Source organism: Streptomyces sp. NPDC034670, assembly GCF_055574875.1.
The window spans coordinates 11111-68325 of record NZ_JBVITR010000010.1; the positions used below are offsets into that span (position 1 = coordinate 11111).

The window sequence follows — 57215 nt, forward strand, 5'->3', positions numbered from 1 at the left end:
CCACTCCCCCTCTCCCCCCCCCCCCCCCCCCCCCGCCCCCCGCCCCCCCCCCCCCCCCCCCCCCCCCCCCCCCCCCCCCCCCCCCCCCCCCCCCCCCCCCCCCCCCCCCCGGGCCGGTCCCCGCGGGCCGGTCCCGTGTGCGGTGGACGCGCTGCGGCCGGCCCGCCGCGATGGCATCCCCCTCCCCCTCTCTCTCCCCGGATCGCGGTGTCCCGCAGCGTCCCCCGCCGGATGCTGGGATGCTGGACCCGACGGCCGGACCGCCACGGGGGCGGACGCGGCGCGGGGCTGTGGGGGGCCGAGGATCGTGGAGGACAGGGTGCGGGTGGTCATCGCCGAGGATTCGGTGCTGCTCCGGGAGGGCCTGACCCGGCTGCTGACCGACCGGGGGCACGAGGTGGTGGCCGGTGTCGGGGACGGTGACGCGCTGATCAAGACCATCGCCGGGCTGGACGGGCAGGACCTGCTCCCGGACGTGGTGGTGGCCGACGTGCGGATGCCGCCGACGCACACCGATGAGGGCGTGCGGGCCGCGGTGCAGCTGCGCCGGGACCACCCGGGCATCGGGGTGCTGGTGCTGTCGCAGTACGTGGAGGAGCGCTACGCCACGGAGCTGCTGGCCGGTTCCAGCCGCGGCGTCGGCTACCTGCTCAAGGACCGGGTGGCCGACGTACGCGAGTTCGTGGACGCGGTGGTGCGCGTGGCCCGGGGCGGCACGGCCCTGGACCCGGAGGTGGTCGCGCAGCTGCTGGGGCGCAGCCGCAAGCAGGACGTGCTCGCGGGACTCACTCCGCGCGAGCGGGAGGTCCTGGGACTGATGGCCGAGGGGCGGACGAACTCGGCGATCGCCCGGCAGCTGGTGGTGAGCGACGGCGCCGTCGAGAAGCACGTCAGCAACATCTTCCTGAAGCTGGGGCTGTCCCCGAGCGACGGCGACCACCGGCGGGTGCTGGCCGTGCTCACGTATCTCGGCTCCTGAGACCGGGGCCGCCCGCGGCGGGGAGCGCTCCCCGCCGCGCCCTGCGGACGGTCCGTCACCGCGCCCGCGAACCGGGGCGGGCCCGGGCGGCGTCTTCGAAGGCAAGGACCAAGGGGCGGTCACCAGGGGGAATCCAAGGAGAAGGCGGGACATGTCCGGACGCCCGGACGTCTCGTCCTCGTGTCCAATATGCGAATGACCCGAGGTGGACGCCCCTTGCGGACGTAGGGTTGATCCAGGGAGGGCCTACGGGAAGGCCGTCCCGGACAGCCGCCTCGAGGGAGGTCCAGTTCAGTGACCAGCCAGGTCAGCAGCCCAGCGGAGCAGGCCGACGAACCGGCCGTGGGAGAGCAGCGCAAAGCGGCGGGCGCGAAGGACGTCCGCCGTCTGGACCGGGTGATCATCAGGTTCGCGGGGGACTCCGGTGACGGCATGCAGCTCACCGGTGACCGCTTCACCTCGGAGACCGCGTCCTTCGGCAACGACCTCTCCACCCTGCCGAACTTCCCGGCCGAGATCCGCGCGCCCGCCGGCACCCTGCCCGGTGTCTCGTCCTTCCAGCTGCACTTCGCCGACCACGACATCCTCACCCCCGGTGACGCGCCGAACGTGCTGGTCGCGATGAACCCGGCCGCGCTGAAGGCGAACATCGCCGACATGCCGCGCGGGGCGGAGATCATCGTCAACACGGACGAGTTCACCAAGCGGGCGCTGGCGAAGGTCGGCTACGACAGCAATCCGCTCGAGGACGGCTCGCTGGACGGCTACCGCCTGCACCCGGTGCCGCTGACCACCCTGACGGTCGAGGCGCTGAAGGAGTTCGACCTCACCCGCAAGGAGGCCGAGCGCAGCAAGAACATGTTCGCGCTGGGCCTGCTGTCGTGGATGTACCACCGGCCGACCGAGGGCACCGAGAAGTTCCTGACCTCGAAGTTCGCCAAGAAGCCGGACATCGCGGCGGCCAACATCGCCGCGTTCCGCGCGGGCTGGAACTTCGGCGAGACGACGGAGGACTTCGCCGTCTCCTACGAGGTCGCCCCGGCGGCGAAGGCCTTCCCGCCCGGCACCTACCGCAACATCTCCGGCAACCTGGCCCTGGCCTACGGCCTGATCGCCGCCTCCCGCCAGGCCGACCTGCCGCTGTTCCTCGGCTCCTACCCGATCACCCCGGCCTCGGACATCCTGCACGAGCTGAGCCGGCACAAGAACTTCGGCGTGCGGACCTTCCAGGCCGAGGACGAGATCGCCGGGATCGGGGCCGCGCTCGGCGCGGCCTTCGGCGGCTCGCTGGCCGTCACCACCACCTCCGGCCCCGGCGTGGCCCTCAAGAGCGAGACGATCGGTCTGGCCGTCTCCCTGGAGCTGCCGCTGCTGATCGTGGACATCCAGCGCGGCGGCCCCTCCACCGGCCTGCCGACCAAGACCGAGCAGGCGGACCTGCTGCAGGCGATGTACGGGCGCAACGGCGAGGCGCCGGTGCCGGTGGTCGCCCCGCGGACCCCGGCCGACTGCTTCGACGCGGCCCTGGAGGCGGCGCGGATCGCGCTGGCCTACCGCACCCCGGTCTTCCTGCTCTCCGACGGCTACCTCGCCAACGGCTCCGAGCCCTGGCGCGTCCCGGACCTCCAGGAGCTGCCCGACCTGCGCGTGCAGTTCGCCCGGGGCCCCAACCACACCCTGGACGACGGCACCGAGGTGTTCTGGCCGTACAAGCGCGACCCGCAGACGCTGGCGCGTCCGTGGGCGATCCCGGGCACGCCGGGCCTGGAGCACCGGATCGGCGGCATCGAGAAGCAGGACGGCACCGGCAACATCTCCTACGACCCGGCCAACCACGACTTCATGGTCCGCACCCGTCAGGCCAAGGTCGACGGCGTCGAGGTCCCGGACGTCGAGGTCGACGACCCGGACGGCGCGCGGACGCTGGTCCTGGGCTGGGGCTCGACGTACGGGCCGATCACGGCGGCCGTGCGGCGGCTGCGCGCGGCCGGGGAAGCGATCGCGCAGGCGCACCTGCGGCACCTCAACCCCTTCCCGCGCAACCTCGGTGAGGTGCTGAAGGGGTACGACAAGGTGGTGGTCCCCGAGATGAACCTCGGCCAGCTCGCCACCCTCATCCGGGCGAAGTACCTGGTCGACGCCACGCCGTACAACCAGGTCAACGGGATGCCGTTCAAGGCGGAACAGCTCGCGACGGCGCTGAAGGAGGCCATCGATGACTGAGGCACTGAAGCTGGTCCCCAGGGCCGAGGGCAAGCAGTCCATGAAGGACTTCAAGTCCGACCAGGAAGTGCGCTGGTGCCCCGGCTGCGGCGACTACGCCGTCCTCGCCGCCGTCCAGGGCTTCATGCCCCAGCTCGGCCTGGCGCGGGAGAACATCGTCTTCGTCTCCGGCATCGGCTGCTCCTCCCGCTTCCCGTACTACATGAACACCTACGGGATGCACTCCATCCACGGCCGCGCCCCCGCCATCGCCACCGGCCTGGCGACCTCCCGCCGCGACCTGTCCGTCTGGGTCGTCACCGGTGACGGCGACGCGCTGTCCATCGGCGGCAACCACCTGATCCACGCCCTGCGCCGCAACGTCAACCTCAAGATCCTGCTGTTCAACAACCGGATCTACGGCCTGACCAAGGGCCAGTACAGCCCGACCTCCGAGGTCGGGAAGATCACCAAGTCGACCCCGATGGGCTCGCTGGACGCCCCCTTCAACCCGGTGTCGCTGGCGATCGGCGCGGAGGCGTCCTTCGTGGCCCGCACGGTCGACTCCGACCGCAAGCACCTCACCGAGGTGCTGCGGCAGGCCGCCGACCACCCGGGCACGGCCCTGGTGGAGATCTACCAGAACTGCAACATCTTCAACGACGGCGCCTTCGAGGTCCTCAAGGACCGGCAGCGGGCCGAGGAGGCGGTGATCCGCCTGGAGCACGGCGAGCCGATCCGCTTCGGCCACGAGGGGTCCAAGGGCGTCGTGCGGGACCGGGCCACCGGTGATCTGCGGGTGGTCGCGGTGACGCCGGAGAACGAGGCGGAGGTCCTGGTCCACGACGCCCGTTCCGCGTCCCCGACCACCGCCTTCGCGCTGTCCCGCCTCGCCGACCCGGACACCCTGCACCACACCCCCATCGGCGTGTTCCGCTCCGTCGACCGGCCGGTCTACGACACCCTCATGGCCGACCAGCTCGACACCGCCGTCGAGCAGCGGGGCAAGGGCGACCTCGCCGCGCTGCTGGCCGGCAGCGACACCTGGACCGTCGTCGGCTGAGACCGGCGGGGACCGGCCGTTCCACCACCGGGCCCGGGCGCCAGGCGCGCCCGGGCCCGGTCGTACGCCCGCCGGGCCGCGGTCATGTCGTCCCCGCGCCCCGGGCCCACCCGAAGTGGGAACTTTCTTAAAGTTAGCGCTGCACTTATGGTTAGTGCATACGCATCCCCCCAAGGAGTTCTCGCATCATGAGCATCGTCGTCACCGGAGCCACCGGAAAGCTCGGCCGCCACGTCGTGGAGCAGTTGCTGGAGAAGGTGCCGGCCGAGCAGGTCACCGCCGTGGTCCGCAGCGCGGAGAAGGCGGCCGGCCTCGCGGCACGCGGCGTGCGCGTCGCGGTCGCCGACTACGACGCCCCCGAGACCCTCGAGGGCGTGTTCGCACCCGGCGACAAGGTGCTGCTGATCTCCGGCAACGAGGTCGGAGGGGACCGGGTGGGACAGCACACGGCCGTCATCGACGCCGCGAGGGCCGCCGGGGTCGCCCTGCTCGCCTACACCAGCGCCCCCGGCACCCTGACCGCCTCCCTGGCCGACGACCACCGCGGCACCGAGGAGGTCCTGCTGGCCTCGGGCGTGCCGTACGTCCTGCTGCGCAACGGCTGGTACCACGAGGTCTACACCGAGAACCTCGCCCCGGTGCTGGAGCACCGCGCGGTCGTCGCCGCCGCCGGCGAGGGCCGGGTCTCCTCCGCCGCGCGCGCCGACTACGCGGCCGCCGCCGTCGCCGTGCTGACCGGCGCGGGGCACGAGAACACGACGTACGAACTGGGCGGCGACGAGGCGTGGAGCTTCGCCGAGTACGCGGCCGAGCTGAGCCGGCAGACCGGCGAGGAGATCTCCTACCGGCAGGTCACGGTCGAGGAACTCACCGGCATCCTGACCGGCGCCGGCCTGCCCGGGCCGGCGGCCGCCGTGTTCGCGGGCGCGGACGCCTCCATCGCACGGGGCGAGCTGGTCGTCGACAGCGGTGACCTGTCCCGCCTGATCGGGCGCCCCACCACCCCGCTCGCCGAGGCCGTCTCCGCCGCGCTCGGGAGCTGAACCGGGCCGGTTCCCCGCGGCCGGACACCCCCGCCCGTCATGACCGTATTCCGGTACGGGTATGACATGCGGGGGTGTCCGGCGTTACCGTCGTCGGCGGAGGTCGCGCGTCCACGGCTCCGCGCGACGCAGGGGACGCGCAGGGACGAAGGAGGATCCGTGTGACCGGGAAGTCGGCCGCCGAGCGGCGCACAGGACTGTTGAACGGCTTCGCGGCGTACGGGATGTGGGGGCTCGTCCCGCTCTTCTGGCCCCTCCTCAAGCCCGCGGGCGCCGTGGAGATCCTCGCCCACCGGATGGTCTGGTCGCTGTTCTTCGTGGGCGCCGCCCTGGTCGTCGTACGCCGCTGGGCCTGGCTGGGCGAACTGCTGCGCCAGCCGCGCCGGCTCGCCCTGGTCGCGGTCGCCGCGGCGGTCATCACCGTCAACTGGGGCCTCTACATCTGGTCCGTGAACTCCGGGCACGTCGTCGAGGCCTCCCTCGGCTACTTCATCAACCCGCTGGTCACCATCGCGATGGGCGTGCTGCTGCTGAAGGAACGGCTGCGCCCCGCCCAGTGGGCCGCGGTCGGGATCGGCGTCTCGGCGGTGATCGTCCTCAGCGTCGGCCACGGCCGCCCGCCGTGGATCTCCCTCTGCCTCGCCTTCTCCTTCGCGACCTACGGGCTGGTCAAGAAGAAGGTCGACCTCGGCGGCGTCGAGTCGCTGGCCGCCGAGACCGCCCTCCAGTTCCTGCCGGCGCTCGGCTACCTGCTGTGGCTGGGCGCGCGGGGCGACTCCACCTTCACCACCGGGGGCACCGGGCACGCGGCCCTGCTCGTCGCGACCGGGATCGTCACCGCGCTCCCCCTGGTCTGCTTCGGCGCCGCCGCGATCCGCGTGCCCCTGTCCACCCTGGGGCTGCTCCAGTACCTGGCCCCGGTCTTCCAGTTCCTGCTGGGCGTCCTGTACTTCAAGGAGGCCATGCCGCCCGAGCGCTGGGCCGGTTTCGCACTGGTCTGGCTGGCGCTCGCGCTGCTCACCTGGGACGCGCTGCGCACCGCCCGCCGGGCCGCCCGCGCGCTCGCCGGCACGACGGCCGGAACCGGAGCCGCCGTGCGGCGGAAGGCGGACGCGGTGGGCGCGGCGGAGGCGGCGGAGGCGGAACCCGCGGGGCGCTGACCCGCGCGCCGCCCGGCCCGGCCGGGAGACCGGCGGGCGTCCGGCGGCGACGGCACCGACCGCGGCGAGGTGCTCCGGCCGGCCCCTCAGTCCTGCCGGGCGCGGGCGCGCCCGGCCAGCCGGACCATGCGGGCGCGGGCGGACTCCAGTTCCTCGGCCTCGTCGGCGGCCGGGCCGCCCTCGGCGGTGAGCCCGGCCCACAGTCCGATCAGTTCGCGCCCGAGTTCCAGCCCGAGTTCGGCGTCGCGCACCGCGCGCCACGCGGTGGCCGCGCCGCGGACGTTGCCGTAGGCGGCCTCCGCGTCCCCGGCGCGGCGGTGGATCGCGGCGAGGTCCAGGCAGAGCCGGAAGGCGTTCAGCGGATCCCCGGCCAGGTAGGCGATGTACGCGGTGAGCTCGCGCAGCCGCAGCACCTCCGGGTGCTCCGGCCCCAGCGTTCCCGAGGCCTCCGCCACGGTCCGCCGGGCCAGGCGCGCGGCCGTGTCGAGCCGCCCCGTCCGGACGGCTTCGTTGACGCGGGCCGCCGGCTCCGCCAGCAGGGCGGGGGCCGTCGCGTCGCCGGCGGCGGGCGGCCCGTCCCCGAGCACCGCCTCCGCCACCGCGTCGAAGCCGCGGGGCGGAGCGGGGGCGGGGTCCGGGCGGGTGCCGCCGGGCCGGGGGCGGGACGCCGGTCCCCCGGGGCGGCCGGCGTCCGGGACCGGGAGGGGACGGGGCCGCGCGTCCATGACGGGAGGCGGGCCGAACGCACCCGCCGGCGGCGCCACCGTGCCGGGCGGCACGGGCCCCGCCGGCTCGGGCACGACCCGCAGCGGCCCCCTGCCCCGCTCCGGCCGCCGCTCCCGCGCCGCCGGCACGGGCCGTGCGGTGAAGTGGCTGGAGCCGTCGGGGTCGACCCGGAGGGGGAGGACGTAGCCGATGCGTTCGTCGTGGACGGTGGCGAGGACGGCGCGGCCGGAGGCGAGGGCGGCACGGTGGAGGTGGTCCAGCACCGCCTGCTGGATCTCCTCGCCGGGCGCGGCGGTCACCGGCACCCCGCCGACCGACGCCCCGCCCGGACCCGCCCCGGCGGCGGGGACGCGGACGTCGATCGGCACCGCCGCCCGGTTCGCCGCGCGGGCGCCCTGTTCCTGTTCCCGCTTCTTCTCGCGGCTGAGTCGAGCCATCGTTGCCTCATTCGGGTCGTACACCTACCGGCCAGTCTGTCCGCCCGGCCGCTTCTCCCGCGTCACCGCGCTGTCACAGGCTCGTCCCAAGGGCCGTCCGCCGCGGTTCGCCGCCCGGTGGGCGGCGGGTAAGGCCGAGGCGGCGAGCGGGCCGGGGCGGTGCGCCGAACTCCGGCGCCCGACGTACCTGCTTCCCGGTCAACGACCGTTTCCCCTCGAAGTGGCAGGGATGGGCCCCCGATATTTATTTCTCTCGCGAACGAGATACCTTGGTGAAGGCCGGGCCCTCGATGCGCAGGCATCCGCACGCCCGGAGATCTCGCACGCTCGGAGAGGATCGTCGTGACCCTGCCCGCCCCGTCACCGCCCGCCCCATCGCCCCAGGCGACCGCTCCGGCGCGACGCCGCAGGCGGGGCGGAGCCGTCATCGGGTACCTGACCACGACCGACCACAAGCGGATCGGCACCCTCTACCTGGTCAGCTCGTTCGTGTTCTTCTGCGTCGGCGGCGTGATGGCGCTGGTGATGCGCGCCGAGCTGGCCCGGCCGGGCCTGCAGATCATGTCGAACGAGCAGTTCAACCAGGCGTTCACGATGCACGGCACCGTGATGCTGTTCATGTTCGCGACACCGCTCTTCTCCGGCTTCGCCAACTGGCTCATGCCGCTGCAGATCGGCGCGCCCGACGTGGCGTTCCCCCGGCTGAACATGTTCGCCTACTGGCTCTACCTGTTCGGCTCGCTGATCGCGCTCGCCGGCTTCCTCACCCCGGACGGCGCCGCCAGCTTCGGCTGGACCGCCTACACCCCGCTGTCCGACACCATCCGCTCGCCCGGGGCCGGCTCCGACCTGTGGATCACGGGCCTCATCCTGCAGGGCTTCGGCAGCATCCTGGGCGCGGTCAACTTCATCACCACGATCATCTGCATGCGCGCCCCCGGCATGACGATGTTCCGCATGCCCATCTTCACCTGGAACGTGCTGCTCACCAGCGTGCTGATCCTGCTGGCCTTCCCGGTGCTGGCGGCGGCGCTGTTCGCGCTGGAGTACGACCGCAAGTTCGGCGCCCACGTCTTCGACCCCACCAACGGCGGGGCGCTGCTGTGGCAGCACCTGTTCTGGTTCTTCGGCCACCCCGAGGTCTACATCCTGGCCCTGCCGTTCTTCGGCATCATCAGCGAGATCGTCCCGGTCTTCTCCCGCAAGCCGATCTTCGGCTACATGGGCCTGATCGGCGCGACGATCGCGATCGCGGGCCTGTCGGTGACGGTGTGGGCGCACCACATGTACGCCACCGGCGGGGTGCTGCTGCCGTTCTTCTCCTTCATGACCTTCCTCATCGCGGTCCCGACCGGTGTGAAGTTCTTCAACTGGATCGGCACCATGTGGAAGGGCAGCCTCTCCTTCGAGACGCCGATGCTGTGGGCCACCGGCTTCATGGTCACCTTCCTGTTCGGCGGCCTGACCGGCGTGCTCCTGGCCTCGCCGCCGCTGGACTTCCACGTCACCGACTCGTACTTCGTGGTGGCACACTTCCACTACGTGATCTTCGGGACCGTGGTGTTCGCGATGTTCGCCGGCTTCCACTTCTGGTGGCCGAAGTTCACCGGCAGGATGCTCGACGAGCGCCTGGGCAAGATCACCTTCTGGACGCTGTTCACCGGCTTCCACGGCACGTTCCTGGTGCAGCACTGGCTGGGCGCCGAGGGCATGCCGCGCCGGTACTCGGACTACCTGGCGGCCGACGGCTTCACCGCCCTGAACACGGTCTCCACGATCGCCTCGTTCCTGCTCGGCCTGTCGCTGCTGCCGTTCTTCTACAACGTCTGGAAGACGGCCAGGTACGGCGAGAAGGTCGGGGCCGACGACCCCTGGGGCTGGGGCCGCTCGCTGGAGTGGGCGACCTCCTGCCCGCCCCCGCGGCACAACTTCACGACGCTGCCCCGGGTCCGCAGCGACTCGCCCGCGTTCGACCTGCACCACCCGGAGACCGCCGCGGAGGACGACGAGAGGAACCGGGTGGCCGCCGCCGACCGTCGCTGAGCGGGCCGCCCATCCTTCTCCCGAACAGTCAGGAGCCGTCCATGGACGCCAGCCGTGAAGCCGCCCTCGGTCTGCAGCAGATCGAGGGCTACCTCCACCGGGAGGCCAGCCGCCGGGAGGCGCACCGCAGGGCACGGGACTTCGCCCGGGAGCTGCCCGGCCTGACCACGGAGCAGCGCCTCGCGATCGAGCAGGCGTACGCCCGGGAGCAGGAGGAGAACGCCCGCCAGGTCACCCGCCGCATCGCGGAACGCATCCAGCAGGTCGAGGCCCAGTACGCGGCCCGTCACCGCCGCCGCACGCGGGAGATGGCCCTCGCCCTGGGCGTGGTCACCCTGGGGCTGATCGGGCTCTGCATCGCGGTGATCCTCGGCATGTCGGCGGGAGCGGCCTGAGGCCGGCCCGCCGGCTGCTCAGCGGGCGTCCCCCTCCAGGGACGCCAGGAGTTTGCGCAGCGCGTCCGCGACCGCCGCGCGTTCCTCCGGCTCCAGGACGGAGAGCACCTTCCGTTCCAGGTGGTAGTGCTGTTCCAGCACCCGGTCCAGACTCGCCCGGCCCTCCTCCGTCAGGCTGACCAGGGTGCTCCTGCCGTCGACGGGGGAAGGGCCGCGCTCGATCCAGCCCTCGCGCTCCAGCCGGTTGAACCTCCCCGTGAGGCCGGCGGAGGAGACGACCAGCGCCCGGCGCAGCTGTCCCGGCGTCAGCGCGTAGGGAGGACCGCTGCGGCGCAGCGCGTGCAGCACGTCGAAGTCCCCGACGTTGGCCACGGCCATGCCGCCCGAACGGCGCAGCTGCGCCGCGAAGAGTTCTTCCAGCAGCTGGGCCGTCCGCAGCAGACGGGCGGTCACCGCGCTGGACGACACGTCCAGTTCGGCCCACTCGCTCCGCCACTCGGCCAGCATCACGTCCACGCTGTCGCCGTCGGCGGTCTCGGTCTCGTCGTCCTTACGCATTGCGGGCCAAGCGTAGCCGCCCACCGGGCGGTCGGCGCCCGGCCCGACTCCTCCACCGGGGCGGACCCGCCGCTCGCCCGCCCGGCCCCACCGCGCCGCACGGGCACGAGGGTCGGGGCGGCGTCTCCTCCCCCACCACGACGGGACGCGCGCCCGGTCCGGACGCGGGTCCGCCCGTCCGGACCGGGCGCGGACGCCCCGCCCGTCGGTTCTCCCCGTCCCCGCCGTGCCGTGAGGTCCCGGAACCCTACTGGTCCCGGCCGGCCGCCTTCACGAGCGCGTCCTTGGTGACGGCGCCCGCGTAGACCTTGCCGTCCTCGGTGATCAGGGCGTTGACCAGGCGGGTGCTGAACACCGTGCCCGTGCCGAACTCGCCCTCGACCCGGTCGCCGAGCGAGTCGAGGAAGCCGCCGAGGTCACCGCCGGTCTCACCGGCCCCGCCGGCCGGCAGGCCCTCGCCGCCGGTGTCGAGGACCGCGACGGAGTTCCAGCCCTCGCCGAGCACCGTCAGCCCGTCGAGGCCCTTGGCCAGGTCCCCCTCGGACTTCGGGGGGATCCGGGACTCCCCGGAGCGCCCCCGGTCCCGGTCGAGTCCGCCGTCCTCGGTCACCTCGGCGCCCTCGGGCGGGGTGAAGTCGAAGGTCGACGCGGCCGGCCGGTCGAAGCTGACCTTGGTGAAGCCGACGTCCACGACGGCCGCGCCGCCGCTCGACGGGGTGAGCGTGAACTTCAGCGGCATCCCCGTCCCGTGGTCGACCGCGATGCTGATCGCACCGATCGTGGAGCCGGACTGCCTGGGCTTGACGACCAGCCGGTACGCGTCCCGGCCGGCCACCTGGGCGGTGCCGTCGACCGTCACGGACGTGGTGTCGTCGACCGCCTTCAGGACCTCCTCGGCGAAGTCCTTCGGGGTCGCCGGGGGCTGCGACCGCTTCCCGCGGGCCTCGCCGGAGTCGTCGACGGTGGCGTGGTAGACCTCGTTGGACCCGCTGTCGTAGCCCCAGACGTCCTTGCCGTTGTGGATCAGGCTGTACTCGGCGGCGTCCCCCAGCAGCGACACCTTCTGCCGGTCCGGGCCGTCGGCCGCGATCCGCAGCGTGTGCGTGCCGGACGCCAGTTCGGTGAGCCTGGCGGACGGGTCGGCCGCGGAGCCGCCGTCCCCGCCCGGCCCCGTCGCTGCGGACGCGAGGCCGCCCGCCAGTCCGCCGAGGTCCGGCAGACCGAGGTCCGTGGTGATCTTCACGGTGCCGGAGAGCTGCTCGACGTCCGACTGCGCGATCTTCTCGATGAGCTGCGCGGCGGTGATCTCCGGCAGGTCGGGGTCGCCGGAGTCGGCGAGCGCGGGGACGAGCCCGATGGTCGCGGCCGCCACGCCCATCACCGTGACCGGAACCACGTACCGCGCGGCCCTGCGCCGTCCGGCGCGCGGTTCGCCGGCCTCCTCCGCGGTCGTCGTGTCGTCGGATGCGTACGGTGCCATGTGTGCCCTACCTCCGTGGTCGGCGGCGGCTTCCGTCTCGTGTCCTCGCACCAGTCTCCCCCTGAGCCGCCATTCTCACCCGAATCGGTGAGGAGTGGTGATGTCCGTCGTGGTCCATCCGACCAAATCCGGCAGGCGGATACGTCAACCCGCGGGCTCAACTCCGCGTACTGCTGCGGTATGACACGGCGGGCGGTTCGCTCCACCCGACCACTAGGGGTCGTGGGCCGGGGGGGTGACGGAGGAACGGGTCCGGCCCTGCCGCCACCGGCGGCTCAGCCCGCCCGGTGCACCACCGCGTCGCACAGCTCCACCAGCGCCGTCTTCGCGTCGCACTCCGGCAGCGGGGTCAGCGCCGCGCGGGCCTCCTCGGCGTAGCGCACGGTGTCCCGGCGGGCCTGCTCCAGGGCCGGGTGGGCGCGCAGCAGGCGCAGCGCCTCGGCGTGCCGGGCGTCGTCGGTGAGGTCGGAGTCGAGCAGCTCGCACAGGGCGATGTCCTCGGCCAGCCCCAGCCGGGCCGCCCGCTCGCGCAGCCGCAGCACGGGCAGGGTGGCGATGCCCTCGCGCAGGTCCGTGCCGGGGGTCTTGCCGGACTCGTGGGAGTCGGAGGCGATGTCCAGGACGTCGTCGGCGAGCTGGAAGGCGACGCCGAGCCGCTCGCCGTACTGGGTGAGCACGTGCACGACCGTCTCGTCGGCGCCGGCCATCATCGCGCCGAACCGGCAGGAGACCGCGACCAGCGAGCCGGTCTTGCCGCCGAGCACGTCCAGGTAGTGGTCGACCGGGTCCCGGCCGTCCTGCGGCCCCGCGGTCTCCAGGATCTGCCCGGTGACCAGCCGCTCGAACGCCTCGGCCTGCACCCGCACCGCCTCCGGGCCGAGGTCGGCCAGGATGTGCGAGGCCCGCGCGAAGAGGAAGTCACCGGTGAGGACCGCGACGGAGTTGCCCCAGCGGGCGTTCGCACTGGCGACCCCGCGCCGCACCTCGGCCTCGTCCATGACGTCGTCGTGGTACAGCGTGGCCAGGTGGGTCAGCTCCACGACCACGGCCGACGGCACGACGCCGGGCGCGTAGGGGTCGCCGAACTGGGCGGAGAGCATCACGAGCAACGGGCGGAACCGCTTGCCGCCGGCCCGCACCAGGTGCTGGGCGGCCTCCGTGATGAAGGGCACCCCGCTCTTGGTGGCCTCGAGCAGCCCCTCCTCGACAGCCGTCATTCCGGCCTGGACATCGGCTTCCAGAGCCTGGTCCCGCACGCTCAGCCCGAACGGCCCGACGACGGTCACGAGGGGTCTCCTGTCTGCTGGTGTCTGGTGGCGGTTACACGGTTTGTCGATAGGTCGCTGCCCTCACTCGAGTCAGCGTATCCGGTCACGTTTCGATCACCGGCAGCACCCGGGCTTACGGGACGGGCGGCACGGGACCGGAGCTGTCCGGTTTCCGACCGTTTGATCACCACGGACATTCATCACGTTTCCCGGGTGCGGCGATCCGCGCCCGGACCGTGCCTCGGGCCGCATTCCGGGCCGTGCTCCGGGCCACATTCCGGGCCGCCCCCCGCCCCCGTCCGCCCCTCCCACCATCCTGCCGCCCCCGCTGTCCGATTTGCCGTAATTAGCAAGCGAATTCCCCTTGGCGTGAAATGCGATGCGACCGTCCGGCCCGTGAGGTCGGTCACGCGCCGCACGCCCCTCCGCCGCTCCGACGGAACCGGTGATTCCCCTTTTCCCGCAACCGAGTTGGCCCCCCGTGCCGGCAAAGGATCAAGTGTCCCAAAACGCCCACAGCAAGATCAAACGGCCCTATCCGTGATGTCCGCACTTGTTTCCGGCATCCGCTCTCGCATACGTTCCCGGCCTGTCGGGCGGACGCCGAATCCTGCCGCCGCCCGCACCCATCGACGACGAACTCACTCACGCACGGCAGGAGCGGGGGACCCAGGTAAGCCGCCGGACCGGCACACGCCGGAACGGCTCGGGGTGAAGCCGTGCCCGCAAGGGCGCGGCCGGGCACTCTCCCGCCCGAACCCGACAGCTCACCTCGCAGGCGTAGGAGAGGAATCCAGTCATGCCTGCAACCGGTCAGCTCCGCCGTTCCGGCCGCCGCCACCTCGCCCGCTCCCTCGCCGTCGCCGGCGTCGCCGCGATCACCCTCCCGCTGTTCGGCGCGACCAGCGCCTCCGCGGCCACCGCGCCGTCCGACCCGGCCGCCGCCGCCTCCACGACGACGTACGCGAACAACCTCGACGGCTGGATCCGCGAGGCGCTGGCGATCATGGAGCAGAACGGCATCCCGGGCACCTACGAGGGCATCCACCGCAACATCATGCGCGAGTCCTCCGGCAACCCGAACGCCGTCAACAACTGGGACTCCAACGCCGCCAAGGGCACCCCGTCGAAGGGCCTGCTGCAGGTCATCGACCCGACCTTCGCCGCGTACCACGTGCCCGGCACCGCCTTCGACCCGTACGACCCGGTCGCGAACATCGCGGCGGCCTGCAACTACGCCGCCGACCGCTACGGCTCGATCGACAACGTCTTCGGCGCGTACTGAACCGTCCGCTGACGGCCGAGCACGGCCGCCCCGCCGAACAGTCGCTCGAGGACGACGGCCACGCCGTCGTCCTCGTTCGACGCGGTGACCTCGTCGGCCACCGCCTTCAGTTCGGGGTGGGCGTCGGCCATGGCGACGCCGTGGGCCGCCCAGGCGAACATGGGGACGTCGTTCGGCATGTCGCCGAAGGCGATCGTCCGCTCCGGGCCCAGCCCCAGGTGCGCGGCGGCCAGCGCCAGCCCGGTCGCCTTGGTGACCCCGCGCGGCTGGAGCTCCACGGTCCCCGGCCCCGACATGGTGACCGTGGCCAGGGAACCGACCACCGAGCGGGCCGCCGCCGCCAGCGCGTCGTCGGACAGGTCGGGGTGGCGCAGCAGCACCTTGCTGATCGGCCGGTCCCACAGCTCGCTCCGCCGCCCGACCCGCACGGCGGGGAGCGTGGGGTGCGGCATCACGTAGCCGGGCTCGATCAGGGTCAGCCCGTCGACGCCGTCCTGGTCGACCGCGGCGTACACCTCGCCCACCTCGGCCTCGACCTTGCCGAGCGCGGTCTCCGCCAGTTCCCGGTCCAGCGTGACCGACCACAGCAGCCGGTCCGCGCCGGCGTCGTACACCTGCGCGCCCTGTCCGCACACCGCGAGCCCCGTGCCGCCGAGCTCGTCCAGGAGCGGCCGCACCCTGGGGGCCGGGCGTCCCGTCACCACCAGGTGCCGGGCGCCGGCCCGCGCCACCCGCGCGAGCGCGGCGAGGGACCGGTCGGAAAGGGTGTCGTCGCTGCGCAGCAGCGTCCCGTCCAGATCGGTGGCGACGAGTGAGAACGCGGGGGGTGCGGCCATGATCAGAGAATACGGACAGCGCGCCCGCTCGATTCACCACACCCCGGGCCGCCCGCGTCCCGCCCTCCCCGCGCCCCCGCCGTCCGGCGCCCGCCCCCTACCGTCCACGCTCCCCGGGGCGGTACCTTCCAGGTGTCCGGGGGGGACTTGATCGGGGGGTCAGGTGAGCAGTGGACGCGTGCGCGTGCTGGGGCCCGAGGAGCTCGGCGAGGGGGAGCGGGAGCGCTGGCGGGAACTGCGCGCCGCGGCGGACGCGCCGCGCAGCCCCTTCATGGAACCGGAGTTCACCGTCGCCGTGGGCCGGGTGCGGCCCCGGGCCGGGGTCGCGGTGCTGTACCACGGGGCGGAACCGGCGGGTTTCCTGCCGTACGAGCGGGGGCCGCTGGGACAGGGCCGGGCGATCGGGCTCGGGGTGTCGGACTGCCAGGGCGCGGTCCTCGCTCCCGGCCACGGCCTGGAGGCGGGCGCACTGCTGCGGGCCTGCTCGGTGTCGAGCTTCGCCTTCGACAACCTGGAGGCCGGCCAGGAGCTGTTCGTGCCGTACGCGGCCGAGGAGCACGCCACCTACGTCATCGACGTGGGGAAGGGCTACGGGACCTACGAGTCGGTGCTGCGCGGCCGGTCGCCGAAGTTCCTGAGGACCACCCTCGCCAAGGAGCGCAGGCTCGGCCGCCAGGTGGGGCCCGTGCGGTTCGTCTTCGACGAGCGCGACCCGGCCGCCCTGCGGACGCTGATGGCCTGGAAGTCGGCGCAGTACCGCAGGACCGGGCGGCGGGACCGGTTCGCGCGGGAGTGGATCTCCCGGCTCGTGGGCCGCCTCGCCGGGACCCGGGCCCCGCAGTGCACGGGCACGCTGTCGGTCCTGTACGCCGGCGGCCGTCCCGTCGCCGCGCACTTCGGCCTGCGCTCGGCCTCCGTGCTGGCCTGCTGGTTCCCGGCGTACGACCCGGAGTTCGCGAAGTACTCGCCCGGACTGGTGCTGCACCTGCGGATGGCCGAGGCCGCGGCGGCCGAGGGCGTCGGCCTGCTCGACCTGGGGCGCGGCCCGGCCGCGTACAAGGACTCGCTGAGGACCGGCGGACTCGCCGTCCACGAGGGGGTGGCCACGCGTCCGGGGGCGGGTGCCGCACTGTACCGGCTGAGCCGCGAGCCCGCGCGCCGCGCGCACGGCTTCGTCCGCGACCGCCCGCGCCTCGCGTCGCTGGCGTCGCGGGCCCTGAAGGGCGCGGCACGGCTGCGCCGGGTGTGAGGAGGGGGAGGACCCGTGTTCCGCATGTTCCGGGGAACAGGTGCGCAGGCGCGTGCGCGGGAGGAGATACGGCGGTTCCTGGCCATCGGCGCGGTGCAGGTCGCCGAACTGGACCTGGCCGGCGGCGAGGCCGCCCTCAGACCCGGGCCGGGCAGTCCCCCGGTGACCCACGGCGAGGTGTTCCTCCTGGTCAGACGGGAGGGCCGGCCGGTGGGCACCCTGCTGGCGCGGGTGCCGGAGGGGGCGGACCCGAAGACGGTGCTGACGGAGGCGGCCCGGGGCACGGCGGACGGTGCGCGCGGGCGGGACCTGCCCGCCGGGACGCCGCCGTCCACCGGTGTCGTGGTGGCCACCCGGGAGCGGGCCGGGCAGCTCGCCCGCGCGCTGGACTCGCTCCTCGCCCAGGACCACCCGGACTTCGAGATCGTCGTCGTCGACAACGCGCCCGTCACGGACGCGACGCGCGAGCTGGTGGAGCGCACGTACGCGGAGCGCGTGCGGTACGTGTGCGAGCCGGTCCCCGGGCTGGCGGTCGCGCACAACAGGGGGCTCGCCGCCGTCCGGGGCGAGGTGGTCGCGTTCACCGACGACGACGTGGTCGCCGATCCCCGCTGGCTCACCGAGCTGACCGCGCCCTTCGCCGCCGACCCCCGGCTCGGCTGCGCCACCGGCCTCATCCTGCCCGCCCGGCTGCGCACCCCGGCCCAGGTCCTGCTGGAGAGCCACGGCGGCTTCGCCAAGGGCTTCACGCCGACGACGTACGACCCCGCGGACCCGCCCCGCGACGAGCCGCTGTTCCCCTTCACCGCGGGCCGGTTCGGCTCCGGCGCGAACATGGCCTTCCGGGCGGACGTGCTGCGCGGCGTCGGCGGTTTCGACCCGGCCACCGGCGCGGGAACGCCCGCCCGGGGCGGCGACGACCTCTACGGGTTCGTGCGCGTCCTCGCCGAGGGGCACCGGCTGCACTACACCCCGCACGCGCTGGTCTGGCACCACCACCGGGAGACCTGGGCCGACCTGGAGACCCAGGCCCACGGCTACGGCGCCGGCCTCACCGCCTACCTCACCGCCGTCCTGGTCGACCGCCCCGCCCTGCTGCCGGCCTTCCTCGCCCGGCTGCCGCGCGGACTGGCCCGTGCCCGCGCCCTGACGGCCGTGCGCGAGACGGACGGGGGCGGCACCCCGGGCGCCCACGGCGCCCGCACCCATCCGTGGCCGCGCCGGCTGTCCCGGCTGCAGCGCAGGGGGATGGCGTACGGGCCGGTCGGCTACCTGCGGGCGCGGCGGGCACTGCGGGCGCCGCGGGACGTTCCGGGGACCCCGGCGACTCCGGGGGCCCCCGGGATTCCGGGGGCTCCGGCGACTCCGGGGACTCCGGGGACTCCGGGGAGGGGGACGGGATGACCACGCCGTCACAGGGACCGGTGCCGGGCGGAGCGCGGCCCGGCGCGGAGCGGACCGGGAACGCGGCCGTCCCGGTGTTCCTCTACCACGCCGTGATGGAGGAACCACCGGACTGGATCGCCGAGTTCACCGTCACGCCCCGTCAGTTCGCGGACCACCTCGACGCCGTCGTGGACAGCGGGCGCACGCCCGTCACCATCAGCGCCCTCGCCGACCACCTCGCCGGGCGCGCGCCCCTGCCGCCCCGGCCGGTGCTGCTCACCTTCGACGACGGCTTCGCCGACCTGCCCGGCCCCACCGCCGAGGCCCTGGCCGAGCGCGCGCTGCCGGCCACCGCGTACCTCACCACCGGCGCCATCACCCCGGGCGGCCGCAGCCTGCTGCCGCCCGCCCCGATGATGACCCTGGACCGGGTGGCCGAGCTGGAACGTTCCGGCATGGAGATCGGCAGCCACACCGTCACCCACGCCCAGCTGGACACGCTGACCGCCGGGCGGCTGCGCGCCGAACTGGCCGACTCCAAGGCCGTGCTGGAGGACGCCCTCGGCCACCCCGTCCCCCACCTCGCCTACCCGCACGGCTACAACAGCCCCCGGGTACGGGCCATGGCCGCCCGCGCCGGGTACGAGACCGCGACCGCCGTCCGGCACGCGCTCAGCTCGGACCGGGACGAGCGCTACCGCATCGCCCGCCTCATCGTCCGCCGCGGCCACACCGTCGCGGACGTGCGGAACTGGCTCGCGGGCGCCGGCGCGCGGGTCGCCCCGTACCGCGACGGCCCGAAGACGGTCGCCTGGCGCTGGTACCGCCGGGCCCGGGCCGCCGTCAACGGGCCGGAGTTCGCGGGGTGACCGGACGCGGCCCCGCGGCGTGACGCGGCCCCGGGCGTGACCGGGACCCGTGCCGCGGCCGGACCGGGCGGGCGGCTCGGGTGAACGGGGCGTCCCGGGCGCCTACTCCCGCGGCTGGTTCAGGTACGGGTCGGACACCGCCTCGCGCAGGCTCGCCCACGCCGCCCCGTTCGCCAGGGCGAGGTCGCAGTGCGGTCCGGGGTCGCGGTGGTTCCACTGGAGCGCGGCCTTGACCCCCTCCAGGTCCTTCAGCACCCCCGGCACCCGCGCGTACCACTCGGCCTGCCGCTCCGGGCGCCCCGCGTCGGCCGCCGTCCCGAACTCGGAGAGCATCAGCGGCTTGTCGCCGGAGATGTTCTTCCGGATCCAGCGGTGCGTCGCCCGCTGGGTCTGCGCGAAGGTGAGCCAGTCCGCGTCGTGGCACCGGTAGTAGTTGTACTGGTTGTAGCCGATCCAGTCGACGTACGCGTCCCCGGGGTACATCCGCTCGAACAGGCCGGTGTGGCCCAGGTACCCGGTGATGATCCAGGTCCACACCACGTTGTCGACGCCCAGCTCCCGGAACCGGTCGTGGATGTGCCGGTGGGCCTCCACGTACTCCGCCGGTGTGCCGTTGTCCGGGGTGCGCGTGTCCATCTCCAGGTCGAAGGAGAGGAAGACCTTCTTCCCGGTGCGCTCCCCGTACTCCTTGATGCGCCGTGCCTGGACGTCGATGACGGACGCGTCCAGTTCACCGGCCGCGATCTCCTTCCACGTCGGCTGCTGCCCCTTCGTGCCGCCCCACCACTTGCTCTCCCAGGACAGCAGCAGCATGCGGTCCTCACCGACGCGCTGCTCCTCCGGGGTGAGCAACTGCCCCTCCCTGCGGGCACCTTCGGGAACGGACATGTCGTGGTACGTGTAGACGACGTCGAGCCTGCGGCCCACGCGCCTCTCGTAGGCCTCCACCTTCTCCTCCAGGTCGGCCCGCTCGTGCGGGACGAACGCGCCGAACCAGGCGCCGCAGGGCGGTTCGAGCAGGGCGGTGGGCCGGCACTCCCCGCCCGTCGCGGAGGGCTGCGGGCCGGACGCGTCCCGCAGGGCGAGCGCGGCGACCAGGACGGCGCCGGCGACCGCGGCGGACGTGACCAGCAGCCGGCGGGTGCCGGTGCGCGGGCCGGTGTCACGGCGAAAGGGACGGGTGAGCCTCACGGAGCGGAACCCTTCTGTGTCCTCGGCGTCGGCGGGGAGGCGCCGCGCAGCCGCGGGCAGAACGCGGCGAGCGTGGTCAGCAGCGTCAGGACCAGCAGCGTCCTCGGTGCGCTGAAGGTGCGGGTGGCGATCAGCAGCGTCGCGACGGTCATCGTCGCGCCGGTGCTGAGCAGGACGGCCAGCATCAGGCGTTCCAGCAGGTCGGACCGGCGGGCGAAGTCGGGGTCGCGCCGCTCGACCGGCCCCCGCGCGGGTCTGGCGCGCAGCGCCGGGCCGCAGAGGCCGACCAGCGCCGCGCCGGGGCCCACCGCCAGGAACACGACGACCGCCGCGCCGCGCACCGGTGATCCGCCGGGCAGGGCCAGCGCGGCGAGCGCCAGCCAGCCGCCGAACGGCGGAAGCATCCGCACCACGAGTTCCTGCGGGGTCATCGCTCCGTCCCCTCCTCGGTCCTCAGTTCGTAGACCGCTCCGGCGTCGTTCTCCGCCACCGGCCGGAAGAGCGGGGAGCGCGCGACGGACTCCCGGACGCGGTCCAGCTGGGCCCCGGTGAGCCGTCCGTTCATCTCGGAGTCGGCCCACTGGCCCCGGGTCAGCAGGAGGTAGGCCCGGCCCGGGGGCTCCACCCCGGCCATGTCGCGGGCGAGGGTGGCGGCCGGGTCCCGCACGATCTCGTCGACGTGGCGCCGGTCGTCCTCGAGGAACCAGTAGTGGTCGACGGTCCCGTACGAGGCGTAGGCCAGCGGGTAGTTGCGGTTGGCGGCGACGACCGTCGAGCCCTCGGCGGCCCGGTCGAAGAGCTGCCGCACCAGGGCGACCTCCTGCGGCGGGAAGTAGTTGATCCGGTCCTTGCCCGAGTAGCTCGGCACGAAGGCCAGCGTCGCGGCGAGGAGGACGAGCAGCGGGACCCCGGCGCGCAGGCCCCCGCGGACCGCGGGGAGCGCCGGGCGCCGCCCGGTGGCCGCCGCGGCGCCCGTGCCCGTCCCGCGCGCCTCGGCGGCCCGGGCCTCGGCGGTGAGCGTGCGCACCTCGGGCAGCAGCGCGGCGGCGGCGAAGAAGGCGGCCCCGGGCAGCAGGAACAGCAGCACCCGGAAGATCATCTCGCTGCCGTAGCTGCTCGCCACGAGCATCGGCAGCGGGGCCGCCGCGACCAGCAGCAGGGGCATCGCCCGGTGCCGCAGCACGCGCTGGCGCACCACCCCCGCCACCGCCAGCAGCAGGACCGAGCCGGACAGCAGCCGGGCCGCCCACGAGGTCGCCACCGCGCCCGTACCGGTCGGGGTGGTGCCGTACCCGGTGGCGACATTGCCGCTGACGTCGCCCACGGAGCGGATCATGTCCGGCAGCGCGGCGGACAGGAAGGGCAGCGCCGCCGTCAGGCACCAGGCCAGGAAGATCGCGACGGTGGTGACGACCGGGATCCGGTCCCGGTGGCGGCGGACCAGGCACAGGGCGAGCAGCGAGACGACCAGCATGCCGGGGGTGAGCTGGTGCGAGATGACGATCGCCACCACCAGCGCGCCGACCACCGCCGTCCACACGGCCTGCCCCCGCCGTCCCGGGGCCTCGCCGGAGCGCCCGTACCGGCGCAGGACGACGGCCAGCACCCCGAGGTGCAGCGCGAAGGCCACGGACTGGGGCGAGAAGTAGTCCTGGCCCACCCAGTTGGCGGCGTAGAAGAGCCAGACCGCGGTCCAGATCAGCCGGCGGTCCTCGGTGAAGGTGCGGTAGACCAGCAGCAGCGGGAGCAGCAGCATCAGGCTGGAGACCAGCGGCCACCAGGCCATGTACATCGCCGCCGACTCCACGCCCAGCAGCCGCACCAGCGCGGCCTGGGCGGCGAAGAAGCCGGGCCACTGGTCGTACACCGCCATGTCGCCGATCCGGTCGGCGGTCTGGAGTCCGCCGGCCGTCAGCAGGTGCTCGACGACGCCGTCGTGCTTCCACGCCCAGGCGTACAGCGGGGTCGGGTAGAGCACCGCCTGCGTGGCCCGCTCCATCAGCAGCAGGCCGAGCACGTACGCCGCCGGCCAGCCGCCGGGCCGGCGCGGGTCGCGGACCGTGGACCAGAAACCGGCGGTGAGGACGACGAGGCCGGCCCAGAAGGCCGGGTGCAGCGCGGTGACGAGTCCGAAGTCGTCGAGCCGCGACACATCGGTGTGCCGCACCGCGTACCCCCACAGGGCGAGCGCGGCGAGCAGCGGGACCGCGGGCCGGACGGCGCGGCCCCGGTGCCCGCGCCGGACGGGCGGGAGGTCGGAGAGGTCCGTCACGGGCTCGGGGGAGGAACCGGGCGCCCCCGGCGCGGTTCCACCGGGAGGGGCCGGGGGCGGCGTGCTCTCCGGCGCGGGCTCGGGCACGGATCTCTCCCGTGGAGTGGTCGGCGGACGCACGGTGGTTCCCCCCTGGCGGTTCGGCTCCGAAGCTTGATCAGTCCCTGGCCCGGCCGTCCGGCCGTCCGCGGCGGTACGGCGCCACCGCCGACGCGGCACGGCCCGGCGGCGCGAGCAGGGCGAGCGGGACGAGCACGGTGAGGACGACGAGCAGCAGGGGGGCGACCGGCGCGAGCGCGTCCCGCCACACCCAGCCGGCCACCGCGACGAGGTATAGGACCCCCCAGCGCCCCGGCCACGACAGCCGCCCGCCCGCCTGCGCGAGCAGCAGCCACAGGGGGACGAGGCACAGCAACTGGCAGACCGGCGGCCCCCAGCGCAGCAGCGGGCCGGGCCCGTCGAGGCCGGCCGCGTCCGCGAGGAAACCGGCCGTCCCCGAGTACAGCGCCCCGCCGACCGCCCTCGGTTCCCAGCCGAGGAGGGCGGGCGCGGCGTGCAGCGCGGCCAGGCCGGACCCCAGCGCCGCACCGGGCAGCCAGGGGTCGGGCCGGGCGCACAGCGTCACCGCGGCGGCGAAGACGAGGAGGAGCGCGCCCCCCGCCGCGAGCGCCGTGAGCGGCAGCCCTTCCAGCAGCTGGCGGCCGGTGAACCGGTCGCCGCGGGGCCCGCCGGGCCGGGGCAGGTCGCGCACCGACGCCCAGAGGACGAGGCCGGCGAGGCCGAGCAGGGCCCACAGGCCGCCCCTCAGCCACCGTTCCGCCGCGCCGTCGGACGGCGCCGGGGAGGCGGGGGCCGGCTCGTCCGCGGGGACGTGCGCCCGCCCCTCCCGGGGCGTGCTGCTCGCCTCCGCCGGCCCCCGCGCCTCCCCCGGGTGCCCGGCCGGCGGGGCGGGCGGCGGGTGCGTCGGCTCCGGCGGATGCGGCCGCGCGATGAGCGCCAGCGTGTCCGCCTGGAAGGCCTCCCGTTCGTACCCGGGGCTGCCGATGAACAGCGTGACCGTGTCCTCGTCGCCGGCCGCGTCGGCGTCCCCGTCCCGGTACGCCGCCCGGCGCGCCCAGCTCGTGCCGTACCCGGCGGTGGCGTTCAGCCGCGCCCAGCGGGTGCCGTAGGCCGGGGCGGGGGCCCGGGCGGCCGGCGGGGCGCCGTGGCCGCGCAGCGCCGCGCGCAGTCCGGCCACCGAGACGGCCGCGACCAGTGTCATGCCGATCAGCACCGCCCACCCGGCGCCCGCGATCCCCGCCGGGGTGAACAGCACGGCCGCGCTGCCCAGGACCAGGACGCACATGGCGCCCTGGAGCGCGGCGAGCACACCGGTGCGCCCCTGCACCCGCAGCACCCCGATGTACAGCTCCACGACCACCCTGGGCAGCGCCCCGAGCGCGAGCAGCCTGAGCACGGCCGAGCCGTGCTCGGCGTAGTCCGGGCTGAACGGGGTGAGGATCTGCGGCGCGAAGACCACCAGCACCAGCACCACCGGCACCAGCAGCAGCGTCATCCGGCGCAGCGCCCCGCGCACCCCGTCCGCGAGCTGGCGCGGGTCGTGCGAGGCGTGGGCGGTGAGCGACGAGGCCATGTTGATGGCCATGAACTCCATCGTGCCGCCGACGGTGTACGCCACGTAGAAGTAGCCGTTCTCCGCGGCGCTGAAGCGGACCGCGACCATCACCGGCAGCAGGTTGATCATCGCCAGGCTGAACAGCGCCCCGAGCGAGTCCCCGGCCAGGAAGCGGCCCATGACCCGCAGCCGCGGCGGTTCCACGTCCCGGTCGGCGGCCGCCTGGCGCGGGATGAGCCGGCAAAAGACCAGCCAGCCGAGCGGCAGGGTGGAGAACGCGATGGCCACGGCCCAGGACACGAAGATGCCGAGCACGGGCAGCGCGCCCGCGAGGACGGCCAGCAGGACCAGCTTCCCGACGGAGAACACGGCGTTCCCGGCCGGCACCCAGGCGGCCTTGCGCAGCCCCGTCAGCACCCCGTCCTGCAGCGTGAGCAGCGCCCAGGCCACGCACGCGGCGACGAACAGCGCCCCCGCCGCCGGGGTGCCGAGGGGCGCGTACGACGCGCCCCACCGGTCGAGCGTGAGCAGGAAGACACCGGCCGCCAGGGCGACGACCAGCGAACTCGTCCCGTACACGCCCCACACCAGACGCCCGGTCTCGCGGCCGGCGCGCGGGACGAAGCGGACCACGGCGCCGATCATCGTGGTCGCGGTGATGCCGGCGAGCAGGCGCATGGCGGCGATCGCGGCGGACCCCTGGCCGACGGCGTCCTCGGAGTAGTAGCGCGCCGCCACGAGCCAGAAGCCCAGTCCCAGGACGGCGGACACGCCGGTGCTGAGCATCAGGAAGTAGGCGTTCTTGAACAGGGAGTCGGAGGCGGGTCCGCTTCCGGCGGGCCCGGTCCCGCCGCCGGATCCGCGCACCGCGGCGGGCTCGTGCACCCGGGTGTCAGCCACCGGACGGCACCGGTCCTCCCGCCGCTCCCCGCCGCGCCGGCGCCCGCGGCGGCTCCGCGGGCCGCACGCCGGACCGTTCCAGCGCCTCGACGGCCTCCCGGGCCCGCAGCGGGTCCACGGGCAGCGCGTGCCGCGCGAACCAGCGGGCCGCCTCCGGCGCGGGCGAGGGGTCCGTGAACGCCGCGCCCGCGTAGTCGTCCAGCGGCGGGTCGTAGAGGTAGCCGACGACGATGCCGCGCCGCGCCAGCGCCGCCCCCGCCGCGTCCCGGTCCTCCACCAGCAGCGGCACCCGGAACAGCGGCTGCACCGCGCTCCCCTCGCGCGGCCGGGCCCACCGCGTCGACAGCAGCAGCCGCGTGCCCGCCCGGGAGGCCTCCAGCACCTCGTCCAGCCGTTCGAGCCCGCGGCGGACGCGCCGCAGGCGCAGCGGGCCGGACCGCAGGCGGTAGTCGTGCATGTCGACGCGCACCCACGGGTCGTACGCGGCCAGGTCCGGGGCCGATCCGGCGGCGCGGGCCAGCGCGTCCGGGCGCAGGGGCATCCTGATCCCGTCGCGCTCCGTCAGGCCCAGCAGCCCGAGCGCGGCCCGGGCGGCCCGCCGCAGCCCGAGGCCCCGCACGGCGGCCTCCGCGTACGGCCGCAGGGCGTGGGCGAGTTCGGACGCCGCGCGGCTCGGGGCGAGCAGTTCGTCACCGGCCTTCCGCAGCACCTCGCGCAGGCCCGGGTCGGCGAACGCGAGCACGCCCCCCGCCCGGGCCCCGGCGTGCTTGGAGAGGCTGAAAACGGACGCGTCCCCCCAGGCCCCGACCGGCCGCCCGCCGACCTCGCTGCCGATGGCGTGCGCCCCGTCCTCGAACAGCGGGATGCCCAACGCGTCGCAGCGCTCCCGCAGTTCCGGCGCGGGATCGGGGTTGCCGTACAGGTTGGTGGTGAGCACGGCGGAGAGCGAACCCCACACCTCCCGCGGCACGGCCCCGGCGTCGATGGACGCGTCGAGCGGGGTCAACGGCGCCTGCACCGGCCGCAGTCCGGCCGCCAGCACGACGAAGAAGATGACGTCGTCGTTGACCGGCGACATCAGCACCCGGCCGCCCGGCGGGCACCAGTGGCGCAGCGCCACGTACAGCCCCAGCCTGCACGACGGCAGGTACACGCATTCCCGGCCGAGCCGGCCGCGCATGGTCTCCTCCAGCCGTCTCGGCTGCGAGCCGGAGCGCGCCGAACCCGGGCCGGCCTCCCCCACGGCCATCCGCCCCCCTACGCACCGTCGGAAGACCCCCTCCCCGAGGCCTTCCGGCACCCGCCCAGAGTCGCCCCGTTCGCACCGCTCCGTCAAGATTGCGTCCCGTCCCGTGGATGACTTCCGGTACGCGGGGGGAAGCCGGTGCCCGAACACTTCCGGAGCGCGCGCACCGGGCCCACCTGCCCCTTCCGCCCCCGCACCACCGTGCGTGCTCTGCCCAAGACCGCCGTGTCACCCGTAACGTGTGGCACGGCCACGAACACGTGGAGCACCTGCGAGCACCTGCGCACACGAAAGAGAGGCAGCACCCGATGCCCCCCTTCGACGTCCCCGAGGGCGACCCCTTCGGCCCGCACAACCTGCCGTACGGCGTGTTCTCGCCTCCCGGCTCGTCGGAGCGGACCGTGGGCGTCCGGCTCGGCGACCACGTCCTCGACGCCGGTGCGGCGGCCCGCGCGCTCGGCTCCCCCTACGCCTCCCTGCTCGCCCGCCCGACCCTGAACCCGCTGCTGGCGGCGGGCCGTACGGCCTGGTCGGACGTGCGGCGGGCGCTCACCGCGTGGGTGACCGTCCCGGCGCACCGGGAGACCGTCGAGCCCCTGTTCCACCCGCTGTCCGAGGTGACCCTGCACCTCCCCTTCGAGGTCGCGGACTACGTCGACTTCTACGCCTCCGAGCACCACGCCCGGAACGTCGGCCGGATCTTCCGCCCCGACGCCGCCGATTCCCTGACCCCCAACTGGAAGCACCTGCCGATCGGTTACCACGGCCGCTCCGGCACGGTCGTGGTGTCCGGCACCGACGTCGTGCGTCCCTCGGGCCAGCGCAAGGCGCCCGCGGACCCCGCCCCGGTCTTCGGCCCGTCGGTCCGGCTGGACATCGAGGCCGAGGTCGGCTTCGTGGTCGGCGTGCCGTCCGAGCGGGGCCGGCCGGTGCCGCTCGGCGGCTTCCGCGACCACGTCTTCGGCCTCTGCCTCCTCAACGACTGGTCCGCACGCGACATCCAGGCCTGGGAGTACGTCCCCCTCGGCCCGTTCCTGGGGAAGTCCTTCGCCACCTCGGTGTCGGCCTGGATCACCCCGCTGGACGCCCTGGAGGAGGCCCGCACGGCGCCGCCGGAGCGCACCCACGCGCTGCTGCCGTACCTGGACGACGGCGACGAGGAGCCCGGCGGCTACGACCTGCGGATCTCCGTGGCCGTCAACGGCCACGTCGTCTCCGAGCCGCCCTTCTCCACCATGTACTGGACGGCCGCCCAGCAGCTCGCCCACCTGACCGTCAACGGCGCGTCCCTGCGCACCGGCGACCTGTACGGCTCCGGCACGGTGAGCGGCCCCGCCGAGCGGGAACGCGGCTCGCTCCTCGAACTGACCTGGAACGGCCGCGACCCCCTCGAACTCCCCGACGGCAAGCGGACGTTCCTGGAGGACGGCGACGTGGTGACCCTGTCGGCCTGGGCGCCGGGCCCGGACGGCGTCCGCGTGGGCCTCGGCGAGGTCACGGGGCGGGTGGTCCCCGCGGTCTGACCGGCCCGGCGGGAACCACGGCCGCGGCGGACACCCGGATCCCGCCCACCCGCTGACTCGCACCGCCCTTCGCCGTCATACTGGGCGTCGGGCGGTGTGCGCGGCGCACGCGCGCTCCGCCGTTCCCGCCTCACGCACGCCCCGTGCACCCCCGCACACCCCCTGTGCGACCCCGCACGACCCGAAGCCGCCCTCTTCCGACAGGATCCGGAGTCCGTGGCATGACCGTCTGCCTGCTCCTGCTGAGCGTCGTCGCCGTGACGGCCGCCGTGCCCGTCCCCCGGGCACTGACCCGGTCGAAGTGGCCGGAGCGGGAACCGGTGGTCGCCCTGTGGGTGTGGCAGTGCCTGGTCGCCACCGTCCTGCTGTGCTGCGTGACGGCTCTCGCCCTGGGCGCCGCGGCCGTCTTCGGCACCGTCCGCGCCCAGCTCTTCGCCCCGGCCCCGCCCGCGGTGACCGCCGCGTACGACCTGTCCGCCGCGCCGCCCTGGGCCACCGTCCTCACCGTGCTGCTGGCCTGCGGGGCCGCCTGGACGACGGCCATGCTCGGGCGCGAGCTGGCCGAGGCCCGCCGGCGGCGCGCCCGGGCCCGGGCCCACCTGCGCGAACGCGCCCCCGATCTGCCGGCCGGCCTCCCCGCGGCCCGCGGCCCCCTGCTGGTCCTGGAGGACGAGTACCCGGACGCCTGGTGGATGCCGGGCCACCCGCCCCAGCTGATCGTCACCACCGGCGCCCTGCACCGCCTCACCGACCACCAGCTCGACGCCGTCCTCACCCACGAGCGGGGCCACGCCCGCGCCCGTCACGACTGGCTGCTGCACCTCTCCACGGCCCTGGCCACCGGATTCCCCCGCGTGCCGCTGTTCGCCCACTTCTGCGACCAGACCCACCGCCTGGTCGAACTGGCCGCCGACGACACGGCCTCCCGCCGCTGCGGCCACCTGACCACGGCCCTGGCCCTGATCGAACTCAACCAGCACCGCGGCGTCCTGTCCTGCGGCTCCGGCCGCCGTCTGCTCGGCGAGCGCGTCGACCGCCTCCTGGCGCCCCCGCCCCGCCTCGGCCGCCGCGACCGCGCCCTGACGACGACCGCGGCGGCGCTGGTGCCGCTGCTGCCCCTGCTGATCACCTTCGCGCCGGGGCTGACGGCGCTGCCGTGACCGGGGGCGAAGCGCCTACGCCCAGTCCGGTTCGGGCTCCGGTTCCTCCTCGGGCTCCGGTTCCCCCGGGCCCGGCTCCGGTTCCGGTCCGGCCGCGCCTCCCCCCGCCCCGCCGGGCGGACCGCCCAGCTCCTCCAGCACCGCCACCACGCCCTCCCCGTACGTGGCCAGCTTCTTCTCCCCCACTCCGCTGATCCCGCCGAGTTCGGCCACCGAGGCGGGCCAGACCGTGACGATCTCCCTGAGCGTGGCGTCGTGGAAGATGACGTACGCCGGGACGCCCTGCTCGCGGGCCTGTTCGGCACGCCAGGCGCGCAGGGCCTCGAAGGCCGGCAGCAGTGCCTCGGGCAGTTCGGCGGCGGCGGCCTTGGTCTTGCGCTCGCCCCGCCCCGGGCCCGACGCCCCCGACCCGCCCGGCCGGGAGACCGCCTGCTTCTTCGGCTCCTTGCGCAGGGGCACCTCCCGCTCCCGCCGCAGGACCGCCCCACTGGCCTCGGTGAGCACCAGCGTGCCGTACTCGCCCTCGACCGCGAGCAGTCCCTGGGCGAGCAACTGCCGGACGACTCCGCGCCATTCGGCCTCGGTCAGCTCCTCACCGATCCCGAACACGGAGAGCTGGTCGTGGTCGAACTGGATGACCTTGGCCGTGCGCCGTCCCAGCAGGATGTCCACGATCTGGCCCGCGCCGAACTTCTGCCCGCGTTCCCGCTGCAGCCGCACCACCGTGGACAGCACCTTCTGCGCCGCCACGGTCCCGTCCCAGGTCTCCGGCGGGGCGAGGCAGGTGTCGCAGTTGCCGCAGCCCGCCGGGTCGGGCTCCTGGCCGAAGTAGGCGAGGAGCTGCCCGCGCCGGCACCGGACCGTCTCGCACAGGGCGAGCATCGCGTCCAGGTGCTGGTGCGCCCGCCGCCGGAAGGACTCGTCGCCCTCGCCGGACTGGATCAGCTTGCGCTGCTGGACGACGTCGTTGAGCCCGTACGCCATCCAGGCCGTGGACGGCAGCCCGTCGCGGCCCGCGCGGCCCGTCTCCTGGTAGTAGCCCTCGACCGACTTGGGGAGGTCCAGGTGGGCGACGAACCGGACGTCCGGCTTGTCGATCCCCATCCCGAACGCGATGGTCGCCACCACGACCAGGCCGTCCTCCCGCAGGAACCGCGCCTGGTGCTCGGCCCGCGTCCCCGCGTCGAGGCCCGCGTGGTACGGCACCGCCTCGATGCCGTTGCGGGTGAGGAACTCGGCGGTCTTCTCGACGGAGTTGCGCGACAGGCAGTACACGATGCCCGCGTCCCCGGCGTGCTCCTCCCGCAGGAAGGCCAGCAGCTGCTTCTTCGGGTCCGCCTTCGGCACGACCCGGTACTGGATGTTGGGGCGGTCGAAGCTCGCCACGAAGTGACGGGCCGCCGGCATGTGCAGCCGCTCGGTGATCTCCCGGTGCGTGGCGTGCGTGGCCGTCGCCGTGAGCGCGATCCGGGGCACGTCCGGCCAGCGCTCGCCGAGCAGCGACAGCGCGAGGTAGTCGGGCCGGAAGTCGTGCCCCCACTGGGAGACGCAGTGCGCCTCGTCGATCGCGAAGACGGAGATCTTGCCGCGCGAGAGCAGGTCCAGGGTGCCCTCCAGCCGCAGCCGCTCCGGCGCGAGGTACAGCAGGTCCAGCTCACCGGCGAGGAACTCCGCCTCGACCGTGCGCCGCTCGTCGAAGTCCTGCGTGGAGTTCACGAACCCGGCCCGCACGCCCAGCGCCCGCAGCGCGTCCACCTGGTCCTGCATCAGCGCGATGAGCGGGGAGACGACCACTCCCGTCCCCGGCCTGACCAGGGCCGGGATCTGGTAGCACAGCGACTTGCCGCCCCCGGTCGGCATGAGCACGACCGCGTCCCCGCCCGCGACCACGTGCTCGATGACCGCTTCCTGCTCCCCGCGGAAGGCCTCGTACCCGAACACCCGGTGCAGCGCGGCCCGCGCCTCTTCCCGCGTCACTGTCATACCGTCACTACCGTCCGTCACCATGCTCCCCCCGTGAGCCGTCCCTCGACCACTGCCTCCACGATAGGGGGCCGTACCGACAGCCCCGGGAGTCGTCCACAGGCGCGGTCCGCCCCCGCCGTCCGCGGGCGGGCGCGTCGTCAGCGCACGAACACCCCCGCGTCGCCCGCCAGCTCCAGGAAGTACTGCGGTGCCACGCCGAGCACCACCGTGACCGCCACGCCCACCCCGATCGCCGTCATCGTCAGCGGTGACGGCACCGCGACGGTCGGGCCCTCGGGGCGCGGCTCGCTGAAGAACATCAGCACGATGACGCGGATGTAGAAGAACGCCGCGATGGCCGAGGAGAGCACGCCCACCACGACCAGCGGGACCGCCCCGCCCTCCGCCGCCGCCTTGAACACGGCGAACTTCCCGGCGAAGCCGGAGGTCAGCGGAATGCCCGCGAAGGCCAGCAGGAACACCGCGAACACCGCCGCCACCAGCGGGGAGCGGCGGCCCAGCCCCGCCCACTTGGACAGGTGCGTCGCCTCGCCGCCGGCGTCCCGGACCAGGGTGACCACCGCGAACGCGCCGACCGTCACGAACGAGTACGCCGCCAGGTAGAACAGGACGGACGACACACCGCTCGGCGTGGCCGCGATGACACCGGCGAGGATGAAGCCCGCGTGCGCGATCGACGAGTACGCCAGCAGCCGCTTGATGTCGGTCTGCGTGATCGCGACGATCGCGCCGCCCACCATGGTGACGATCGCGACGGCCCACATCACCGGCCGCCAGTCCCAGCGCAGGCCCGGCAGCACGACGTACAGCACCCGCAGCAGCGCGCCGAAGGCCGCCACCTTGGTCGCCGCCGCCATGAAACCGGTCACCGGCGTGGGCGCGCCCTGGTACACGTCCGGCGTCCACATGTGGAAGGGCACGGCGCCGACCTTGAACAGCAGGCCCATCACCAGCAGCGCGGCGCCCACCAGCAGCAGCGCGTCGTTGCCCATGGTGTCGGCGAGCGCCGGGGTGACGTCCTGCACCGTGCCGTCGACGACCTGGGCGATCGTCGCGTACGACATCGACCCCGCGTAGCCGTACAGCAGCGCGATGCCGAACAGCATGAACGCGGAGGCGAACGCGCCGAGCAGGAAGTACTTGACCGCCGCCTCCTGCGACATCAGCCGCTTGCGGCGGGCCAGCGCGCACAGCAGGTACAGCGGGAGCGAGAAGACCTCGAGCGCCACGAAGAGCGTCAGCAGGTCGTTGGCCGCCGGGAAGACCAGCATGCCGGCGACCGCGAAGAGCAGCAGCGGGAACACCTCGGTGGTGGTGAACCCGGCCCGGACCGCCTTCTTCTCGCTGTCGCTGCCCGGCACGGCGGCGGCCTGCGCGGCGAAGGAGTCGACCCGGTTGCCGTGCGCCGCCGGGTCGAGCCGGCGCTCGGCGAAGGTGAACAGGCCGACCAGGGCCGTCAGCAGGATCGTGCCCTGCAGGAACAGGGCCGGGCCGTCGACGGCGAGGGCCCCCATCGCCGCGATGCCCGCCTCGGTGGTGGCGTGACCGCCCGCCGCGAGCGCGACGATCGCGGCGAAGGCGGCGACCAGGGCGATCACGGAGAGGAACACCTGCGCGGGGTAGCGGGACCTGCGCGGGACGAACGCCTCGATCAGCATGCCGACGATCGCCGCGCCGACGACGATCAGGACGGGGGCGAGCTGCCCGTACTCGATCTTCGGCGCGTCGATCTTCGAGATCGGGTCGGCCGCCGTTGTCCACAGGCTGTGGACGGCTGGTGCACTCATTTGGCCGCCTCCACCTCGGGCCGGGGGTCCTTCTTCTGTACGTCGGACATGGTGTGCTTCACCGCCGGGTTCACGACGTCCGTGACGGGCTTCGGGTAGACGCCCAGGAGGACCAGCAGCACGACCAGCGGCGCCACCACCGCGATCTCCCGCACCCGCAGGTCGGGCAGCGCGGCCACCTCGGGCTTCACCGGGCCCGTCATCGTCCGCTGGTAGAGGACGAGGACGTAGAGCGCGGCGAGGACGATGCCGAGGGTGGCGACGATCCCGATCACCGGGTAGCGCGTGAACGTGCCGACCAGCACCAGGAACTCGCTGACGAAGGGCGCGAGCCCCGGCAGCGAGAGGGTCGCCAGGCCGCCGATCAGGAAGGTGCCGGCGAGCACCGGGGCGACCTTCTGCACCCCGCCGTAGTCGGCGATGAGCCGCGAGCCGCGCCGCGAGATCAGGAAGCCGGCGATCAGCATCAGCACGGCGGTCGAGATGCCGTGGTTGACCATGTAGAGCGTCGCGCCGGACTGGCCCTGGCTGGTCATCGCGAAGATGCCCATGACGATGAAGCCGAAGTGCGAGATCGACGCGTACGCGATCAGCCGCTTGATGTCGCGCTGGCCGACCGCGAGCAGCGCCCCGTAGATGATGCTGACGACCGCCAGGACGAGGATCACCGGCGTCGCCCACGTGCTGGCCTCCGGGAACAGTCCGAGGCAGAAGCGCAGCATCGCGAAGGTGCCCACCTTGTCGACGACCGCCGTGATGAGCACGGCCACCGGGGCGGTGGACTCCTGCATGGCGTTGGGCAGCCAGGTGTGCAGCGGCCACAGCGGCGCCTTCACCGCGAAGGCGAAGAAGAAGCCGAGGAACAGCCAGCGCTCGGTGCTCTGCGCCATCTCCAGCGAGCCGTCGGCCCGCGCCGCGGCGATCTCGGTGAGCGAGAAGTTGCCGGCCACCACGTACAGCCCGATCACCGCGGCCAGCATCACCAGACCGCCGGCGAGGTTGTAGAGCAGGAACTTCACGGCCGCGTACGACCGCTGGGTGGCCGCCGCCTTCTCGCCGTGCTCGTGGGCCCGGTCCCCGAAGCCCCCGATGAGGAAGTACATCGGGATCAGCATGGCTTCGAAGAAGATGTAGAAGAGGAAGACGTCGGTGGCCTCGAAGGAGAGGATCACCATCGCCTCGACGGCCAGGATCAGGGCGAAGAAGCCCTGCGTCGGCCGCCAGCGCTTGCTGCCCGTTTCCACGGGGTCGGCGTCGTGCCAGCCCGCGAGGACGATGAACGGGATCAGCAGGGCGGTCAGCGCGATCAGCGCCACCGCGATGCCGTCCACGCCCAGTTCGTAGCGCACCCCGAAGTCCGCGATCCAGGCGTGGGACTCGGTGAGCTGGTAGCGGTCGCCGTCCGGGTCGAAGCGCACCAGGACGACGATCGCGAGCACCAGCGTGGCCAGCGAGAAGAGCAGGGCCAGCCACTTGGCGGCCGTGCGCCGGGCGGCCGGTACGGCGGCCGTGGCGATCGCCCCGACGGCCGGGAGCGCCGCCGTGGCTGTCAGCAGGGGAAAGGACATCGGTATCAGACCGCCCTCATCAGCAGGGTCGCGGCGACCAGGACCGCCGCGCCGCCGAACATCGAGACCGCGTAGGACCGCGCGAAGCCGTTCTGCAGCCTGCGCATCCGCCCGGACAGGCCGCCGAACGAGGCCGCCGTCCCGTTGACGACCCCGTCGACCAGGGTGTGGTCGACGTAGACCAGCGAGCGCGTGAGGTGCTCGCCGCCGCGCACCAGGACCACGTGGTTGAAGTCGTCCTGGAGCAGGTCGCGCCGGGCGGCCCGGGTGAGCAGCGACCCGCGCGGGGCGACGGCCGGGACCGGGCGGCGCCCGTACTGGGCCCAGGCGACCGCCACGCCGATCACCATCACCGCGACCGTGGAGAGCGTCACCGTCAGGGCGCTGACCGGCGGGTGGCCGTGTTCGTACCCGGTGACCGGCTCCAGCCAGTTCACGAAGCGGTCCCCGATGCTGAAGAACGCGCCGCCGAACACCGAACCGACCGCCAGCACGATCATCGGGACCGTCATGCTCCCCGGCGACTCGTGCGGGCGCGGCGGGGTGTACGCGCCGCGCGTCTCGGCGGCGGGCTCCACACCGGGCGCGGCCGGGGACGGCGTCGGGGCGTCGCGCCAGCGCTCCTCGCCGAAGAACGTCATCAGCATCACGCGCGTCATGTAGTACGCGGTGACGGCCGCGCCCAGCAGGGCGCAGGCGCCGAGGATCCAGCCCTCGGTGCCCCCCTTGGCGAACGCCGACTCGATGATCTTGTCCTTGGAGAAGAAGCCGGACAGCCCCGGGAAACCGATGATCGCGAGGTAGCCGAGACCGAAGGTGACGAACGTGACCGGCATGTACTTCCTGAGGCCGCCGTAGCGCCGCATGTCGACCTCGTCGTTCATGCCGTGCATGACCGAACCGGCGCCGAGGAACAGCCCGGCCTTGAAGAAGCCGTGCGTCACCAGGTGCATGATCGCGAAGACGTAGCCGATCGGGCCGAGGCCCGCGGCCAGCACCATGTAGCCGATCTGCGACATGGTCGAGCCGGCCAGCGCCTTCTTGATGTCGTCCTTCGCGCAACCGACGATCGCACCGAACAGCAGCGTGACCGCGCCGACGATGGTGACGACGAGCTGGGCGTCCGGGGCGCCGTTGAAGATCGCCCCGGAGCGGACGACGAGGTACACGCCCGCCGTCACCATGGTGGCCGCGTGGATCAGGGCCGAGACCGGGGTCGGGCCCTCCATCGCGTCCCCGAGCCAGGACTGCAGCGGCACCTGGGCGGACTTGCCGCAGGCGGCGAGCAGCAGCAGCAGGGCGATCGCGGTGAGCTTGTCCTCACCGGCGGCCCCCGCGAGACCCGCCTCCCCCTGGGTGCCGAGCACCGGCCCGAAGGCGAAGGTGCCGAACCACAGGAACATCAGCATGATCGCGATCGACAGGCCCATGTCGCCGACCCGGTTGACCAGGAAGGCCTTCTTCGCGGCCGTCGCGGCGCTGGGCTTGTGCTGCCAGAAGCCGATCAGCAGGTAGGAGGCGAGGCCGACGCCCTCCCAGCCGAAGTACAGCAGCAGGTAGTTGTCGGCGAGGACGAGCAGCAGCATCGCCGCGAGGAACAGGTTGAGGTAGCCGAAGAAGCGGCGGCGCCGCTCGTCGTGCTCCATGTACCCGATCGAGTACAGGTGGATCAGCGAGCCGACACCGGTGATCAGCAGGACGAACGTCATCGACAGCTGGTCGAGCCGGAAGGCGACGTCGGCCTGGAACCCCTCCACCGGGATCCAGCTGAACAGGTGCTGCGTGAGGGTGCGGTCCTCGGCGCCCCTGCCCAGCAGGTCGGTGAAGAGCACCAGGCCGAGCGCGAAGGAGACGGCGGCGAGGGCCGTGCCGATCCAGTGGCCGACGGCGTCCAGCCGGCGTCCGCCGCACAACAGGACCACCGCTCCGAGCAGGGGCGCCGCCACCAGCAGCGCGATCAGATTCTCTGCGTTAGTCACGGTTCTAGCGACCTCTCACAGCTTCATCAGGCTGGCGTCGTCGACCGAGGCCGAGTGGCGGGAACGGAACAGGGAGACGATGATCGCCAGCCCCACCACGACCTCCGCGGCGGCGACGACCATCGTGAAGAAGGCGATGATCTGGCCGTCGAGGTTGCCGTGCATCCGGGAGAAGGCGACGAACGCGAGGTTGCAGGCGTTGAGCATGAGCTCGACGCACATGAAGACGACGATCGCGTTGCGCCTGATCAGCACGCCGGTGGCGCCGATGGTGAACAGCAGGGCGGCGAGGTAGAGGTAGTTGACCGGGTTCACTGCGACGCCTCCTCGGACCGCTCGTGCGCCGACTTGAACGCCGGCTCGACCGCCGTGCGCTCCAGCCGCTCCTCGGCGCGCCGCTCCAGCGCCCGCAGGTCGCCCAGGGCCTCCTGCGACACGTCGCGGACCTGCCCGCGCTCCCGCAGCGTCCTGCTGACGGTGAGGTCGGACGGGGTGCCGTCGGGCAGCAGGCCCGCGATGTCGACGGCGTTGTGCCGCGCGTACACACCCGGCGCCGGCAGCGGCGGCAGGTACGTCCCCTCGCGGACCCGCTGCTCGGCCAGCTCGCGCTGGGTCCGGGCGCGCTCGGTGCGCTCGCGGTGGGTGAGCACCATGGCGCCGAGGGCGGCCGTGATGAGCAGGATGCCGGTGATCTCGAAGGCGAAGACGTACCGGGTGAAGATGAGGGCCGCGATGCCCTCCACGTTGCCGTTCGCGTTCGCCAGGCCGATGCCGTTGAACTCGCTGAGCGAGGCGTTGCCGATGCCGCCGATCAGCAGGACGCCGAAGCCGAGCCCGCACAGCAGGGCCAGCCAGCGCTGGCCCTTGATGGTCTCCTTCAGGGAGTCCGCCGCGGTGACGCCGACCAGCATCACCACGAACAGGAACAGCATCATGATCGCGCCGGTGTAGACGACGATCTGCACGATGCCCAGGAAGTAGGCGCCGTTGGCCAGGTAGAACACCGCGAGGACGATCATGGTCCCGGCGAGGCAGAGCGCGCTGTGCACGGCCCGCCGCATGAAGACGGTGCACAGGGCGCCGATCACCGCGATCGTGCCGAGGATCCAGAACTGGACGGCCTCTCCGGTGGAGGTGGTGTAGGCGGCGAGCTGCCCGGTCATCGCCCGATCACCTTCCCGGACGCCGGTTCCTGCGCGCCGAAGGTCGAGTCGGCCTCCTGCACGACCTCGCCCCCGGAGTGGGCGGCCTGCCGCTCCGTGCCCGGCGCGGCCTCGGTCACCAGGCCCCGGTAGTAGTCCTGCTCGTCGGTGCCCGGGTACATGGCGTGCGGGGTGTCGACCATGCCCTCCTCCAGCCCGGCGAGCAACTGCTCCTTGGTGTAGATGAGGTTGGCGCGGCTGGAGTCGGCCAGCTCGAACTCGTTGGTCATGGTGAGCGCGCGCGTGGGGCACGCCTCGATGCACAGGCCGCACAGGATGCAGCGGGCGTAGTTGATCTGGTAGACGCGGCCGTAGCGCTCGCCGGGCGAGTAGCGCTCCTCGTCGGTGTTGTCCGCGCCCTCGACGTAGATCGCGTCGGCCGGGCAGGCCCAGGCGCACAGTTCGCAGCCGACGCACTTCTCCAGGCCGTCCGGATGGCGGTTGAGCTGGTGCCGTCCGTGGAAGCGCGGAGCGGTGGTCTTCTGCTGCTCCGGGTACTGCTCGGTCAGCCGCTTCTTGAACATGGCCTTGAAGGTCACGCCGAAGCCGGCCACGGGGTTCAGGAAACCGGGCTTCGTCTGCCCGGCCTCCTTGGGCTCCTCAGCCATCGGACGCCTCCTTTCCCTCCGTGGATCCGCCCAGAGGTCCGTCACCCTGGGTATCGGGTCCGCCACTGACAATGAGTTCCCGTTCCCGGCTCGGCCGGCGGCGCGGCACCGGCGGCAGTTCCTGCCCCGGCAGCGGCGGTACGGGGAAGCCGCCCGCCATCGGGTCGAAGGCGGCCGGGGCCTCGGCGGACCGCTCGGCCCGCTTCGCCTTGTCGCGGAACACGTCGGCGACGAAGGACAGCAGCAGCAGGGCGAGCACGGCGGCGGCGACGTAGAGCGCGATGTCGGCGAAGTCGTAGCCCTCGTTCCGCAGGGCGCGCACCGTGGCGACGAGCATCAGCCACACCAGCGAGACCGGGATGAGGACCTTCCAGCCGAGCTTCATCAGCTGGTCGTAGCGGACCCGCGGGAGCGTGCCGCGCAGCCAGACGAACATGAACAGCAGCAGCTGGACCTTGACGACGAACCAGAGCAGCGGCCACCAGCCGTGGTTCGCGCCCTCCCAGAAGGTGCTGACCGGCCACGGGGCCCGCCAGCCGCCCAGGAAGAGGGTGACCGCGACGGCCGAGACGGTGACCATGTTGATGTACTCGGCGAGCATGAACATCGCGAACTTGATCGACGAGTACTCGGTGTTGAAGCCGCCGACCAGGTCGCCCTCGGACTCCGGCATGTCGAAGGGGGCGCGGTTGACCTCGCCGACCATCGTCACGATGTAGAGGAGGAAGGAGACCGGCAGCAGCAGGACGTACCAGCGGTCGGTCTGCTGCGCGACGATCTCCGACGTCGACATCGACCCCGAGTAGAGGAAGACCGAGGCGAACGCGGCGCCCATGGCGATCTCGTAGGAGATCATCTGCGCGCAGGAGCGCAGGCCCCCCAGCAGCGGATAGGTGGAACCGGAGCTCCAGCCCGCCAGGACGATGCCGTAGATGCCGATCGAGGCGACCGCCAGGATGTAGAGCAGCGCGATCGGCAGGTCGGTGAGCTGCATCGTGGTGCGCTGGCCGAAGACCGAGATCTCGTTGCCGGCCGGCCCGAAGGGGATCACCGCGATCGCCATGAAGGCCGGGACGGCCGCGACGATCGGCGCGAGGACGTACACCACCTTGTCCGCGCGCTTGACGACGACGTCCTCCTTGAGCATGAGCTTCACGCCGTCGGCGAGCGACTGGAGCATGCCCCAGGGGCCGTGCCGGTTGGGGCCGACGCGCAGCTGCATCCAGGCGACGACCTTGCGTTCCATCACGATGGCGATCAGCACGGTCACCATGAGGAAGGCGAAGCAGAACACCGCCTTGACGACGACCAGCCACCAGGGGTCGCGGCCGAACATCGAGAGGTCTTCCGCGGCGAGGTACGGGCTCATCCCTCCACCTCCTTGGGGGCCCCGTCGACGGGCGTCGCCGGGCCGATGCGGACGAGGGCGCCGGGCTGTTCCCCGGTGTCGGAGGCGACGCCGCCGCCGGCGGAGTTCAGCGGGAGCCAGACCACGCGGTCGGGCATCTCGGTCACCTCCAGGGGCAGTTCGACCGTCCCGGCGGTACCGGTCACCGCCAGCAGGTCGCCGTCCTCGACGCCGACCTCCGCGGCCGTGGCGGCCGAGACGCGGGCGCGGGCGGCGTGCCGGGTGCCGGCGAGCGCCTCGTCGCCCTGCTGCAGGACGCCCCGGTCGAGCAGCAGCCGGTGCCCGGCGAGCACCGCCTCCCCGGCGGCCGGCCGGGGCAGGGCGCCCGCGGTCTCCAGCGGTTCGGTGGCCCGCGGCCCGTCCCAGGCGCCGAGCCGGTCGAGCTCCGCGCGGATCGTGCGCAGGTCCGGCAGTCCCAGGTGGACGTCCATGGCGTCGGCCAGCATCTGCAGCACGCGCGCGTCGGTGGGCGCGACCCGCCGGGTCATCTGGTCGGGCTTGAGTGCCGCCTCGAACATCCGGACCCGGCCTTCCCAGTTGAGGAAGGTGCCGGCCTTCTCGGCGACCGCGGCGACGGGCAGGACGACGTCGGCGAGCTCGGTGACCTCGCTGGGCCGCAGCTCCAGCGAGACCACGAACCCGGCCTCGGCCAGTGCCGCACGCGCGCGGGCCGGGTCGGGCAGGTCGGCGACCTCCACGCCCGCGACCAGCAGCGCCTGGAGCTCACCGCGCACCGCCGCCTCGACGATCTGGCCGGTGTCGCGGCCGTAGCGGTGCGGCAGTTCGGCGACGCCCCAGACGGCGGCGACCTCCTCCCGCGCCCGCGGGTCGGTCGCCGGGCGGCCGCCCGGCAGCAGCGACGGCAGCGCGCCCGCCTCGACGGCGCCCCGCTCCCCGGCCCGGCGCGGGATCCACACCAGCCGGGCACCGGTCGCGGAGGCGAACCGGACCGCCGCGGTCAGGCCGCCCCGCACGCCCGCCAGCCGCTCGCCGACGACGACCACCGCGCCCTCGGCGCGCAGCGCCTCGGCGGCCCGGGCCCCGTCGCCCTCCAGGCCGACGCCGCTCGCGAGCGCGTCCAGCCATTCGGTCTCGGTGCCGGGCGCCGCCGGCAGCAGCGTGCCGCCGGCCTTGCGCAGTCCGGGCGTGGCGTGCGTGGCCAGGGCGAAGGTCCGCTGCCCCCGCTTGCGCCAGGCCTTGCGCAGCCGCAGGAAGACGCCGGGCGCCTCCTCCTCGGACTCGAACCCGACCAGCAGGACGGCGGGCGCCTCCTCCAGCGACGTGTACGTGACGTCCGCGCCTCCCGCGAGGTCGCGTCCGCGGCCCGCGACCCGCGCGGCGAGGAAGTCGGCCTCCTCGGCGCTGTGCACGCGCGCGCGGAAGTCGATGTCGTTGCTGTCGAGCGCCACCCGCGCGAACTTGCTGTAGGCGTAGGCGTCCTCGACGGTGAGCCGGCCGCCGGTGAGGACACCGGTGCGGCCCCGCGAGGCGAGCAGCCCCTGGGCGGCGATCCGCAGCGCGTCGGGCCAGGAGGCGGGCCGCAGCTCGCCCTCGGCGTCGCGCACCAGCGGGGTGTCGAGCCGGTCCCGCAGCTGCGCGTACCGGAACGCGAAGCGTCCCTTGTCGCAGATCCACTCCTCGTTGACCTCGGGGTCCTCGGCGGCGAGCCGCCGCATGACCTTGCCGCGCCGGTGGTCGGTGCGGGTGGCGCAGCCCCCGGAGCAGTGCTCGCACACCGACGGCGAGGAGATCAGGTCGAAGGGGCGGGAGCGGAACCGGTAGGCGGCCGAGGTGAGCGCGCCGACCGGGCAGATCTGGATGGTGTTGCCGGAGAAGTACGACTCGAAGGGGTCGCCCTCGCCGGTGCCGACCTGCTGCAGCGCGCCCCGCTCGACCAGTTCGATCATCGGGTCGCCGGCGACCTGGTGGGAGAACCGGGTGCAGCGGGCGCACAGCACGCACCGCTCGCGGTCGAGCAGCACCTGCGTGGAGATCGGCACGGGCTTCTCGTAGGTGCGCTTCTTGCCCTCGAAGCGGGAGTCGGCGTTGCCGTGCGACATCGCCTGGTTCTGCAGCGGGCACTCGCCGCCCTTGTCGCAGACCGGGCAGTCCAGCGGGTGGTTGATGAGCAGCAGCTCCATCACCCCCTTCTGGGCCTTCTCGGCGACCGGCGAGGTGAGGTGGGTCTTCACCACCATCCCGTCGGTGCAGGTGATGGTGCAGGAGGCCATGGGCTTGCGCTGGCCCTCGACCTCGACGATGCACTGGCGGCAGGCGCCGGCCGGGTCGAGGAGGGGGTGGTCGCAGAACCGGGGGATCTCGATGCCGAGCTGCTCGGCGGCCCGGATGACCAGGGTGCCCTTGGGCACGCTGATCCCGATGCCGTCGATCGTCAGCGTGACGAGGTCCTCGGGCGGGACCGCCGCCCCTCCCCCGCCGGAGGGGGCGTTGGTGGTCACAGTCATGCGTGCACCTCCGTACGGTCGGCCCAGGCCGTCGACTTGGCCGGGTCGAAGGGGCAGCCGCGGCCCGTGATGTGCTGCTCGTACTCCTCGCGGAAGTACTTGAGCGAGGAGAAGATCGGCGAGGCGGCGCCGTCGCCGAGGGCGCAGAAGGACTTGCCGTTGATGTTGTCGGCGATGTCGTTCAGCTTGTCGAGGTCGGACATCCGGCCCTTGCCGGCCTCGATGTCGCGCAGCAGCTGGACGAGCCAGTACGTCCCCTCGCGGCAGGGCGTGCACTTGCCGCAGGACTCGTGGGCGTAGAACTCGGTCCAGCGGGTGACGGCGCGGACGACGCAGGTCGTCTCGTCGAAGCACTGCAGGGCCTTGGTCCCGAGCATGGAGCCCGCGGCGCCCACTCCCTCGTAGTCGAGCGGGACGTCGAGGTGCTCGTCGGTGAACATCGGCGTCGAGGAGCCGCCCGGGGTCCAGAACTTCAGGCGGTGCCCGGGCCGCATGCCGCCGCTCATCTCGAGCAGCTGGCGCAGCGTGATGCCGAGCGGCGCCTCGTACTGGCCGGGGCTGGCGACGTGGCCGCTGAGCGAGTAGAGCGTGAAGCCCGGGGACTTCTCGCTGCCCATCGAGCGGAACCACTCCTTGCCCCGGTTCATGATGGCGGGAACCGACGCGATCGACTCGACGTTGTTCACCACGGTGGGGCAGGCGTAGAGGCCCGCGACGGCGGGGAAGGGGGGACGCAGCCGCGGCTGGCCGCGGCGGCCCTCGAGCGAGTCGAGCAGGGCGGTCTCCTCGCCGCAGATGTACGCGCCCGCGCCCGCGTGCACGGTGAGTTCGAGGTCGAGTCCGCTGCCCAGGATGTCCTTGCCGAGGAAGCCCGCCTCGTACGCCTCGCGCACGGCCGCGTGCAGCCGCCGCAGCACGGGGACGACCTCGCCCCGCAGGTAGACGAAGGCGTGCGACGACCTGATCGCGTAGCAGGCGATCACGATGCCCTCGATGAGGCTGTGCGGGTTCGCGAAGAGGAGCGGGATGTCCTTGCAGGTCCCGGGCTCCGACTCGTCGGCGTTGACCACGAGGTAGTGGGGCTTGCCGTCCCCCTGGGGGATGAACTGCCACTTCATCCCCGTCGGGAAGCCGGCGCCGCCGCGTCCGCGCAGACCGGACTCCTTGACGTACGCGATGACGTCGTCCGGCGACATGGCGAGCGCCTTGCGCAGCCCCTCGTACCCCTCGTGCCCGCGGTAGACGTCCAGCGTCCAGGACCGGTCCTCGTCCCAGAAGGCCGACAGCACGGGTGCGAGCAGCTTCTCCGGGCTCATGTCCTTGAGTTCGGGTGCCAAGGTCATCACTCCCCCTCCTCGGCGGTGGGACCCGCGGGGTGCTCCGGGTCGGAGGCCGACGTCTTCTGCGGCGCGTCGTGCGAGCTGAGGTGCTCGGTGGGCGACGGTTCGTGCGGCGGGGTGTCCCGGGGCGCCTCGCCGCGCGGGTGCACCACGCGCGCGGGCGCGGCCTCCCCCTTGGCCAGCTTCAGGCCGACCAGGGAGGCGGGTCCCGCGCTCCCGGTGGCCTCGACGGCGCCCTCCCGCTCGTCGGGGAAGCCGGCCAGGATCCGCGCGGTCTCCTTGAAGGTGCACAGGGGCGCCCCGCGGGTGGGCGCGACCGGGCGGCCGGCGCGCAGGTCGTCGACCATGCGCTTGGCGCTCTCGGGGGTCTGGTTGTCGAAGAACTCCCAGTTCACCATCACCACGGGCGCGTAGTCGCAGGCCGCGTTGCACTCGATGTGCTCCAGGGTGACCTTGCCGTCGTCGGTGGTCTCCCCGTTGCCGACCCCCAGGTGCTCCTGGAGCTCCTCGAAGATCGCGTCCCCGCCCATGACGGCGCACAGGGTGTTGGTGCACACCCCGACCTGGTAGTCGCCGCTCGGCTTGCGCCGGTACATGGTGTAGAAGGTCGCGACCGCGGTCACCTCGGCCGTGGTCAGGCCGAGCACGTCCGCGCAGAACCGCATCCCGGTGCGCGTGACGTGGCCCTCCTCCGACTGCACCAGGTGCAGCAGCGGCAGGAGGGCGGACCGGGAGTCCGGGTAGCGGGCGACGATCTCGCGCGCGTCGGTCTCCAGCCGGACCCGGACGTCGTCCGGGTAGGCGGGGGCGGGCAGTTCGGGCATGCCCAGGCTGACGCCCCGCTCCGAAGAAGAGGTGGTCACCGGTCGACGCCTCCCATCACGGGGTCGATGGACGCGACGGCGACGATGACGTCGGCGACCTGGCCGCCCTCGCACATCGCCGCCACGGCCTGCAGGTTGGTGAAGGACGGGTCGCGGAAGTGGACCCGGTGGGGGCGGGTGCCGCCGTCGGAGACGACGTGCGCCCCGAGCTCGCCCTTGGGCGACTCGACCGCCACGTACGCCTGTCCCGGCGGGACGCGGAAGCCCTCGGTGACCAGCTTGAAGTGGTGGATCAGGGCCTCCATGGAGGTGCCCATGATCTTCTTGATGTGGTCGAGGGAGTTGCCCAGTCCGTCCGGCCCCAGGGCGAGCTGGGCGGGCCAGGCGATCTTCTTGTCGGCGACCATGACCGGTCCGGGCCGGAGCCGGTCCAGGCACTGCTCGATGATGCGCAGCGACTGGCGCATCTCCTCGAGCCGGATCAGGAAGCGGCCGTAGGAGTCGCAGGTGTCGGCGGTCGGGACCTCGAAGTCGTAGGTCTCGTACCCGCAGTACGGCTGGGCCTTGCGCAGGTCGTGCGGCAGGCCGGTGGAGCGCAGGACCGGGCCGGTGACGCCGAGGGCCATGCAGCCGGCCAGGTCCAGGTAGCCGACGTCCTGCATGCGGGCCTTGAAGATCGGGTTCCCGGTGGCGAGCTTGTCGTACTCCGGGAGGTTCTTCCGCATCGTCTTCACGAACTCGCGGATCTGGTCCACCGCGCCGGGCGGCAGGTCCTGGGCGAGTCCGCCGGGGCGGATGTACGCGTGGTTCATCCTGAGACCGGTGATGAGCTCGTAGATGTCGAGGATGAGCTCGCGGTCGCGGAAGCCGTAGATCATGATCGTGGTGGCGCCGAGCTCCATCCCGCCGGTGGCGATGCACACCAGGTGGGAGGAGAGCCGGTTCAGTTCCATCAGGAGCACGCGGATGACCGAGGCGCGGTCGGGTACCTGGTCCTCGATGCCGAGGAGCTTCTCGACCGCGAGGCAGTACGCCGCCTCGTTGAAGAACGGCGTCAGGTAGTCCATGCGCGTCACGAACGTGGTGCCCTGGGTCCACGTCCGGTACTCGAGGTTCTTCTCGATGCCGGTGTGGAGGTAGCCGATGCCGCAGCGGGCCTCGGTGACGGTCTCGCCGTCGATCTCCAGGATCAGGCGGAGCACGCCGTGGGTGGACGGGTGCTGCGGGCCCATGTTGACGACGATGCGCTCGTCGTCGGTCCGGGCCGCGGACTGGACGACCTCGTCCCAGTCGCCGCCGGTGACGGTGTAGACGGTGCCCTCGGTGGTCTCGCGTGCCGAAGCGGCGGACGCGGACGCGTGCGACGAGCTCATGAGTACGACCTCCGCTGGTCCGGAGCCGGGATCTGGGCGCCCTTGTACTCGACGGGGATGCCGCCGAGGGGGTAGTCCTTGCGCTGCGGGTGGCCCTGCCAGTCGTCCGGCATCATGATCCGCGTCAGGGCCGGGTGGCCGTCGAAGACGATGCCGAAGAAGTCGTACGTCTCGCGCTCGTGCCAGTCGTTCGTCGGGTAGACCGGGAACAGCGACGGGATGTGCGGGTCGCCGTCGGGCGCGCTGACCTCCAGGCGGATCAGCCGGTTGTGGGTGATCGAGCGCAGGTGGTAGACGGCGTGCAGCTCGCGGCCCTTGTCGTGCGGGTAGTGCACGCCGCTGACGCCGGTGCACAGCTCGAAGCGCAGCGCCGGGTCGTCGCGCAGGGTGCGGGCCACCCGGACCAGGTGCTCGCGCTCGATGTGGAAGGTGAGCTCGCCGCGGTCGACGACCGTCTTCTCGATGGCGTTCCCGGGGAGCAGTCCCTGCTCCTCCAGCGCGCCCTCGAGCTCGTCGGCGACCTCGTCGAACCAGCCGCCGTAGGGGCGGGTCGCCGGTCCCGGGAGCCGGACCGAGCGGACCAGGCCGCCGTAGCCGGAGGTGTCGCCGCCGTTGTTCGCGCCGAACATGCCGCGCTGGACGCGGACCTCCTCGCCCCCCTGGCCGCGCTGGCCGGGGAGGTTCTCGGCGGAGAGGTCCTTCTCCGGGTTGACCCCGTTGCCGTGCGCGTCGCTCATCGCAGCAGCCCCTTCATCTCGATCGTGGGCAGTGCCTTGAGCGCCGCCTCCTCCGCCTCGCGGGCCGCCTCCTCGGCGTTCACTCCGAGCTTGGAGTTCTGGATCTTCTGGTGGAGCTTGAGGATGGCGTCCAGCAGCATCTCGGGCCGGGGCGGGCAGCCGGGCAGGTAGATGTCGACCGGCACGACGTGGTCCACGCCCTGGACGATCGCGTAGTTGTTGAACATGCCGCCGGAGGAGGCGCAGACCCCCATGGAGATCACCCATTTGGGGTTCGGCATCTGGTCGTAGACCTGCCGCAGCACCGGCGCCATCTTCTGGCTGACCCGGCCGGCGACGATCATCAGGTCCGCCTGCCGCGGCGAGCCGCGGAAGACCTCCATGCCGAAGCGCGCCAGGTCGTAGCGGCCGGCGCCGGTGGTCATCATCTCGATGGCGCAGCAGGCGAGGCCGAACGTGGCGGGGAAGACGGACGACTTGCGCACCCAGCCCGCGGCCTGCTCGACGGTGGTCAGCAGGAATCCGCTCGGCAGCTTTTCTTCAAGTCCCATGGCTAAAGGCCCCTCAGTCCCATTCCAGGCCGCCGCGCCGCCATACGTACGCGTACGCGACGAAGACGGTGAGCACGAAGAGCAGCATCTCCACGAGCCCGAAAAGCCCCAGGGCGTCGAAGGTGACGGCCCAGGGGTAGAGGAAGACGATCTCGATGTCGAAGACGATGAAGAGCATCGCCGTCAGGTAGTACTTGATGGGGAAGCGCCCGCCGCCGGCCGGCGTGGGGGTCGGCTCGATGCCGCACTCGTAGGCCTCGAGCTTGGCGCGGTTGTACCGCTTCGGACCGATCAGCGTGGCCATGACCACGGAGAAGATCGCAAAGCCTGCCCCGAGGGCTCCCAGTACGAGGATGGGCGCATACGCGTTCACCGCTCCTCGCTCCTCTCAGTCGGCACTGACTGCATGGGCTCCCCCCTGGCCGGGCGGAGCCGAGACCTGGGGAGGTTGTACCGGGGGCTCACTTCCGCCTCGTCAGTCCCACGAACCCCGCCCGCCCCGGCGAAGATCGAGAACATGTGAAGCAGGTCACAAGCCCAACCGCTCCGCATCTTATGCCCGCCGGTCTGTGATCTGCGACACGGGGTATCGCACAACCTTTGTGATCTCTGCCACCTGACGAACGATCATGAAGTCGGATGAGGGTCGATCTTCATACGCGAAGCGTTCGCGTGGTCACCAACCGTGACATTTTGTTTCGTTCACGCAGGTCAGAAAGGTCGTCTCCATATCAAGAGACTTCCCTTGCATGCAAATTCGCGCTGGAACCGATCACTTGATAGAGGGCGCGTTCCCCCTTCGAGGGAGGCGCGGTGCACGCGGTGGACACGTGCACGCGTTCACGAAGTCCCGGCGTCGTGATCCGGCCGTGACCGGGCCCGCCCGACGCGAGGGGGAGGACGATCGTTCCGTGACCTCCGTCACACCCTTGAAAGGGCGTCAACAAGAGGGCTTGGCCAATCGGGTCAAGCGGTGGTAGGTGGAGGGCAATTCGGGCGTAATGATGAAAGACCGTGATCACAGGCCGGTCACGGACAGCCCGCAATGTCCGTTACGGCGTCAATGAGGGGCGACACGCCCGGGATTCGGGGCCCGATTGAACAATTGTGGCGGACCACACGTTGCTTGAAGACATGAAGGAGCCCCTGGTACCGGTTGTTCCCATGTCCCACACCGCTCACATACGCAGCCACCGGAAGCCCCGCCGTACCGCGCAGTCCGCGCTCGCCGTGCGGGCCGGTGTTGCCGGTGGCGTCCTCAGCACCCTGGCGGTCGCCGGGGCGTCGGGTTCGGCGAACGCCGCCGAGCCGGTGACGCAGACCCTCGAACTGCCCACCCTGACGGCCGACCTGGCCACCCAGGTCGCCCAGTCCGCGGAGGCCACCCAGCAGGCCGCCGCGAACTACCAGCTGCAGGCCGAGCGTGACGCGGCCGCCGCCCAGGCCGCCAAGGAGGCCAAGGCGGACCTCGCCGAGGCCAAGAAGAAGGCCGAGGCCAAGAAGAAGGCGGCGGAGGAGGCCCGCAAGGCCGCCGCCGAGCGCGCCCAGCGCGACGCCGAGCGCGCCACCCTCTCCGCCTCCGCCTCCGCCTCCGCTTCCGTCCCCGCCTCCACGACGGCCTCCGCGCCGGCCGGCGGCAGCGTCGCGACCGTCATCGCCTTCCTCAAGGCGCAGGTGGGCGACGCCTACGTCATGGGCGCCACCGGCCCCAACGCCTGGGACTGCTCGAGCCTGGTGCAGGCCGCGTTCAAGCAGGTCGGTGTGGACCTGCCGCGCGTCTCGCAGGCCCAGTCGACGGTCGGCACCGACATCCCGCTGTCCCAGATCCAGGTCGGCGACATCCTGTACTGGGGCGGCAAGGGCTCCGCGTACCACACGGGCGTCTACATCGGCAACGGCCAGTACCTGGACGCCGCCAACCCCTCCAAGGGCGTCGTCATCCAGGACCTCTCCGGCTACCCCGCCTCGGGTGCCGTGCGCGTGCTCTGAGCCGCGCCCCTACGGGCTGAAGGGCCGCTGCCGCTCGGGGGCAGCGGCCCTCCCCGCTTCACGCCCCGGTTCCCCCGGGGCACTTCGGGCAGCCCGTCCGCACGCGGGGTGTTCCCTCCCGGTTTCCGCCACCGGTTTCCGCCCGCGCCGTCCCGTGCCTCGCGCTGCCCGCGCGCGGCCGCCCGCACATCCCGGCCGGGATCGCCCGATGGCCCGGATCGTCCCGTGTGGGGCGCGTGTGGGCGGCCCGGCGTGTCCCGGCGGCACGGCGCGGGGCGCCCGCGACGCCCCCTCACGGCGCCCGGACGGACGCCGACGGCCGGGAAGCCCGCCTCCTGCGGCTCCCGGCCGCCACGGCGCCGTCACGGCCCCCGCCCGTGCGGGACCGCGCGTCACGCCTTCGGCGCCACCTTGCTCAGGCCGTTGATGATGCGGTCCATCGCGTCGCCGCCCGTCGGGTCGGTGAGGTTGGCGAGCAGCTTGAGGGTGAACCTCATCAGCATCGGGTGGGTCAGACCGCGCTGGGCGGCGATCTGCATGATCTTCGGGTTGCCGATGAGCTTCACGAAGGCGCGGCCGAGCGTGTAGTAGCCGCCGTAGGTGTCCTTCAGGACGCGCGGGTAGCGCCTCAGGGCGATCTCCCGCTGGGCGGGCGTGGCCCGCGCGTGCGCCTGCACGATGACGTCGGCGGCGATCTGCCCGGACTCCATGGCGTAGGCGATGCCCTCGCCGTTGAACGGGTTCACCAGGCCGCCCGCGTCGCCGACGAGCAGCAGCCCGCGCGTGTAGTGCGGCTGGCGGTTGAAGGCCATGGGGAGCGCGGCACCGCGGATCGGGCTGGTCATGTTCTCCGGCGTGTAGCCCCAGTCCTCGGGCATGGAGGCGCACCAGGCCTTGAGGACCTCGCGCCAGTCCAGCTCCTTGAAGGACTCCGAGGTGTTGAGCACGCCGAGGCCGACGTTGCTCGTCCCGTCGCCCATGCCGAAGATCCAGCCGTAGCCGGGCAGCAGGCGGTCCTGCGGGCCGCGGCGGTCCCACAGCTCCAGCCAGGACTCCAGGTAGTCGTCGTCGTGGCGCGGCGAGGTGAAGTACGTGCGCACCGCGACGCCCATCGGGCGGTCCTCGCGGCGGTGCAGGCCCATCGCCAGGGACAGGCGGGTGGAGTTGCCGTCGGCGGCCACGACCAGCGGGGCGCGGAAGGTGACTTCCCGCTTCTCCGCGCCCAGCCTGGCCTTCACGCCCGTGATGCGCCCGGTGCGGTCGTCGACGACCGGGGCGCTCACGTTGCAGCGCTCGTACAGCCGCGCGCCCGCCTTCTGGGCCTGCCGGGCGAGCTGCTCGTCGAAGTCGTCGCGCTTGCGGACCAGGCCGTAGTCGGGGAAGGAGGCGAGATCCGGCCAGTCCAGCTGGAGGCGGACGCCGCCGCCGATGATGCGCAGGCCCTTGTTGCGCAGCCAGCCGGCCTCCTCGGAGACGTCGATGCCCATCGACACCAGCTGCTTCACGGCGCGCGGGGTGAGGCCGTCGCCGCAGACCTTCTCCCGCGGGAACTCGGTCTTCTCCAGCAGGAGCACGTCGAGTCCGGCCCTGGCCAGGTGGTACGCGGTGGTGGAGCCGGCTGGCCCCGCGCCCACGACGATCACGTCGGCGGTGTTGTCGGAGAGGGGCTCGGTCACGGCGGGATCTCCCCAGGGTTCGAAATCTGCGTGCCGACCGGCACTGGACACGGGCAGTCTATGCAGCGGCATCGATCACCCGGCTGAAGGGCTGCCCCCGTGAACCGAACGCTCCCCGCCGTACGGCTCCGTGTTCCCACCCACGAGGACGCCGTCACCTGGCACCGGCTCTTCGACGATCCGCAGGTCATGGAGTTCCACGGCGGTACGCCGGCGGGGCTGTCCGTCTACGAGGAGCTCACCGCCCGCCAGCGCCGGCACGACGCCGAGCTGGGCTTCTGCCTGTGGACCGTGCTCGACGCGTCCGGCGGCCCCGTCGGCTTCACGGGCGCCCAGCCCTGGGAGCGGGACTGGGGCCCCACGGGCGAGATCGAGATCGGCTGGCGGCTCGCGCGGGAGCACTGGGGCAGGGGGTACGTCACCGCGGCGGCGCTGCGGACGCTGGAGCGCGTGCGCGCGGCGGGCACGGAGAGCGTGGTGGCGATGGTGGACGCCCGCAACACCCGCTCGATCGCGGTCACCCGGCGGCTGGGGATGCGCCTCGACGGGACCTTCACGACGCCGGACTCGCGGGAGGCCCACTGCTACCGGCTCGACCTCTGAGACGGCCCGGGGCGCCGTCCGGCCGCCGTCGTCGCCCCGGCACCGCCACGGCGCGGGCGCCGTCCCGGCTCCGCCCCCGGGAACCGGCCGCCACGCTGCGTAGTCGATTGTCACGGAACGCCACGAAATGCTTCCGGCGGCCGCCGCGCGGGGCTACCCTGCCGGTACCGCTGGGGGGTGACGTCCGTGCGTATGACACCCAGGACACCCGAGGTGCGCGTGCCGCGCCTGGTCGGCCTGATGGCCGTGGACGCGCGCGAGTCGGCGCGGGCGCGCGGCCTGTTCCTCGTCGCGCCGGACCGGCCGGACTTCCCGCGCACCGTCGTCGACTACGTCGTGCGCCAGTACCCGCAGCCCGGTGCGAAGGTGCCGCGGGACTCCCCGGTCCACGTGTGGTTCGACTTCGGGGAGGGGGAGGGCGGCGGAGGGGTGCGCGAGCCGCGCGGGCCCGTGCCGCCCGCCGGCGGGCTCCGGCGGGAGCTGGAGGAGCCGGACGACCCCCGCGCGGCGGTCCTCAGTCCTTCTTGAAGCCCCGGTGCACGGCGACGATGCCGCCGCTGAGGTTGCGCCAGGCCACCCGGGTCCAGCCGGCCCGCTGCAGCCGTCCGGCCAGGGCCGCCTGGTCGGGCCAGGCGCGGATGGACTCGGCCAGGTAGACGTACGCGTCCGGGTTGGAGGACACCGCGCGGGCGACCGGCGGCAGGGCGCGCATCAGGTACTCGGTGTACACCCGCCGGAACGGCGCCCACGTCGGCTGGGAGAACTCGCAGATGACGACCCGTCCGCCGGGCCGGGTCACCCGGTGCATCTCGCGCAGCGCGGCGTCGAAGTCCTGCACGTTGCGCAGCCCGAAGGAGATGGTGACGGCGTCGAACGCGTCGTCCCTGAACGGCAGCCGCGTCGCGTCGCCGGCCGTGAACGGCAGCCAGGCGCTGCGCTCCTTGCCGACCCGGAGCATGCCGAGGGAGAAGTCGCAGGGGACGACGTACGCGCCGGTGCGGGCGAACGGCATCGACGAGGTGCCCGTGCCCGCCGCCAGGTCCAGGACCTTCTGGGCCGGCCGGGCGTCGACCGCCTTCGCGACCTCCTTGCGCCACAGCCGGGTCTGCCCGAGGGACAGCACGTCGTTGGTGAGGTCGTACCGTTCCGCCACGTCGTCGAACATCGAGGCGACTTCGTGCGGCTGCTTGTCCAGGGATGCGCGGGTCACGGGCCCATTGTTGCAGCCCCCGCCGGACCGTCCCCGGCGGCGCCCCGGCTCCGCCCGCGGACGCGGGCCGGTCAGCGCCGGCGGTGCAGCAGGCGCCCGGCGACGACCGTCGCCACGCAGGTCCCGGCCCCGCGCGCGGCGAGCGCGGCCTCGTCGGGGACGTCGAAGACCGCGAACGTCGCCGCCGCGCCGTCCGCGCCGTCCGGGGGCAGGGGCCGCGAGACCGCCTCCGCCGGGCTCCGCCCCGCCAGGGGGTCGAGCGCCGCCGGGCCGGCGGGGGCGGTGGGGCGCCGTTCCAGGCCCATCCCCGCCCGGCGCACGGCGTCCACGGCGGCGGGCCGCCGCAGGTCGCCCGCCACGGCGACGACCCCGTGCGCCAGCAGCCGCTGCACGCCGCGCCGCGCGCTCGCGCCCCAGCGGGCCCCGGTCAGGTCGAGTCCTTCGAGGGCCGCGCCGGTGAGCGGCTCGGTGCCCAGCTCACCGGCCTCGCGCGGGTCCGGGTGGTAGGTGTGCTCCAGCAGTTCGGGGCCGTACGGGTTGAGCAGCCCCGGCGCGAGCACCCCCGGCCAGCGCCGGACGCGCGCGGCCGGGTGGGCCGCGGCCAGTTCTCCGTACGGGCCGGTCGCCGCCAGCTCCCGGCCGTTCACCAGCACGGCGCCGTCCGGCAGGGCGGGCCGCCGGTCGCCGAAGACCAGCAGGTCCGCCGCGTGGATCGTCAGCACGGGCAGGTCAGTTGGGGGTCAGGAGCTTCAGCTCCGGGTGGGCCGTGCCGCCCTCGATGGCCGTGGAGGAGATGTGGGAGACCACGCGGTCGTCGACGGGGTCGTTCGCCGGGTCGTCGTGCACGACGAGGTGCTCGTACGTCGTCGACCGCTGGGCGGGGACCCGTCCCGCCTTCCTGATCAGGTCGATGATCTCCAGCCGGTTGGAGCGGTGCTTGGCGCCGGCGGAGGAGACCACGTTCTCCTCCAGCATGATCGAGCCGAGGTCGTCCGCGCCGTAGTGCAGGGAGAGCTGGCCGACCTCCTTGCCGGTGGTCAGCCAGGAGCCCTGGATGTGGGCCACGTTGTCGAGGAACAGGCGGGCGACGGCGATCATCCGCAGGTACTCGAAGAGGGTGGCCTGGGTGCGGCCCTTCAGGTGGTTGTTCTCGGGCTGGTAGGTGTACGGGATGAAGGCGCGGAAGCCGCCCGTGCGGTCCTGCACGTCCCGGATCATCCGCAGGTGCTCGATCCGCTCGGCGTTGGTCTCGCCGGTGCCCATGAGCATGGTGGAGGTGGACTCGACACCGAGGTTGTGCGCGATCTCCATGATCTCCAGCCAGCGCTCGCCGGACTCCTTCAGCGGGGCGATGGCCTTGCGGGGCCGCTCCGGGAGCAGTTCGGCGCCGGCGCCGGCGAAGGAGTCGAGCCCGGCCGCGTGGATCCGGGTGATCGCCTCCTCGACGCTCACCCCCGAGATCCGCGCCATGTGCTCGACCTCGCTCGCCCCCAGGCTGTGGATGACGAGTTCGGGGAACTCCTTCTTGATGGCGGCGAAGTGCCTCTCGTAGTACTCGACGCCGTAGTCCGGGTGGTGGCCGCCCTGGAACATGATCTGGGTGCCGCCGAGCTCGACGGTCTCGGCGCAGCGCCGCAGGATGTCGTCGAGGTCGCGGGTCCAGCCCTTGGCGGTGTCCTTGGGCGCGGCGTAGAAGGCGCAGAACCGGCACGCCGTGACGCACACGTTGGTGTAGTTGATGTTCCGTTCGATGATGTACGTCGCGATGTGCTCGGTCCCGGCGTACCTGCGCCTGCGGACGGCGTCGGCGGCGGCGCCCAGCGCGTGCAGCGGGGCGTCGCGGTAGAGGGCGACGGCCTCTTCGGGGGTGATCCGCCCACCGGCGGCGGCACGGTCGAGGATGGGCTGAAGGTCGGCCTTCTCGGTCACCGGCGTCCCTTTCGTAAGGGGTGTGGACAGACCGACCCAGCGTACGCCAGGGCCCTCGCGCGCCCGACGTCAGGCCGCGTGCGCCCCGATCAGCAGCCCGGCGAGGGCGCCGGCGAGCAGGAACGGGCCGAACGGGACGGCCGTCCTGCGCCCCGCCCGCCGGGCGAGGACGAGGGCACCGCCGTACAGCGCCCCGGACAGGAACCCGGCGAAGGTGCCGAGCAGCACGACCGGCCAGCCGTACCAGCCGAGGACGGCGCCCGCGCCCAGGGCGAGCTTCACGTCGCCGAAGCCCATGCCGGCGGGGTTGAGGAGGAACAGCACGAAGTAGCCGGCGCCGAGCGCGAGCGCGCCCAGCAGGGCCGTCGTCCACTCCCCGGCGTGCCCCGGGGCCAGGGCGGCCGGGCCCAGCAGGACGAGGGCGGCCCCGGCGAAGGGCAGGGTGAGCGGGTCGGGCAGCCGCTGCACCCGGAGGTCGACGACCGCGAGCAGCACGCCGACGGGCGCGAGCAGCAGCCACACCGCCAGCTCGGGCCGGAATCCGGTGGCGGCGGCGAGGAGCGCGCAGACGAGGGCGGTCACGAGGACGGGCGCGGTGCCCGAGCCGTAGGACGGGCCGGCGGGGCCGCCGGGGGAGGCCGCCGCGCACCGGCCGCACCGGGCCGGTCCGAGCCAGCCGGCGAGGGCGTGCCCGGCCGGGCACGCCCCGCGCCACTCCTCCCCCGGCGGGACGGAGAACCGGTAGGCCGCACGCGGCAGCACCGCGCCCGCCGCCGCGCCCCACAGCGCGGCGGTGACGACCAGCGAGACGCACGGGGGACCGCTCATCCCGCCACCGAGGCGGTGTCCGGGCCCCCGGTCGGGGCCCCCGGCGGGCCGGACGAACCGGGAGTGCGGCGTCGTGGCATGGCGGGTGTCCTGGGTCGTGGGGAGGGAGAACCGGGTCGGGAGGTCGGGAGGGGGCCGGGAACGCAGCCGAGGAGCGTACTCGGTCCTCGGAGGCCTTGGTCGCCTCGGTGACCCGGGCGGGGCCGTCGAGGGGGCGGAGCCGCCCCTTCGCGCTCGGTCCCTCTCCCGCACGGGAGGGGCCGGGCGGGACGTGACCGCCCCGAAGACCCGCCGGTCAACCGGCGGACGGGTCCTCCGCCCGCGAGGCGTGAACGGCCGCCCTCAGGGCTGCAGCAGGTCCACCCGCACGTCGGCCGCGAACCCCGTCGTCGGACCCACCCGGCGGGCGAACTCCGCGACCGCCTCCAGCTGCGGGGGCCCGAAGCTGAAGTCGAGGGTGGTGAAGTACTGCGCCAGGGTCGCCTCGTCGAACGCCTCCCAGCGGGCCGCCTGCTCGGCGACCTTGTCGACCTCCTCCAGGGACAGGTTGCGGGAGGCGAGGAAGGCCTCGTGCACCTTGCGGGTGATGACCGGCTCGCGCTCCAGGTAGTCCCGGCGGGCCGCCCACACCGCGAACACGAAGGGCAGCCCCGTCCACTCCTTCCACAGGGCGCCCAGGTCGTGCACGTCCAGGCCGTAGCGCGGCGCGTCGAGCATGTTCGCGCGCAGGGCCGCGTCCCCGATGAGGACGGCCGCCTCGGCCTCCTGCATCATCAGGCTCAGGTCGGGCGGGCAGGTGTAGTAGTCGGGCCGCACGCCGTACCGCTCGGCGAGGAGGAGCTGGGCGAGGCGTACGGAGGTGCGCGAGGTCGAGCCGAGGGCGACGCGGGCACCGTCCAGCCGGTCCAGCGGGACCTGCGAGACGATCACGCAGGACATGACATCGCCGTCGCAGCCGACGGCGATGTCGGGAAAGGCGACCAGCCGGTCCGCGTGCTTGAGGAACTCGACGAGGGTGATCGGCCCGATGTCGAGTTCTCCCCGCACGAGCATCTCGCTGAGCTTCTCCGGGGTGTCCTTGGTCAGCTCGAAGTCGAGGAGCGTGCCCGTTCTCGCGAGCCCCCAGTACAGGGGCATGCAGTTCAGGAACTGGATGTGGCCGACGCGCGGCCGGTTGCGAGGATTGTCCACATCGTGAGGCTAGCCCTCGTCCGGAGTACCCGAACGCCCGCCCCTGTGTTCGACCGGGAGCCGTGACGGACGGAACGTTCAAACATTCGGGTGAAGTGATCTTGACCTCTATTGCGTTGAGGCCCGCGCGTGCTAGGCTCGTCGCAAGTTGCAGTTTGGTTTCCCTTGCAGTACAGAGCCTGCGGAGCATGTGACCGCGGGCTCTCGTCGTTCTCAGACATAAGCGATTGTGCGGAACTCGTCTTCACACTTGCTGGTTCTGGAGCAGGGCAACCCTTTGGGCCCAAGGAGGGCTTATGGCTACCGGAACCGTGAAGTGGTTCAACGCCGAAAAGGGCTTTGGTTTCATCGCCCAGGAAGGCGGCGGCCCCGACGTCTTCGTCCACTACTCCGCGATCAACGCGACCGGCTTCCGGTCCCTCGAGGAGAACCAGCAGGTGTCCTTCGACGTCACGCAGGGCCCGAAGGGCCCGCAGGCGGAGAACGTCACCCCGGTCTGATCCTCCGATCCGGGAACGACCAGCAGTACCCAAGGAGCCCCGCGCCGTCCGGCGACGGGGCTCCTGCCCTTCCCCCGGGGAGCCGCGGTGGGAAATCGTGCGCGCCGTGGTGAATTCCCGGCGAATTCCTCCCGTACGCGCCGCGCGCCCGGCGTGAATTCCCTCTCCCCCGCCTCTCCACCGGGCCCCCGGGCGTCACCCGTCCGGCCCTCCCCACGGGGTGCTCCCGCGTTCCGGGAATGCCCGCTCCGAAGCGCACGCGGCCCCTGGTACTTCCGGCTCCGCCCGCCCGTCCGGCGGCATTGCCGGCGTGTCGGCGCACCGTCCGATCCGTCCGATCCGTCGAGGCCGCCGGGGCCGGTCACCCTCGCCGGGGCCGCCGGCCGGGTCGGAGCCCGGGGCGCCCGGGGCACCGGTGGACGTCGGCGGGCGCGGATAAGGTGCCCCACCATGACCGACTCCGACACCAGCACCACCGCGGGCGCCGGCACCGAAGCGGCCCACGTGGCCGCCACCCGCGCCTTCTACGACGCCGTCGCCGAGCAGTACGCCGCCCGGTTCCGCGACGTGCACGC

General features: G+C 73.2%; 48 protein-coding genes, 1 pseudogene and 1 riboswitch (1 of these 50 cut by a window edge). Of the genes and pseudogenes, 18 read left to right on the top strand and 31 right to left on the bottom strand.

All coding sequences use genetic code 11. The features are described 5' to 3' along the window. Positions 1–307 precede the first annotated feature (307 nt). From ACZ56B_RS10000 to rarD, 5 genes are all read left to right on the top strand, one after another. Entirely contained in the window at positions 308–979 is a 672-nt protein-coding gene (locus ACZ56B_RS10000; protein ID WP_468788154.1) for a LuxR C-terminal-related transcriptional regulator, read from the top strand. 294 nt (positions 980–1273) lie between these two features. Then, positions 1274–3202: a 2-oxoacid:acceptor oxidoreductase subunit alpha gene (locus ACZ56B_RS10005; RefSeq protein ID WP_468788156.1), complete on the top strand. Its 1929-nt coding sequence runs from the start codon at positions 1274–1276 to the stop codon at positions 3200–3202. Further along, on the top strand, positions 3195–4244 hold the full coding sequence (locus ACZ56B_RS10010) for a 2-oxoacid:ferredoxin oxidoreductase subunit beta (protein WP_468788158.1): 1050 nt from the start codon (positions 3195–3197) through the stop codon (positions 4242–4244). Before ACZ56B_RS10005 ends, ACZ56B_RS10010 begins: the two co-directional genes overlap by 8 nt. 188 nt (positions 4245–4432) lie before the next feature. After that, positions 4433–5287 carry an SDR family oxidoreductase gene (locus ACZ56B_RS10015; RefSeq protein ID WP_468788160.1) on the top strand — a complete coding sequence of 285 codons (855 nt, stop codon included), beginning with the start codon at positions 4433–4435 and terminating at the stop codon, positions 5285–5287. A gap of 161 nt (positions 5288–5448) precedes the next feature. Then, positions 5449–6447, top strand: a complete 999-nt coding sequence (gene rarD, locus ACZ56B_RS10020) for an EamA family transporter RarD (protein WP_468788162.1) — start codon at positions 5449–5451, stop codon at positions 6445–6447. A gap of 86 nt (positions 6448–6533) precedes the next feature. Here the strand turns inward: rarD and ACZ56B_RS10025 are convergent, their stop codons facing one another. Beyond that, positions 6534–7610, bottom strand: a complete 1077-nt coding sequence (locus ACZ56B_RS10025) for a tetratricopeptide repeat protein (RefSeq protein WP_468788164.1) — start codon at positions 7608–7610, stop codon at positions 6534–6536. A 342-nt stretch (positions 7611–7952) separates the two neighbouring features. Here ACZ56B_RS10025 and ctaD point away from each other — a divergent pair, with 342 nt between their 5' ends. Next, positions 7953–9653, top strand: coding sequence for an aa3-type cytochrome oxidase subunit I (ctaD, locus tag ACZ56B_RS10030; protein ID WP_468788166.1), 1701 nt, complete (start codon positions 7953–7955; stop codon positions 9651–9653). Between the two features lie 41 nt (positions 9654–9694). Beyond that, a complete protein-coding gene (locus ACZ56B_RS10035; protein ID WP_468788168.1) occupies positions 9695–10048 on the top strand; it encodes a hypothetical protein in 354 nt (117 codons plus the stop codon). An 18-nt stretch (positions 10049–10066) separates the two neighbouring features. On the opposite strand, the gene ACZ56B_RS10040 is transcribed toward ACZ56B_RS10035, so the two are convergent. The 3 genes from ACZ56B_RS10040 to ACZ56B_RS10050 all read right to left on the bottom strand — a co-directional run bounded on the left by ACZ56B_RS10040 (position 10067) and on the right by ACZ56B_RS10050 (position 13372). After that, positions 10067–10606 (bottom strand): MarR family winged helix-turn-helix transcriptional regulator, encoded by a 540-nt coding sequence (locus ACZ56B_RS10040; protein WP_468788170.1) that lies wholly within the window; start codon positions 10604–10606, stop codon positions 10067–10069. Between the two features lie 247 nt (positions 10607–10853). Further along, a complete protein-coding gene (locus ACZ56B_RS10045) occupies positions 10854–12086 on the bottom strand; it encodes a LolA family protein (protein WP_468788172.1) in 1233 nt (410 codons plus the stop codon). Positions 12087–12361: 275 nt separating this feature from the next. Then, on the bottom strand, positions 12362–13372 hold the full coding sequence (locus ACZ56B_RS10050; protein ID WP_468788174.1) for a polyprenyl synthetase family protein: 1011 nt from the start codon (positions 13370–13372) through the stop codon (positions 12362–12364). 614 nt (positions 13373–13986) lie between these two features. Next, a riboswitch (cyclic di-AMP (ydaO/yuaA leader) is annotated at positions 13987–14150 on the top strand. A 3-nt stretch (positions 14151–14153) separates the two neighbouring features. On the opposite strand from ACZ56B_RS10050, the gene ACZ56B_RS10055 reads away from it, so the two are divergent. Beyond that, positions 14154–14639: a transglycosylase SLT domain-containing protein gene (locus ACZ56B_RS10055; protein WP_468788176.1), complete on the top strand. Its 486-nt coding sequence runs from the start codon at positions 14154–14156 to the stop codon at positions 14637–14639. Here the strand turns inward: ACZ56B_RS10055 and ACZ56B_RS10060 are convergent. After that, positions 14603–15475 (bottom strand): HAD family hydrolase, encoded by an 873-nt coding sequence (locus ACZ56B_RS10060; RefSeq protein WP_468788178.1) that lies wholly within the window; start codon positions 15473–15475, stop codon positions 14603–14605. The genes ACZ56B_RS10055 and ACZ56B_RS10060 overlap by 37 nt on opposite strands. 163 nt (positions 15476–15638) lie before the next feature. Here ACZ56B_RS10060 and ACZ56B_RS10065 point away from each other — a divergent pair, with 163 nt between their 5' ends. The 3 genes from ACZ56B_RS10065 (at position 15639) to ACZ56B_RS10075 (ending at position 18979) form a co-directional block, all read left to right on the top strand. After that, positions 15639–16724, top strand: coding sequence for a GNAT family N-acetyltransferase (locus tag ACZ56B_RS10065; RefSeq protein ID WP_468788180.1), 1086 nt, complete (start codon positions 15639–15641; stop codon positions 16722–16724). A 24-nt stretch (positions 16725–16748) separates the two neighbouring features. Further along, positions 16749–18128: a glycosyltransferase family 2 protein gene (locus ACZ56B_RS10070; RefSeq protein ID WP_468788386.1), complete on the top strand. Its 1380-nt coding sequence runs from the start codon at positions 16749–16751 to the stop codon at positions 18126–18128. Between the two features lie 95 nt (positions 18129–18223). Next, the gene (locus ACZ56B_RS10075) at positions 18224–18979 is read left to right on the top strand and encodes a polysaccharide deacetylase family protein (protein WP_468788388.1); all 756 of its coding nucleotides are present in this window, start codon (positions 18224–18226) and stop codon (positions 18977–18979) included. Positions 18980–19081: 102 nt separating this feature from the next. Here ACZ56B_RS10075 and ACZ56B_RS10080 read toward each other — a convergent pair whose 3' ends face one another. From ACZ56B_RS10080 to ACZ56B_RS10100, 5 genes are all read right to left on the bottom strand, one after another. Next, on the bottom strand, positions 19082–20170 hold the full coding sequence (locus ACZ56B_RS10080; protein WP_468788182.1) for a glycosyl hydrolase: 1089 nt from the start codon (positions 20168–20170) through the stop codon (positions 19082–19084). Further along, entirely contained in the window at positions 20167–20601 is a 435-nt protein-coding gene (locus ACZ56B_RS10085; protein ID WP_468788184.1) for a hypothetical protein, read from the bottom strand. Before ACZ56B_RS10085 ends, ACZ56B_RS10080 begins: the two co-directional genes overlap by 4 nt. Then, positions 20598–22442 carry a glycosyltransferase gene (locus tag ACZ56B_RS10090; protein ID WP_468788186.1) on the bottom strand — a complete coding sequence of 615 codons (1845 nt, stop codon included), beginning with the start codon at positions 22440–22442 and terminating at the stop codon, positions 20598–20600. The genes ACZ56B_RS10085 and ACZ56B_RS10090 overlap by 4 nt, the downstream gene beginning before the upstream one ends. A gap of 157 nt (positions 22443–22599) precedes the next feature. Continuing rightward, complete coding sequence (locus tag ACZ56B_RS10095) at positions 22600–24957, bottom strand: lipopolysaccharide biosynthesis protein (protein WP_468788188.1); 2358 nt, start codon at positions 24955–24957, stop codon at positions 22600–22602. Further along, positions 24950–26206 carry a DegT/DnrJ/EryC1/StrS family aminotransferase gene (locus tag ACZ56B_RS10100; protein ID WP_468788190.1) on the bottom strand — a complete coding sequence of 419 codons (1257 nt, stop codon included), beginning with the start codon at positions 26204–26206 and terminating at the stop codon, positions 24950–24952. Before ACZ56B_RS10100 ends, ACZ56B_RS10095 begins: the two co-directional genes overlap by 8 nt. Before the next feature lie 305 nt (positions 26207–26511). Between ACZ56B_RS10100 and fahA the strand changes: the two genes are divergently transcribed. Together fahA and ACZ56B_RS10110 are read left to right on the top strand one after the other, a co-directional pair. Further along, positions 26512–27726 (top strand): fumarylacetoacetase, encoded by a 1215-nt coding sequence (gene fahA, locus ACZ56B_RS10105; protein WP_468788192.1) that lies wholly within the window; start codon positions 26512–26514, stop codon positions 27724–27726. Between the two features lie 221 nt (positions 27727–27947). Continuing rightward, positions 27948–28886, top strand: coding sequence for a M56 family metallopeptidase (locus tag ACZ56B_RS10110; RefSeq protein WP_468788194.1), 939 nt, complete (start codon positions 27948–27950; stop codon positions 28884–28886). 15 nt (positions 28887–28901) lie between these two features. On the opposite strand, the gene recQ is transcribed toward ACZ56B_RS10110, so the two are convergent. The 15 genes from recQ to ACZ56B_RS10185 form a co-directional block, all read right to left on the bottom strand. After that, positions 28902–30893 (bottom strand): DNA helicase RecQ, encoded by a 1992-nt coding sequence (gene recQ / locus ACZ56B_RS10115; RefSeq protein ID WP_468788196.1) that lies wholly within the window; start codon positions 30891–30893, stop codon positions 28902–28904. 116 nt (positions 30894–31009) lie between these two features. Next, positions 31010–32659, bottom strand: coding sequence for an NADH-quinone oxidoreductase subunit NuoN (gene nuoN / locus ACZ56B_RS10120; protein ID WP_468788198.1), 1650 nt, complete (start codon positions 32657–32659; stop codon positions 31010–31012). Beyond that, positions 32656–34227 (bottom strand): NADH-quinone oxidoreductase subunit M, encoded by a 1572-nt coding sequence (locus tag ACZ56B_RS10125; protein ID WP_468788200.1) that lies wholly within the window; start codon positions 34225–34227, stop codon positions 32656–32658. Before ACZ56B_RS10125 ends, nuoN begins: the two co-directional genes overlap by 4 nt. Positions 34228–34232: 5 nt before the next feature. Continuing rightward, positions 34233–36206: an NADH-quinone oxidoreductase subunit L gene (gene nuoL, locus ACZ56B_RS10130; protein ID WP_468788202.1), complete on the bottom strand. Its 1974-nt coding sequence runs from the start codon at positions 36204–36206 to the stop codon at positions 34233–34235. A gap of 15 nt (positions 36207–36221) precedes the next feature. After that, positions 36222–36521, bottom strand: coding sequence for an NADH-quinone oxidoreductase subunit NuoK (nuoK, locus tag ACZ56B_RS10135; RefSeq protein WP_004927567.1), 300 nt, complete (start codon positions 36519–36521; stop codon positions 36222–36224). Next, positions 36518–37369: an NADH-quinone oxidoreductase subunit J gene (locus tag ACZ56B_RS10140; protein ID WP_468788204.1), complete on the bottom strand. Its 852-nt coding sequence runs from the start codon at positions 37367–37369 to the stop codon at positions 36518–36520. The genes nuoK and ACZ56B_RS10140 overlap by 4 nt, the downstream gene beginning before the upstream one ends. Beyond that, positions 37366–38016 carry an NADH-quinone oxidoreductase subunit NuoI gene (gene nuoI / locus ACZ56B_RS10145; protein WP_468788206.1) on the bottom strand — a complete coding sequence of 217 codons (651 nt, stop codon included), beginning with the start codon at positions 38014–38016 and terminating at the stop codon, positions 37366–37368. The genes ACZ56B_RS10140 and nuoI overlap by 4 nt, the downstream gene beginning before the upstream one ends. After that, positions 38009–39385 carry an NADH-quinone oxidoreductase subunit NuoH gene (gene nuoH, locus ACZ56B_RS10150; protein WP_468788208.1) on the bottom strand — a complete coding sequence of 459 codons (1377 nt, stop codon included), beginning with the start codon at positions 39383–39385 and terminating at the stop codon, positions 38009–38011. Before nuoH ends, nuoI begins: the two co-directional genes overlap by 8 nt. Further along, positions 39382–41889 (bottom strand): NADH-quinone oxidoreductase subunit G, encoded by a 2508-nt coding sequence (locus ACZ56B_RS10155; protein ID WP_468788210.1) that lies wholly within the window; start codon positions 41887–41889, stop codon positions 39382–39384. Before ACZ56B_RS10155 ends, nuoH begins: the two co-directional genes overlap by 4 nt. After that, the gene (gene nuoF / locus ACZ56B_RS10160) at positions 41886–43232 is read right to left on the bottom strand and encodes an NADH-quinone oxidoreductase subunit NuoF (protein ID WP_468788212.1); all 1347 of its coding nucleotides are present in this window, start codon (positions 43230–43232) and stop codon (positions 41886–41888) included. Before nuoF ends, ACZ56B_RS10155 begins: the two co-directional genes overlap by 4 nt. Beyond that, positions 43232–44092 carry an NADH-quinone oxidoreductase subunit NuoE gene (gene nuoE, locus ACZ56B_RS10165; protein ID WP_468788214.1) on the bottom strand — a complete coding sequence of 287 codons (861 nt, stop codon included), beginning with the start codon at positions 44090–44092 and terminating at the stop codon, positions 43232–43234. Before nuoE ends, nuoF begins: the two co-directional genes overlap by 1 nt. Beyond that, positions 44089–45426 carry an NADH-quinone oxidoreductase subunit D gene (locus ACZ56B_RS10170; RefSeq protein WP_468788216.1) on the bottom strand — a complete coding sequence of 446 codons (1338 nt, stop codon included), beginning with the start codon at positions 45424–45426 and terminating at the stop codon, positions 44089–44091. The genes nuoE and ACZ56B_RS10170 overlap by 4 nt, the downstream gene beginning before the upstream one ends. Further along, complete coding sequence (locus ACZ56B_RS10175; RefSeq protein ID WP_468788218.1) at positions 45423–46163, bottom strand: NADH-quinone oxidoreductase subunit C; 741 nt, start codon at positions 46161–46163, stop codon at positions 45423–45425. The genes ACZ56B_RS10170 and ACZ56B_RS10175 overlap by 4 nt, the downstream gene beginning before the upstream one ends. Next, a complete protein-coding gene (locus ACZ56B_RS10180) occupies positions 46160–46714 on the bottom strand; it encodes a NuoB/complex I 20 kDa subunit family protein (protein ID WP_004984689.1) in 555 nt (184 codons plus the stop codon). The genes ACZ56B_RS10175 and ACZ56B_RS10180 overlap by 4 nt, the downstream gene beginning before the upstream one ends. A gap of 13 nt (positions 46715–46727) precedes the next feature. After that, positions 46728–47087, bottom strand: coding sequence for an NADH-quinone oxidoreductase subunit A (locus tag ACZ56B_RS10185; protein WP_030494815.1), 360 nt, complete (start codon positions 47085–47087; stop codon positions 46728–46730). Between the two features lie 761 nt (positions 47088–47848). Between ACZ56B_RS10185 and ACZ56B_RS10190 the strand changes: the two genes are divergently transcribed. Continuing rightward, positions 47849–48703 (top strand): C40 family peptidase, encoded by an 855-nt coding sequence (locus ACZ56B_RS10190; protein ID WP_468788221.1) that lies wholly within the window; start codon positions 47849–47851, stop codon positions 48701–48703. Positions 48704–49095: 392 nt separating this feature from the next. Here ACZ56B_RS10190 and ACZ56B_RS10195 read toward each other — a convergent pair whose 3' ends face one another. Continuing rightward, entirely contained in the window at positions 49096–50379 is a 1284-nt protein-coding gene (locus ACZ56B_RS10195; RefSeq protein ID WP_468788223.1) for a geranylgeranyl reductase family protein, read from the bottom strand. A 99-nt stretch (positions 50380–50478) separates the two neighbouring features. Between ACZ56B_RS10195 and ACZ56B_RS10200 the strand changes: the two genes are divergently transcribed. Then, positions 50479–50982: a GNAT family N-acetyltransferase gene (locus tag ACZ56B_RS10200; protein ID WP_468788225.1), complete on the top strand. Its 504-nt coding sequence runs from the start codon at positions 50479–50481 to the stop codon at positions 50980–50982. A 192-nt stretch (positions 50983–51174) separates the two neighbouring features. Beyond that, the gene (locus ACZ56B_RS10205) at positions 51175–51510 is read left to right on the top strand and encodes a PASTA domain-containing protein (protein WP_468788227.1); all 336 of its coding nucleotides are present in this window, start codon (positions 51175–51177) and stop codon (positions 51508–51510) included. On the opposite strand, the gene ACZ56B_RS10210 is transcribed toward ACZ56B_RS10205, so the two are convergent. From ACZ56B_RS10210 to ACZ56B_RS10230, 5 genes are all read right to left on the bottom strand, one after another. Further along, complete coding sequence (locus ACZ56B_RS10210) at positions 51497–52192, bottom strand: demethylmenaquinone methyltransferase (protein ID WP_468788229.1); 696 nt, start codon at positions 52190–52192, stop codon at positions 51497–51499. The two genes, ACZ56B_RS10205 and ACZ56B_RS10210, sit on opposite strands and share 14 nt — an antisense overlap. A 71-nt stretch (positions 52193–52263) precedes the next feature. Beyond that, positions 52264–52914: a hypothetical protein gene (locus ACZ56B_RS10215; protein WP_468788231.1), complete on the bottom strand. Its 651-nt coding sequence runs from the start codon at positions 52912–52914 to the stop codon at positions 52264–52266. A gap of 7 nt (positions 52915–52921) precedes the next feature. Further along, positions 52922–54121, bottom strand: a complete 1200-nt coding sequence (mqnC, locus tag ACZ56B_RS10220) for a cyclic dehypoxanthinyl futalosine synthase (protein WP_468788233.1) — start codon at positions 54119–54121, stop codon at positions 52922–52924. 69 nt (positions 54122–54190) lie between these two features. After that, on the bottom strand, positions 54191–54949 hold the full coding sequence (locus tag ACZ56B_RS10225) for a prepilin peptidase (protein ID WP_468788235.1): 759 nt from the start codon (positions 54947–54949) through the stop codon (positions 54191–54193). A gap of 342 nt (positions 54950–55291) precedes the next feature. Continuing rightward, positions 55292–56140 carry a menaquinone biosynthetic enzyme MqnA/MqnD family protein gene (locus ACZ56B_RS10230; protein ID WP_468788237.1) on the bottom strand — a complete coding sequence of 283 codons (849 nt, stop codon included), beginning with the start codon at positions 56138–56140 and terminating at the stop codon, positions 55292–55294. A 296-nt stretch (positions 56141–56436) separates the two neighbouring features. Here ACZ56B_RS10230 and ACZ56B_RS10235 point away from each other — a divergent pair, with 296 nt between their 5' ends. Beyond that, entirely contained in the window at positions 56437–56640 is a 204-nt protein-coding gene (locus ACZ56B_RS10235; RefSeq protein ID WP_004984723.1) for a cold-shock protein, read from the top strand. Between the two features lie 450 nt (positions 56641–57090). Continuing rightward, positions 57091–57215: pseudogene (locus tag ACZ56B_RS10240) on the top strand (class I SAM-dependent DNA methyltransferase); its annotated part runs 553 nt beyond the window's last position; the annotation flags it as partial.

What these genes read in the sequence shown, in the direction of transcription:
- ACZ56B_RS10110 (WP_468788194.1), top strand. Translation starts at nt 27,948, where the DNA reads ATGACCGTCTGCCTGCTCCTGCTGAGCGTCGTCGCCGTGACGGCCGCC.
- nuoI (WP_468788206.1), bottom strand. Translation starts at nt 38,016, where the DNA reads ATGGCTGAGGAGCCCAAGGAGGCCGGGCAGACGAAGCCCGGTTTCCTG.
- ACZ56B_RS10085 (WP_468788184.1), bottom strand. Translation starts at nt 20,601, where the DNA reads ATGACCCCGCAGGAACTCGTGGTGCGGATGCTTCCGCCGTTCGGCGGC.
- ACZ56B_RS10235 (WP_004984723.1), top strand. Translation starts at nt 56,437, where the DNA reads ATGGCTACCGGAACCGTGAAGTGGTTCAACGCCGAAAAGGGCTTTGGT.
- nuoH (WP_468788208.1), bottom strand. Translation starts at nt 39,385, where the DNA reads ATGAGCCCGTACCTCGCCGCGGAAGACCTCTCGATGTTCGGCCGCGAC.
- ACZ56B_RS10070 (WP_468788386.1), top strand. Translation starts at nt 16,749, where the DNA reads ATGTTCCGGGGAACAGGTGCGCAGGCGCGTGCGCGGGAGGAGATACGG.
- ACZ56B_RS10225 (WP_468788235.1), bottom strand. Translation starts at nt 54,949, where the DNA reads ATGAGCGGTCCCCCGTGCGTCTCGCTGGTCGTCACCGCCGCGCTGTGG.
- ACZ56B_RS10035 (WP_468788168.1), top strand. Translation starts at nt 9,695, where the DNA reads ATGGACGCCAGCCGTGAAGCCGCCCTCGGTCTGCAGCAGATCGAGGGC.
- fahA (WP_468788192.1), top strand. Translation starts at nt 26,512, where the DNA reads ATGCCCCCCTTCGACGTCCCCGAGGGCGACCCCTTCGGCCCGCACAAC.
- ACZ56B_RS10010 (WP_468788158.1), top strand. Translation starts at nt 3,195, where the DNA reads ATGACTGAGGCACTGAAGCTGGTCCCCAGGGCCGAGGGCAAGCAGTCC.
- ACZ56B_RS10205 (WP_468788227.1), top strand. Translation starts at nt 51,175, where the DNA reads ATGACACCCAGGACACCCGAGGTGCGCGTGCCGCGCCTGGTCGGCCTG.
- ACZ56B_RS10180 (WP_004984689.1), bottom strand. Translation starts at nt 46,714, where the DNA reads ATGGGACTTGAAGAAAAGCTGCCGAGCGGATTCCTGCTGACCACCGTC.
- ACZ56B_RS10075 (WP_468788388.1), top strand. Translation starts at nt 18,224, where the DNA reads ATGGAGGAACCACCGGACTGGATCGCCGAGTTCACCGTCACGCCCCGT.
- ACZ56B_RS10100 (WP_468788190.1), bottom strand. Translation starts at nt 26,206, where the DNA reads ATGGCCGTGGGGGAGGCCGGCCCGGGTTCGGCGCGCTCCGGCTCGCAG.
- ACZ56B_RS10015 (WP_468788160.1), top strand. Translation starts at nt 4,433, where the DNA reads ATGAGCATCGTCGTCACCGGAGCCACCGGAAAGCTCGGCCGCCACGTC.
- ACZ56B_RS10175 (WP_468788218.1), bottom strand. Translation starts at nt 46,163, where the DNA reads ATGAGCGACGCGCACGGCAACGGGGTCAACCCGGAGAAGGACCTCTCC.
- ACZ56B_RS10125 (WP_468788200.1), bottom strand. Translation starts at nt 34,227, where the DNA reads ATGTCCTTTCCCCTGCTGACAGCCACGGCGGCGCTCCCGGCCGTCGGG.
- ACZ56B_RS10155 (WP_468788210.1), bottom strand. Translation starts at nt 41,889, where the DNA reads ATGACTGTGACCACCAACGCCCCCTCCGGCGGGGGAGGGGCGGCGGTC.
- ACZ56B_RS10060 (WP_468788178.1), bottom strand. Translation starts at nt 15,475, where the DNA reads ATGGCCGCACCCCCCGCGTTCTCACTCGTCGCCACCGATCTGGACGGG.
- ACZ56B_RS10055 (WP_468788176.1), top strand. Translation starts at nt 14,154, where the DNA reads ATGCCTGCAACCGGTCAGCTCCGCCGTTCCGGCCGCCGCCACCTCGCC.
- ACZ56B_RS10045 (WP_468788172.1), bottom strand. Translation starts at nt 12,086, where the DNA reads ATGGCACCGTACGCATCCGACGACACGACGACCGCGGAGGAGGCCGGC.
- ACZ56B_RS10190 (WP_468788221.1), top strand. Translation starts at nt 47,849, where the DNA reads ATGAAGGAGCCCCTGGTACCGGTTGTTCCCATGTCCCACACCGCTCAC.
- nuoF (WP_468788212.1), bottom strand. Translation starts at nt 43,232, where the DNA reads ATGACCTTGGCACCCGAACTCAAGGACATGAGCCCGGAGAAGCTGCTC.
- ACZ56B_RS10025 (WP_468788164.1), bottom strand. Translation starts at nt 7,610, where the DNA reads ATGGCTCGACTCAGCCGCGAGAAGAAGCGGGAACAGGAACAGGGCGCC.
- ACZ56B_RS10040 (WP_468788170.1), bottom strand. Translation starts at nt 10,606, where the DNA reads ATGCGTAAGGACGACGAGACCGAGACCGCCGACGGCGACAGCGTGGAC.
- ACZ56B_RS10140 (WP_468788204.1), bottom strand. Translation starts at nt 37,369, where the DNA reads ATGACCGGGCAGCTCGCCGCCTACACCACCTCCACCGGAGAGGCCGTC.
- nuoN (WP_468788198.1), bottom strand. Translation starts at nt 32,659, where the DNA reads ATGAGTGCACCAGCCGTCCACAGCCTGTGGACAACGGCGGCCGACCCG.
- recQ (WP_468788196.1), bottom strand. Translation starts at nt 30,893, where the DNA reads ATGGTGACGGACGGTAGTGACGGTATGACAGTGACGCGGGAAGAGGCG.
- ACZ56B_RS10170 (WP_468788216.1), bottom strand. Translation starts at nt 45,426, where the DNA reads ATGAGCTCGTCGCACGCGTCCGCGTCCGCCGCTTCGGCACGCGAGACC.